Source organism: Raoultella sp. T31, from assembly GCF_002806725.1.
Lineage (GTDB): Bacteria > Pseudomonadota > Gammaproteobacteria > Enterobacterales > Enterobacteriaceae > Klebsiella > Klebsiella electrica.
In genome coordinates, this window is record NZ_PIBO01000043.1 from 1 (window position 1) to 43,884 (window position 43,884).

43 protein-coding genes, 1 pseudogene and 1 riboswitch are annotated in these 43,884 nt (G+C 52.0%); of the genes and pseudogenes, 25 read left to right on the forward strand and 19 right to left on the reverse strand.

The annotated features are described in order from the left end of the window. Nucleotides 1-57: 57 nt before the first annotated feature. Together CWM52_RS27205 and CWM52_RS22005 are read left to right on the forward strand one after the other, a co-directional pair. A complete protein-coding gene (locus tag CWM52_RS27205; RefSeq protein WP_416308819.1) occupies nt 58-147 on the forward strand; it encodes a malic enzyme-like NAD(P)-binding protein in 90 nt (29 codons plus the stop codon). Further along, nucleotides 147-704 (forward strand): hypothetical protein, encoded by a 558-nt coding sequence (locus tag CWM52_RS22005; protein WP_100686030.1) that lies wholly within the window; start codon nt 147-149, stop codon nt 702-704. Before CWM52_RS27205 ends, CWM52_RS22005 begins: the two co-directional genes overlap by 1 nt. On the opposite strand, the gene CWM52_RS22010 is transcribed toward CWM52_RS22005, so the two are convergent. Beyond that, nucleotides 640-1,434 (reverse strand): AraC family transcriptional regulator, encoded by a 795-nt coding sequence (locus CWM52_RS22010; RefSeq protein WP_100686031.1) that lies wholly within the window; start codon nt 1,432-1,434, stop codon nt 640-642. The two genes, CWM52_RS22005 and CWM52_RS22010, sit on opposite strands and share 65 nt — an antisense overlap. A gap of 77 nt (nt 1,435-1,511) precedes the next feature. Here CWM52_RS22010 and CWM52_RS22015 point away from each other — a divergent pair, with 77 nt between their 5' ends. The 3 genes from CWM52_RS22015 to CWM52_RS22025 are packed head-to-tail and all read left to right on the forward strand — an operon-like array spanning nt 1,512 to nt 4,616. Beyond that, the gene (locus tag CWM52_RS22015) at nt 1,512-3,551 is read left to right on the forward strand and encodes an FUSC family protein (protein WP_100686032.1); all 2,040 of its coding nucleotides are present in this window, start codon (nt 1,512-1,514) and stop codon (nt 3,549-3,551) included. Then, a complete protein-coding gene (locus tag CWM52_RS22020; protein WP_100686033.1) occupies nt 3,541-3,756 on the forward strand; it encodes a DUF1656 domain-containing protein in 216 nt (71 codons plus the stop codon). Before CWM52_RS22015 ends, CWM52_RS22020 begins: the two co-directional genes overlap by 11 nt. Continuing rightward, a complete protein-coding gene (locus CWM52_RS22025; protein ID WP_100686034.1) occupies nt 3,753-4,616 on the forward strand; it encodes an HlyD family secretion protein in 864 nt (287 codons plus the stop codon). Before CWM52_RS22020 ends, CWM52_RS22025 begins: the two co-directional genes overlap by 4 nt. Before the next feature lie 244 nt (nt 4,617-4,860). Here CWM52_RS22025 and CWM52_RS22030 read toward each other — a convergent pair whose 3' ends face one another. Then, nucleotides 4,861-5,610, reverse strand: coding sequence for an SDR family NAD(P)-dependent oxidoreductase (locus CWM52_RS22030; RefSeq protein WP_100686035.1), 750 nt, complete (start codon nt 5,608-5,610; stop codon nt 4,861-4,863). Nucleotides 5,611-5,677: 67 nt separating this feature from the next. Further along, nucleotides 5,678-6,367 (reverse strand): helix-turn-helix transcriptional regulator, encoded by a 690-nt coding sequence (locus CWM52_RS22035; RefSeq protein WP_100686036.1) that lies wholly within the window; start codon nt 6,365-6,367, stop codon nt 5,678-5,680. 335 nt (nt 6,368-6,702) lie between these two features. Here CWM52_RS22035 and CWM52_RS26915 point away from each other — a divergent pair. Both CWM52_RS26915 and CWM52_RS22045 read left to right on the forward strand, forming a co-directional pair. After that, a pseudogene (locus CWM52_RS26915) lies at nt 6,703-6,795 on the forward strand (diguanylate cyclase); the annotation flags it as partial. A 69-nt stretch (nt 6,796-6,864) separates the two neighbouring features. Then, nucleotides 6,865-7,080, forward strand: a complete 216-nt coding sequence (locus tag CWM52_RS22045) for a DUF6500 family protein (protein WP_100686037.1) — start codon at nt 6,865-6,867, stop codon at nt 7,078-7,080. 119 nt (nt 7,081-7,199) lie between these two features. Here CWM52_RS22045 and CWM52_RS22050 read toward each other — a convergent pair whose 3' ends face one another. Beyond that, the gene (locus tag CWM52_RS22050; RefSeq protein WP_100686038.1) at nt 7,200-8,081 is read right to left on the reverse strand and encodes a LysR family transcriptional regulator; all 882 of its coding nucleotides are present in this window, start codon (nt 8,079-8,081) and stop codon (nt 7,200-7,202) included. Between the two features lie 175 nt (nt 8,082-8,256). Between CWM52_RS22050 and CWM52_RS22055 the strand changes: the two genes are divergently transcribed. After that, nucleotides 8,257-9,450 (forward strand): MFS transporter, encoded by a 1,194-nt coding sequence (locus CWM52_RS22055; RefSeq protein ID WP_100686039.1) that lies wholly within the window; start codon nt 8,257-8,259, stop codon nt 9,448-9,450. A gap of 134 nt (nt 9,451-9,584) precedes the next feature. Here the strand turns inward: CWM52_RS22055 and CWM52_RS22060 are convergent, their stop codons facing one another. From CWM52_RS22060 to CWM52_RS22070, 3 genes are all read right to left on the reverse strand, one after another. Continuing rightward, nucleotides 9,585-10,058, reverse strand: coding sequence for an NUDIX hydrolase (locus CWM52_RS22060; RefSeq protein ID WP_100686040.1), 474 nt, complete (start codon nt 10,056-10,058; stop codon nt 9,585-9,587). 125 nt (nt 10,059-10,183) lie between these two features. After that, a complete protein-coding gene (locus tag CWM52_RS22065; RefSeq protein WP_100686041.1) occupies nt 10,184-11,167 on the reverse strand; it encodes an alpha/beta hydrolase in 984 nt (327 codons plus the stop codon). A 400-nt stretch (nt 11,168-11,567) separates the two neighbouring features. Further along, complete coding sequence (locus tag CWM52_RS22070; protein WP_227521328.1) at nt 11,568-12,920, reverse strand: YncE family protein; 1,353 nt, start codon at nt 12,918-12,920, stop codon at nt 11,568-11,570. A 390-nt stretch (nt 12,921-13,310) separates the two neighbouring features. Here CWM52_RS22070 and CWM52_RS22075 point away from each other — a divergent pair, with 390 nt between their 5' ends. Further along, nucleotides 13,311-13,715 (forward strand): DUF2251 domain-containing protein, encoded by a 405-nt coding sequence (locus CWM52_RS22075; protein ID WP_100686043.1) that lies wholly within the window; start codon nt 13,311-13,313, stop codon nt 13,713-13,715. A 308-nt stretch (nt 13,716-14,023) separates the two neighbouring features. Further along, nucleotides 14,024-14,248, forward strand: a complete 225-nt coding sequence (locus tag CWM52_RS22080) for a hypothetical protein (RefSeq protein WP_100686067.1) — start codon at nt 14,024-14,026, stop codon at nt 14,246-14,248. Between the two features lie 105 nt (nt 14,249-14,353). Here CWM52_RS22080 and CWM52_RS22085 read toward each other — a convergent pair whose 3' ends face one another. Beyond that, the gene (locus tag CWM52_RS22085) at nt 14,354-14,803 is read right to left on the reverse strand and encodes an NUDIX hydrolase (RefSeq protein ID WP_100686044.1); all 450 of its coding nucleotides are present in this window, start codon (nt 14,801-14,803) and stop codon (nt 14,354-14,356) included. Between the two features lie 436 nt (nt 14,804-15,239). Between CWM52_RS22085 and CWM52_RS22090 the strand changes: the two genes are divergently transcribed. Genes CWM52_RS22090 through CWM52_RS22120 form a run of 7 tightly spaced genes read left to right on the forward strand, consistent with a single transcriptional unit; the run spans nt 15,240 to nt 20,804 of the window. Continuing rightward, nucleotides 15,240-16,085: a transporter substrate-binding domain-containing protein gene (locus tag CWM52_RS22090; RefSeq protein ID WP_100686045.1), complete on the forward strand. Its 846-nt coding sequence runs from the start codon at nt 15,240-15,242 to the stop codon at nt 16,083-16,085. A 22-nt stretch (nt 16,086-16,107) separates the two neighbouring features. Continuing rightward, on the forward strand, nt 16,108-16,755 hold the full coding sequence (locus CWM52_RS22095; RefSeq protein WP_227521329.1) for an amino acid ABC transporter permease: 648 nt from the start codon (nt 16,108-16,110) through the stop codon (nt 16,753-16,755). After that, nucleotides 16,752-17,393, forward strand: a complete 642-nt coding sequence (locus tag CWM52_RS22100) for an amino acid ABC transporter permease (RefSeq protein WP_100686047.1) — start codon at nt 16,752-16,754, stop codon at nt 17,391-17,393. Before CWM52_RS22095 ends, CWM52_RS22100 begins: the two co-directional genes overlap by 4 nt. Before the next feature lie 31 nt (nt 17,394-17,424). Beyond that, nucleotides 17,425-18,210, forward strand: a complete 786-nt coding sequence (locus tag CWM52_RS22105; RefSeq protein WP_032432532.1) for an amino acid ABC transporter ATP-binding protein — start codon at nt 17,425-17,427, stop codon at nt 18,208-18,210. Further along, entirely contained in the window at nt 18,207-19,460 is a 1,254-nt protein-coding gene (locus tag CWM52_RS22110) for a M20 family metallo-hydrolase (RefSeq protein WP_100686048.1), read from the forward strand. Before CWM52_RS22105 ends, CWM52_RS22110 begins: the two co-directional genes overlap by 4 nt. After that, nucleotides 19,457-20,158, forward strand: a complete 702-nt coding sequence (locus CWM52_RS22115) for a DUF1989 domain-containing protein (protein ID WP_100686049.1) — start codon at nt 19,457-19,459, stop codon at nt 20,156-20,158. Before CWM52_RS22110 ends, CWM52_RS22115 begins: the two co-directional genes overlap by 4 nt. Nucleotides 20,159-20,216: 58 nt before the next feature. Continuing rightward, nucleotides 20,217-20,804 (forward strand): cupin domain-containing protein, encoded by a 588-nt coding sequence (locus CWM52_RS22120; RefSeq protein ID WP_100686050.1) that lies wholly within the window; start codon nt 20,217-20,219, stop codon nt 20,802-20,804. 84 nt (nt 20,805-20,888) lie between these two features. Here CWM52_RS22120 and CWM52_RS27015 read toward each other — a convergent pair whose 3' ends face one another. Further along, entirely contained in the window at nt 20,889-21,020 is a 132-nt protein-coding gene (locus tag CWM52_RS27015) for a hypothetical protein (protein ID WP_255410903.1), read from the reverse strand. Between the two features lie 69 nt (nt 21,021-21,089). Here CWM52_RS27015 and CWM52_RS22125 point away from each other — a divergent pair, with 69 nt between their 5' ends. Then, on the forward strand, nt 21,090-22,004 hold the full coding sequence (locus tag CWM52_RS22125) for an ATP-grasp fold amidoligase family protein (protein WP_100686051.1): 915 nt from the start codon (nt 21,090-21,092) through the stop codon (nt 22,002-22,004). Nucleotides 22,005-22,023: 19 nt separating this feature from the next. On the opposite strand, the gene CWM52_RS22130 is transcribed toward CWM52_RS22125, so the two are convergent. Beyond that, nucleotides 22,024-23,085 carry an ATP-binding protein gene (locus tag CWM52_RS22130; RefSeq protein ID WP_100686052.1) on the reverse strand — a complete coding sequence of 354 codons (1,062 nt, stop codon included), beginning with the start codon at nt 23,083-23,085 and terminating at the stop codon, nt 22,024-22,026. Further along, complete coding sequence (locus CWM52_RS22135; RefSeq protein WP_100686053.1) at nt 23,082-23,786, reverse strand: response regulator; 705 nt, start codon at nt 23,784-23,786, stop codon at nt 23,082-23,084. Before CWM52_RS22135 ends, CWM52_RS22130 begins: the two co-directional genes overlap by 4 nt. 333 nt (nt 23,787-24,119) lie before the next feature. On the opposite strand from CWM52_RS22135, the gene CWM52_RS22140 reads away from it, so the two are divergent. The 4 genes from CWM52_RS22140 (at nt 24,120) to CWM52_RS22155 (ending at nt 29,058) form a co-directional block, all read left to right on the forward strand. Continuing rightward, a complete protein-coding gene (locus CWM52_RS22140) occupies nt 24,120-24,509 on the forward strand; it encodes a transporter (RefSeq protein ID WP_100686068.1) in 390 nt (129 codons plus the stop codon). A gap of 252 nt (nt 24,510-24,761) precedes the next feature. Continuing rightward, nucleotides 24,762-27,878, forward strand: coding sequence for a multidrug efflux RND transporter permease subunit (locus CWM52_RS22145; RefSeq protein WP_100686054.1), 3,117 nt, complete (start codon nt 24,762-24,764; stop codon nt 27,876-27,878). A gap of 88 nt (nt 27,879-27,966) precedes the next feature. Continuing rightward, a complete protein-coding gene (locus tag CWM52_RS22150; protein ID WP_100686055.1) occupies nt 27,967-28,503 on the forward strand; it encodes a GNAT family N-acetyltransferase in 537 nt (178 codons plus the stop codon). A gap of 168 nt (nt 28,504-28,671) precedes the next feature. Next, nucleotides 28,672-29,058: a cell envelope integrity TolA C-terminal domain-containing protein gene (locus CWM52_RS22155; RefSeq protein ID WP_100686056.1), complete on the forward strand. Its 387-nt coding sequence runs from the start codon at nt 28,672-28,674 to the stop codon at nt 29,056-29,058. A gap of 197 nt (nt 29,059-29,255) precedes the next feature. On the opposite strand, the gene CWM52_RS22160 is transcribed toward CWM52_RS22155, so the two are convergent. From CWM52_RS22160 to CWM52_RS22185, 6 genes are all read right to left on the reverse strand, one after another. Beyond that, nucleotides 29,256-29,888 (reverse strand): LysE family translocator, encoded by a 633-nt coding sequence (locus tag CWM52_RS22160; RefSeq protein ID WP_033783585.1) that lies wholly within the window; start codon nt 29,886-29,888, stop codon nt 29,256-29,258. A 16-nt stretch (nt 29,889-29,904) separates the two neighbouring features. After that, nucleotides 29,905-29,987: riboswitch (ZMP/ZTP riboswitch) on the reverse strand. Nucleotides 29,988-30,302: 315 nt separating this feature from the next. Beyond that, the gene (locus tag CWM52_RS22165; RefSeq protein ID WP_100686057.1) at nt 30,303-30,848 is read right to left on the reverse strand and encodes a cysteine hydrolase family protein; all 546 of its coding nucleotides are present in this window, start codon (nt 30,846-30,848) and stop codon (nt 30,303-30,305) included. Nucleotides 30,849-31,460: 612 nt separating this feature from the next. Beyond that, nucleotides 31,461-34,535, reverse strand: a complete 3,075-nt coding sequence (locus CWM52_RS22170) for an efflux RND transporter permease subunit (RefSeq protein WP_100686058.1) — start codon at nt 34,533-34,535, stop codon at nt 31,461-31,463. Next, nucleotides 34,532-35,680 (reverse strand): efflux RND transporter periplasmic adaptor subunit, encoded by a 1,149-nt coding sequence (locus CWM52_RS22175; protein WP_100686059.1) that lies wholly within the window; start codon nt 35,678-35,680, stop codon nt 34,532-34,534. Before CWM52_RS22175 ends, CWM52_RS22170 begins: the two co-directional genes overlap by 4 nt. 78 nt (nt 35,681-35,758) lie before the next feature. Then, nucleotides 35,759-36,955 (reverse strand): sensor histidine kinase, encoded by a 1,197-nt coding sequence (locus CWM52_RS22180; RefSeq protein ID WP_100686060.1) that lies wholly within the window; start codon nt 36,953-36,955, stop codon nt 35,759-35,761. Beyond that, a complete protein-coding gene (locus CWM52_RS22185) occupies nt 36,952-37,647 on the reverse strand; it encodes a response regulator (RefSeq protein ID WP_100686061.1) in 696 nt (231 codons plus the stop codon). Before CWM52_RS22185 ends, CWM52_RS22180 begins: the two co-directional genes overlap by 4 nt. A gap of 125 nt (nt 37,648-37,772) precedes the next feature. On the opposite strand from CWM52_RS22185, the gene CWM52_RS22190 reads away from it, so the two are divergent. The 3 genes from CWM52_RS22190 (at nt 37,773) to CWM52_RS22205 (ending at nt 40,891) form a co-directional block, all read left to right on the forward strand. Continuing rightward, complete coding sequence (locus CWM52_RS22190; RefSeq protein WP_100686062.1) at nt 37,773-38,558, forward strand: MipA/OmpV family protein; 786 nt, start codon at nt 37,773-37,775, stop codon at nt 38,556-38,558. Between the two features lie 114 nt (nt 38,559-38,672). After that, nucleotides 38,673-39,902 carry a diguanylate phosphodiesterase gene (locus tag CWM52_RS22195; RefSeq protein ID WP_100686063.1) on the forward strand — a complete coding sequence of 410 codons (1,230 nt, stop codon included), beginning with the start codon at nt 38,673-38,675 and terminating at the stop codon, nt 39,900-39,902. A gap of 515 nt (nt 39,903-40,417) precedes the next feature. Then, entirely contained in the window at nt 40,418-40,891 is a 474-nt protein-coding gene (locus CWM52_RS22205) for an NUDIX hydrolase (RefSeq protein WP_100686065.1), read from the forward strand. Nucleotides 40,892-40,998: 107 nt separating this feature from the next. On the opposite strand, the gene CWM52_RS22210 is transcribed toward CWM52_RS22205, so the two are convergent. Continuing rightward, nucleotides 40,999-41,892: a GNAT family N-acetyltransferase gene (locus CWM52_RS22210; protein ID WP_100686066.1), complete on the reverse strand. Its 894-nt coding sequence runs from the start codon at nt 41,890-41,892 to the stop codon at nt 40,999-41,001. 210 nt (nt 41,893-42,102) lie between these two features. Next, nucleotides 42,103-43,179 (reverse strand): NAD(P)/FAD-dependent oxidoreductase, encoded by a 1,077-nt coding sequence (locus CWM52_RS22215; protein ID WP_227521330.1) that lies wholly within the window; start codon nt 43,177-43,179, stop codon nt 42,103-42,105. Nucleotides 43,180-43,884 lie beyond the last annotated feature (705 nt).

Sequence of the window (43,884 nt, forward strand, 5' to 3'; positions counted from 1 at the left end):
TTGTTGGAGTGAACATATCAAAAACAGGCAATTACACAATTTAAATTACAGTCTCCCATTTTGTTTGGTGTCAGCACTCAGGCTGGCGCCTTTACCCAACAGGTGGTGGAGGCCATGAGCCGTCTTAATGACCGTCCCATTATATAATGACTCTTTTTCATCAATATCCTGAAGTGGCCGTCTATCTGACGATGGCTCTTGGATTCTGGTTTGGGGCACTGAAGTTCGGGAAATTCAGTCTGGGTGTGGTCACCAGCACGCTGATTGCCGGTTTGCTCATTGGACAGTTTCATATCACCATCCCGACCGTCATGCAGGCGATGTTTTTTGACATGTTTTTGTTCGCTGTGGGTTATTCTGTGGGGCCGCAGTTCATTCGCGCGATTCGCAGCGATGGCCTGCCGCAGGTGATTTTTACGGTTATCGTCTGCCTGTCAGGGTTGGGTACTGCCATTCTGATTGGTAAAGGTCTGCATTATGGCGGACCGATGACGGCGGGATTGCTGGCCGGCGGACAGAGGAACGGAAGAGGGCACCGCCTTGACAGTCGTTACGCTTCGTCAGGAGCAATGCTGAATATCCCCTGGGGGCCACAAGCGGGCATTAAGCGCCTTACTCGGTATCCAGCCTGTGCATCACTCAGGGATCTGCCGCTCTTCGACCGGCAAAATAGTGCGCGGGCGTGCTGCCCATTGTTTTTCTGAACATGGTGATAAAAGCGTTTACCGACTCATACCCCAGATTAGCCGCGACGTTTTGCACCGATACCCCGCTTGCCAGCTCCCGAAGGGCAATAATCAAATGCAGTTGCTGACGCCATCGTCCGAAGGTCAACCCGGTTTCGCGCAGCATCAGGCGTGCTAATGAACGCTCGCTGAGCGCCAGCCGTTTCGCCCAGACTTTAAACGTGCTTCGATCCTCCGGGTGGCTAACCAGCGCATCAGCCATGGCGCGGATCTTCGGGTGCGCCGAAACCGGCAGACTCAATTTCTGCTGCGGCATGGTGGCCAGTTCATCGAGCGTCACTCTGGTCAGCCTGCCGACATGGCTCTGCGCCGGGTAATCAACGTCCTCATGCGTCAAGCGATCAACTAACTCTTTAATCAGCGGAGAAATCGCCAGCGTGCAGCATTTCTCCGGCAGCGCGGCGGCGCCGGGTTCAATAAACAAATAGTTGAGATGCGCATTCCAGGTCGCTTTGGCGCTATGGGGGATCCCGCCGGGGATCCACACCGCGCAATCTGGCGGCACTATCCAGATATCGTTTTCCGCGCGACAAATCACCGCCCCATAGCGGGCCACGATCAGTTGTCCCTTGCGGTGCGTATGCACCGGCACTTCTGCTGCATAATCAACGAAATCAATATGCCGCGCGACGGCCGGGCCCGGCGTGCTATCGGGATCAAACAGGGTATGGGCAAGTCTGGATGACATCTTATTGGCAACATTTAGGTATTTTTTGATAGAATAGAGTATTTAAGGACAAGCGCAAAGCGGGAATAATTCCCGGCATGAGCAAATTAACTCCCCATCACCGCCGCGTTTTGCAGGCGATAAGCCGTTGGTCAGGCCGCATGGCCTCTCCCGCGCTACTGAGCGACGCCCATGCGCTACTCTATTCCATCAGGAGTTTTGTCGCAGCGATGCTCGCGTATTACATTGCCCTGGCGATTGGCCTTGAACGGCCTTCATGGGCCATCATCACCGTCTATATCGTTTCGCAAACGTCGGTGGGCGCGTCTTTGAGCAGGTGCCTGTATCGCCTGGCAGGGACCGTGGCCGGCGCGGGGGCCACGGTGTTGATTGTGCCCATGTTTGTGAATACGCCGATTTTATGCAGCGTGATTCTGGCAGGCTGGATCTCCTTCTGCCTCTGTTTATCCCTGCTTGAACGCACGCCCCGCGCCTATGCCTTTGTACTGGCCGGTTACACCGCAAGTCTGATTGGTTTTCCCGCCGTCTCAGACCCTGGCACGGTATTTAACATTGCCATCATTCGGGTACAGGAGATAACGATAGGCATCGTCTGCGCCGCGCTGATTCACCGATACATTCTGCCTGTCCGGATATCCGGGCTGTTCAACAGCAAATTAGCGCAGACGCTGCAGGCCGCGCGTCAGCGGATTGCCGACACCCTGGCAGGCAAGTCCGACGCGCAGTCAGAGCCTCTGCATCTGGCGCTGGCGCTACAATTCCTGCAGGGCATCAGCCACCACATCCCGTATGATTTTGCCCTTTCGGTGCCGGTCCGTCAGGCCAGGAAAGCGCTCCATGACAGGCTGGCGCGGTTAGTTATTGTCAACGGTGAATTACGCGATCGTTTACAGGCGATCGCGAAGATGCCCGCCGATATGCAGAGGCTGCTGGATGACGTTCAGGCCTGGCTGAGCTGCGATGATACCGGGAAACGCAAAAACGCAGCAGCTACGCTACAACAACGCAGCGCGCAGTTAGCACAGCGGCACGCTGCGCAGGCGCTGACGTTCGAGGATGCGCTGCGGGTGAATTTCTTACGCTACGTCGCTGAGTTGCTTACCCTCCTGCAACAGTGTGAGCGCCTTTCGGATGCCATCCATCACGGCAAAACTTCGCCAATGCCAGCGGAAGATCATGCGGCGAAAGGGTATGTTTTCCATCGCGATCCCCTCAGTGCCGCCCGAACGGCGCTGGGCGCTTTTGTCATCATCCTGGGCGGCTGTTTGCTCTGGATTTACTCCGCCTGGCCCGATGGCGGCACGGCGGTGTCGATTCTTGGGGTTTGCTGCACGCTGTTTGGCAGTTTCGATACGCCGGCCCCGCATCTTGTCAAATACATTATCGGCTCCGTCTGGGGCGTGTTGATAAGCCTTATCTATAGCTTCGCTCTGCTTCCCCCGCTCAGCGATTTCCCGGTGCTGGTGGCGGTGCTTGCCCCAGTCTATCTGCTTGCCGGATCGCTGCAGGCGCGGCCGCCCACGAGCTTTATGGCGATGGGCATCACCCTGACGCTGCCTGTGCTATGTGAGCTGGGGGCACACTACAGCGGTGATTTCGCCGCTGCGGCCAACACCGCTATCGCGCTGTTTTTTGCGACCGGCTTTGCGGTTATCGGCATGAGTCTGCTGCAAACCGTACAGGCGGACGCGGCGATAAACCGCCTGCTAAAACTTTGCCAACGCGATATTCGCCGCAGCGTGAACGGTGTGTTTAAAGGTGATGAAACGCACTGGACCAATCTGATGATCGATCGGGCCGCTCTGTTGCTGCCACGTTTGCCGCGCAGCGGGCCGTCATCCGCACGGGCGCTTGCACGCCTGGTCCATTTTCTGCGCATTGGCCTCTGTGTGATGCGCCTGCGCCGTTGCGATACGCCCGCAGGCAGCGATATCAACGAGGTGCTTTCTCATCTGACCCGCACAACGCACACCGACGCCTTACGCGAGCGTATTGCCGCAATGGCCAGCCTCTGCCTGCCCGCGACAGATGAACAATCATGCCAGTTTGTCGACAGACTGGTGGATCTGCACTGCGCATTACGGACGCAGAACAAGGAGTCCAGCCATGATAAATGACATCAATATCGGGGGGGTTTTTATCCCCGGACTGCTACTGACCGCGTTCCTGGCTGTGGTCTGTACGCTGTTACTCGTGCCGCTTTTTTCTTGCAGCAGGCTTTACCGGCGTTTGCCTTTGCGCCCGTTGCTTGATGTCTCAACCTATATCGTGACCTTTTTCCTGCTTTTGCAGGGCCTGACCACTCTGGGGTTATTCGCATGAAATCTTTACTCTCTTTACTGGGTCGTTACGCGCTGACGTTAATCGCTGTGGCGGTGGCGATTTTCGTGGCGTTTATTTTCTGGAAACAGTATGCGCAGACGCCCTGGACGCGCGATGGAAGGGTTAGGGCCGATGTGGTGCAGATTGCGCCGGATGTTTCCGGGCCGGTGAGCCGCGTGGCGGTCCGCGATAATCAATGGGTTAACCAGGGCGATGTGCTTTATGCTATCGACCCGCGCTGGCTGAAGCTGGCGGTGCTCAGCGCGCAGGCCGACGTTGAAGCAAAACGTCATGAGATGCTGATGCGCCAGGATGCGGCCAGGCGACGCGCGCTCATCAAAGGGGCCATTTCCGGCGAGGACATCCAGCAAACGGGCAGCGCAGCGCGCGTTGCGGCGGCCAATTATCAGGGGGCGCTGGCTGCGCTGGAACTGGCGCAGCTTAATTTATCTCATGCTACCGTGCGCGCGCCGGTTGCCGGCTACGTCACGCATCTTCGGCTGCGTCCAGGCGACTACGCCACTGCGGGAGAGACCAGGGTCGCCGTTGTCGATGCGCACAGTTTCTGGGTGGTGGGCTATTTTGAGGAGACCAAACTGCGTCATATTCGTATCGGGAACGCCGCACAAATTTCGCTGATGGGGTTTGACCCGCTCATCACGGGGCATGTGGAGAGTATCGGCCGGGGGATCGATGATAGCAATGATCAGACGGGTGGGCTTGGGCTGCCGGATGTCAACCCCACCTTCAGCTGGGTGCGACTTGCGCAGCGAGTCCCTGTCCGTATCCAGTTAGATAAGATACCGCAAGGGATTGAACTGGTGGCGGGATTATCCGCCAGCGTTTCCATTATGCCTTAAACGTTTTAACCGTCCTGCCGGCGGACATTGCCGAAGACCGGTTTGCGTGACTCAGGCAGCGATAAATATGGTGTGGCAAGCTGCTCGCAGATTGCCTGAATATGGATGAGCGCCGACCTGATTTCGCGGGAGCAACGCTCAAAAATGCGACATGCGCAGAGTAAACGTTACGCCAGAGTGTCTGGGGCGGCCTGGAGAGCGGAACATATCCAACGCCAGGCAAATGTTATCTCCGACGCGCTCGTTACTCCGCCAGATATCCGCCATCAACAGGATAAACACCGCCGGTACAGAACCCTGATTTTTCTGACAATAAAAACAGGATAAAATCAGCCACTTCGGTCATGGTAGCCATTCTTTTCATGGGATGACTGTTTGCAAACGCACTGATAATATTTTCGGGAAGTTCATTGATTCGCGGCGTACTGACATAACCCGGCGCAACCGCGTTAACCCGCACACCTTGACAGGCAAATTCCAGCGCCGCGCTTCTGGTTAAACCAATTATGCCATGCTTTGCCGTCGTGTAAGGGGCCAGACCGGGGATACCTGCTAACCCATTTACTGCCGACAAATTCACTATTGAACCACCCCCTGATTTTAATATTTCTGGTATTTCGTATTTCATACAGTAAAAGACGCTACTCAGTGTGTTTGATATGACGTTATTCCAGTTGTCTACTGTCTGCTCCGTTATTGTTTTATTATGTTCACCGGTGGTGCCTGCATTATTTACGGCATAATCAAGCCTGCCGAAATGACTTACGGCATGATTAATCATGCTGCTGACTTGTTCGGGGTCTGCAACATCACATTCTATGCCGATCGCCGTTTTTCCATCGGGTGATAACGATCTGGCTTTTTGTCTGGCCTCATGTAATGACCGGGATACAATGATGACTCTGGCGCCATATCGGTGTAATTGTCCTGCGACCTCTTCGCCAATACCCGTGGTACTTCCCGTGATTAATGCAACTTTGTTATGAAAATTCATACGCTCTCCTGTCATCATCCTGGTGTCTTTTCTACAGAAGCGTACACGATCGTTGCGACAATTTTTGTCAGTACTCACTGTCCAGGCTGATACCTTCCGCATCTCGCCATCTTTTCAACAAGATAGCTCTGCTCTCCGGGTAAGTGGTACTCAGTACAGTGATTTTCTTTATTCTGTCGGTTCTGAAATGACGAAAATCGTTTCTCATCTCACACCATCCTGCAAGTAGCCAGCAGGACTCCATATATACCAGCGCGACTGGCCAGATTACACGGGATGATACGGTATTATTTTTATCGGAGTAGGTTATCGTGATTTTTTTTCTTTCATTAATTGCGTGGTGTATATCACCAAAGCCGTAACATTCTCTTTCAGTCGGACCTGTCAGATATGACTGATATTCAATGTGTTCCTGCAATCTATCAGGAATAACTGCGTGTATTTTGGCAATGGCTTTTTTTGCATTTTTTTTAAAGTCCGCGTCCGTGTTGTGACACACCCAGTTAAGACCCAGTGTCAGAGCATTCAGCTCCTGCACGGTGAATACCAGTGGCGGTAAATGATAATCAGAATTAATAATATATCCAATCCCGGCACTCCCCTCAATACATACTCCCTGGTGCTGGAGCGTTTTTATATCCCTGTAAACGGTGCGCACGCTTATCTTTAAGTTTGCAGAAAGCGTCAGTGCAGTGACCGGATAGCGGTGAGCCCGCAATATCTGGAGTAATTCAAGAAGCCTTTGTGTTCGGGTCATATCTGTTGCGCCTCCCTTATCCTGATGACCATGTGTCGGGGTGTCTTACATTCGCGCGCGACCGCGCTTACGCAGTTTCTGGCATTTAGTTGTTCAGGGAGTGATGCGGTTCACGCCGCCCTGCGCCAGACAGTGTACACGAATATCGGATTCCGCCCGGTCGTTCGCACATTTATCGTATCGCGCCTGAGTCGCCGCAGTCTGGTGACTATCCGTTGAACCTGATGCGCTGGCGTGAAAGGTGAGGCGACGACACTCCTCCCGTCGGGCAGCGGGCTATCAGCTTTTCCAGGCGGCGAATAACACGGCGGTGTTATCTGATGTTCCTGATGACAGGCGCGGTGGGTTGGCTGCTTTCAGAATGTGGTATAACCCCGCCTAAGGACGTCTTCACCGTTTTTCTCAGAGATCATAACCACCAGGGTTAAATTTTTAACCCAGCGCGAAATGATATTATCTTTTAAGGCTTAGAACCTGAAAATAGAGAGGGAGAGGCAGTGCGACAAGAAATGAAGGAAAAAATCATCAGGGTCTGCGATTCAAAAATTGCCTCCAGGGGAAGCAATGCAGGACTTTCGTTCTATGCTTTTTTTGCCAATAAAAATGACGATCCTGAATTGCTTATGGAAGTTGCGCATTGGTGGATTATCGAGATGAAACTGGACCACTTTGAAAAGGCGGAAAAGATAAGAGCCCTCGTCCAGGCGATGTAACACACCTGCGATTCAGGTAAGGGGTTTAACCGAGAACAGACTTCACCCTGGCCTGACCGGGAACACCGTTTTCAGTCACCGGCCGTGGTGTAAGTTGTAAGTAGCAATTAATTAAACGGTTATGGCAACATTAACTGATCTTTTATCCCATCGAACAGGGTAATTAAATGATCGGCGACCACTCGGACGCGCCGCGAATTGGCTAAATCTGAATGCATCACCAGCCATAAGGTTTGATCGACGCCGAGATCCGAATTCACACAATGCAGACCGTTTTTCCGCGCCATAAAGTGTGGCAGCACCCCCAACCCCAGGCCTGCAGAAACTGCCGATAACTGCGCTGCCAGCGTGTTCGCTTCCACTCTGCATGGACTGCCGCGAAGCGTCTGCGTGACCCATCGCGCAGCGGGCAGGTGTTGATGCGATTCCGGCCAGCCCACATACTGAGTGTGACCAGACGCTACGCCAGTGGCGCCATTTAAACAGGCATCGGCGGCGTATAAGCCAAATCCCACGATACCGAGACGCTTTAGCGTCAGGTTTCCGCTGTCTGGTTTGACCATCCGTATTGCTAAATCAGCATCCCGCCGATGCAGATTGACGGATTGCACACCGCTTATCACCTCGACCCGCAGGTCGGGATATTTTTCCATCAACGCGTTGAGCGAAGGAAGAATAAAATACGCCGCCAGGTTATCCGATGTAGCCAGTCGGGTAAGCCCGGCAACGTTCCCTTGCAGCCTGGCCGTCTCGCCGAACGCGAGTCCGGCATGTTCAAGCGCCTCGGCACGTTCCAGAAGCGCCTCGCCATCATCCGTGAGTCGGTAGCCGCTCTGGTGTCTGCTGAACAGAGGGACGGCCAGCGACTTTTCAAGCCTGTCCAGCCTTCTTGAGAGGGTCGCGATGCCCATATCCAGGGCATTTGCAGCGCCGCTAAGGGTGCCCGCTCGGGCGACAGCCAGAAAAACCCGCGTATCGTCCCAGTTAAAATCTGTTGTCATCTATTTTCCGATTATGGAAAACGGCTCTCCGTTTTCAGGTCTGTTTTATCACTTATCTCGGGATGATACTGCACTCCACATAAGGAGATAAACAGGCAATGAGGAACGACGCGGAGAACCGATCGCATCTGGTAAACATCCCCCTTTCACACATTATTCCTGGGAAATTCATTCAATGAACGACACCGTTTTACAGGCAAACACGGCGCCCATGCGCGCCTGGCTCGCAGTAACCGCACTGGGGATCAGTGCATTTTCGATTGTAACCAGCGAGCTTTCGCCGGTTGGCATGCTCAGCGCGTTGGCGAAAGATTTACATCAGACTGAAGCGGGGGCGGGTCTTGCCGTCACCGCATATGGATGGGTTGCCGCGCTGGCGGCTTTGCTAGCTGGCGCAATCCCCGTCCGGCTTTCCCGCAAGGCGCTGCTGGTGGCGTTGATGCTAATTCTGGCGCTCTCTTGTCTGATGGCGACGCAATCGCACACCATGCGGGAATTTATGACGGCGCGAATGACAGGGGCGCTTGCGCACGGCGCCTTCTGGGCATTAATTGGTACCGTGGTGATAAAGCTTGTGCCGGTAGATAAGCTGGGATTAGCCACGTCAGTCATCTTTGCCGGTGTCTCGGCGGCCAGCGTGCTGGGTGTGCCGCTATCAAGTTTTATTGCCGGCCTGGCCGGATGGCGACAGGCGTTCACCGCGATCTCCTTGCTGTCATTTGTCACCGCCGTTGCGTTATTCTGGACGCTTCCCGCGTTGGCGGCTCCGCAACCGCTGAGTCTGAGGGTTTACGGGGCGATCTTTAAAAATCCGTTGCTCCTTTCACTCTTTGGCGCAACGGCCTGCATCATTTCAGCACACTTTGCCGCCTTCACTTATCTTGAACCCTTGCTAACCCAGGCCCGTGGTATACCTACATCTGCTATTTCAGCTCTGCTACTGATTTCAGGTCTCTCCGGGCTGCTGGGAAATATCATTGCCGGTAAACTCATTGATCGATATATCAAGATACTGATTATGACATCGCTGTTGCTCAGTGCGGGGGCACCAGGGATGTTGGGTATCAAGGGCTGGTCATCATGTCCAATGTGGTTCACCGGGACGCTGCTCGCCCTATGGGGCGCAGGTATGGCAATTGTGTTCGTTGGCTTACAAACCTGGCTGCTTTGCAGCGCGGGAGAGGCCACTCAGCCCGCATCAGCCGTCTACGTTGCCATTTTCAATGCTGCGATCGGTACGGGGGCGCTTGTCGGAGGCCTGGTGTCGGCGAAGGTCGGCCTTCAGACCATGGTGATACTGGCGGCGGCGGTCATCGCCTGCGGTATGGTACTGGTTTGGATGCTGAAAAGCCCGGAAAGGCAGGCGTAATTCTGCAGCGTCAAGCCTGATTAGCGACCTAATCAGGTGCCAGTGAGAACGGTGCATCCCGGCGGTGTTAATGTCTTTATTCACCCGGACACTGAGTGCAGAAGAGGTGATTTCTCATAGTGCGCAGGTAACAGTCAGGGAGGGGATATTGTCGTGGTACCGATTAACTGGTCAGCAAGTATGTCAATAATCAAATCGAGTGGAAAGATCGTTTCATTTGTATGTCTGAGTTCTTCTAATGTCCACCAGCGGTGAGCATGGATAACTTTTTTTTCGTTGCTGCTCCATCCGGAACAATCGATATCTGATTTTTCTGTGTGAATAATAAAAAAATGCTCTTCTGCGAGAACCGTTTCCCCGCAGGGCAGCATCATTGTGAAGCTTCTGGAAGCGACTTGCGGCCCCGCAGTGCTTCTTGTCAATCCCGTTTCTTCTCTTAATTCACGTAAGGCTGCCTGTTCAAAAGATTCATTGAGTTCGAGTCCTCCACCGGGCGTTGCCCAGTAAGATTTTCCACTCAACGCGTCATCTTTATGGTTGAAGCTAAAGAGCAGCACGCGATTTTCAGGCGAAAGCACTATCAAACGGGATGATGGCCGAGTACGCACAATATAACCTCCTGAAATAAATAATAAATGCTACCTCTCATATTTTGAGGTAGCCATTATTCTGTCTGAATCCCTAAAATATCGAGAATGAATTTTATCCGGGCCTTCTTATCTCAGGCAAACAGTTATTTTTCGGAACAAGGGGCGCTGTGGATGAGGAAATGCGCAATCGATTCGATTAAACCTGGCGCTAAGGGAAGGGTGGGGTCGGTGTAGGAAGCGATATTGGCCTCGCGATCGTCCGAAGTGACCTCTTTCATCACATGGTTCATATTGGGCAGTATCACCAGGGAGGCTCGAGGATTGGCCGTTTTAAGCCTTCTTGCATCCATTTCTTCTACCTGGATATCGCGTTGCCCTTGTAGAACTAATACGGGTTTGGAAATGGTCACAATGAGTTGGTCCGGGTTATATGAAAACGCATCGATCAAAAACCCCTGAATCGCAGGATTAAAGAGATTTTGCAGCGCTGGATGTATATTCGTTGTATCGACTCGCCGCCGATGCTCCAGAGCATCAATTATCGGTAAAGCTTCCTTTAATAAAGGTGCGTTTGCCGGATTAGCCATTAATTGTCCTTTCAGCACCTCGCCCATCGGCCTCCCGGGCGTTGCAATAAGAACCACTCCGCACACATCCTCTTCCTGAGCCGAGGCCAGTGCGACAAGACCTCCTTCACTGTGTCCCATTATCCAAATACAGGGAGTTTGCGTCTCACGTCTCAGCACTTTTATCCAGGCCCGAACGTCGTCAACATAGTCAGCAATTGTCACCGCATTGGCATTATCTACCGCCAATGCGCTAGCGAACATTCCTCGTTTATCGATACGAAGCGTGGCAAAGCCTTTCGAAGCCAGGCTTTCGGCAAGAAGTCGGTAAGGCGATGCATTGACACCAGGCGGATTGTTTCCATCCCGATCGGTCGGCCCGGAGCCAGGAACGATAAGAGCAACGGCGGTTGGTTTCGAATTTGGGGTCAGTAACGTGCCTTTCAAAAGGCCTTGTGGTCCAGGAGCATCCAGGAATATTTCGGAAAAGGTCAGCGGCATCGACGCCTGACTTACAAATGGACATGCGCTCAAAAGAGCAATGCAGGCTGTAATATTCACCGATTATGTTCCTGTAGAACTAAGCGTACATGACAATTTATATGATAAATATGTTCTGCTCTTTATTAATTAACACATTAGTGATGGTAGTCAAGTTCACCCCCGATAAAGCCTAATCAGGAACAGATAGCGAGATTAACGCCTGGCTTGAGTTTTCCAACGCCGGGTGCTCCTCGCTCAACGCTGCCTCTTAAGACCCCTTGCGGGCAGCTTCGGGCAGCAGAGATTGCAACGCGGAGTTATTGTTGAAAAGTTGTGTTTATGGATAGCCATTGACGTCGGCCTGCCTCAAGTCAGAGGATGCGAATATCGGTCAGATATGCCGGGAGTATCCCCCCGCGCCATAGGCGGCAGGGGGTTAATCATATCAGGCCGGTCTGGCCGTGAATAACGTAGGCCGTTATTTTGTGGGGGTGATTTTCGTCACTGAGCCTGTTTGAGCTTTATCCCCGGTCGTTCCATACATAGACACCAGATAAACGGCGCCATCAGGGGCGACGGTCAGGTGGTTTGGCGTATCATCCATCGGAATATTAGCAACCAGTTTACCGTCCTTGTCCAGAACAGCAACGGTTCCGCCTGCACGCGTGGCGGCGAAAACCTGCGACGTCACCGGATCCCAGACGACAGATACGCCCCCGGCGCCAATGTAAGTATCGGCGAGAACCTTGCCGTCTGCATCAAGAACCACGACATTGTTCGTCTCCTGGGAAACGACGTAAAGACGACCGGTCTTCGGATCGCGAGCGATGTCGGTTGCGCCTTGCGCCTGAGGTATTTTCACCGTCGTACTCTTACCCGTTTTGAGATCAATCCAGCCCACCCAGGGCGTATCGCGGCTGACGCCATAGAGTTTCTGACCGGCACTGTCGAGGGCAAGATCGGTACTGTAAAACTGGTCGCGGCCGCGGTTGGTCACAAATTCTATCTGACCGATATGCTCCAGCGTTTTTGTATCATATACCTCGATAAAACCGGTTAGCGCTGCGCTGACATAAGCCCGATTGTGGGCTTCATCAATAATCACATCGCGTGGATGTACGACTGACCCCTCCGGGAAGACTTTCACGACGGAAAGGGTCTTTGCGTCATAGACGGTCACCGTCTCGGCAAGCGTGTTCGTCGTCCAGACATGATTATGGACATTATCAACAGCGATGCCGAAGACGCCAATCTGCTCACCCTTTTTGTCTTTAGGCAGCGTAGCCTCCGCTTCGACAGCCAGCGTTCCGGCGTTCAGTCTCATCAGGCGGCTACCATCCTTCGGGCCGCGTGCAGAGGTCACGAACAGCTTTCCGTTGGCCGAAACTGCTGACTGGTAAGCTCGCTCACCGACGGGAACTGTTTGCAGTCTGAAAGCCTCAATGTTTTTCGGCGCAACAATCTGGGACAATTTCAACATCACCTGCGAAACGCTAGCGGGATTTTCAGTGATCGCCGTGAGTGGATGAAGGCCTGTCGCGGCATCGGCCGGAATGGTCAGCGGAATCGTGAGGTTTCCCTTATCATCGGCGGTCAGTGGTTTCGGTGTCAGAACTTCAGCACCATTCAGCATGGTGACGGTCGCGCCCGCTGGCAGGCTCTTAATCGTTATCACCGTTTTATCTCCGGGCTTAACGGGAACGTCCCGTGAGCCGGCACGAATACTGCCAGGAAAGGTCGTGGCGGCGGCTGCCCATTGGCTATCGGCGTATGCCGTTGTGGCGGTTGACATCGCAAGAGTGGAGGCCAACAGCACTGAACGGATTGACATTCTTCTCATCTTATCTCCATAAGTTGTATTGATGCTGCATCTCAATGCAGTCACCGGTGATTCCCCACGCGCAGCGTCTTACCCTCCGCCATGAGAAATATCACGTGGCATGCGCGCATTGAATGTATCACATCAATGCAAATAATTATCATTACTATTTTGGGTGGTATTGCAGAGGCGGGGGGAGTTTGATGTATAGCGGGTGAACGTACTGGAGATTTTCCGGGAAGGGGGCGGCATTGTGCCAGGAGCGGACCTTTCTAAAGTAATCGTGTATCAACAAAGTGGTTGCAGGTCAGGGGGTTAATTCATCGCAGGGATGTTATGGTAGATTGCTTGTCAGTTAGAAAGCAGCCTAACCAAACAATCAAGGAAAGGAGAGTAATCGGTATGACGATTTTAGTGACGCTACAGGCTCAGCTCATTGTTGGAGAAGCGCAGGTGATAAAAAGCCTGGCACCTGAGGGTATGCTGGCCGCCGTATTTGAAGACGACGGCCAGACCGGGTATTTCTACGCGCTCGATGAGTCCGTTGAAGGAAACCCGATTCTGGATGCAGTGCATATCTACAATGTCGAGGATATTTCAGACGGCCACATTCCTTCTGACGTTAAAATCGGCTGGTCTGAAGACAGTCAGAAGTGCGTGCTCCTTATCAACGGATATCCGCATGGAGCGTTCGATTTCGTGGGGAAAAATGGGTACTGCAGAAGCGGATTCCCTCCCCCGATAAACAAGGTTTGGTCTGTGTCCGGCCATGAGTGGAGCGATTCGGTGGATAACTTTTTCCGGTGAGTTACGGTGGGCTTAACGCCTGCCGTTATTCTCTATCCATATTGATAATGTCGCTCTGAAGAGGGCGGACGATTTCCTGGACTTTCAGATGATAAACCATGTATCCGAATGTCCGCTCCTCGCTCATAGCTGCTGGCCGGATGTTTCGCTCAACTGACTGCTCAGCAGCGGAGCAACCTGCTATGGACAGCATCACCTAAAAGCTCTGTCAGGACGAAAATTAATCTTACCCCTACATTTAGCGGTGGTTATGTGAGGGCGGTTCATCTATTCTGCCTTCATCAGCGAGCAGGCCGGAGTCACTGTTGGTGGATAATCCCATACTTCAGAAAATCATCATTATCCTTATTCTCGTCCTGTGGGTAATCGATGAATTCAGGACAAAGAAAAGACAACGTTCTGCCCCCGCCATTGAAGAAGCTGATGCCAGAGAACGCCATGAATGGCGCTACCTCAGATGGGGGTTCCGGGCATTGCAAGTGGCAGCAACGGTGTATATTTTTGTTCAGCTGATCCAGTTATTACTGAGATAGATGCCACAGGCAGGCATGACCGGACAGAAGCACCTGACTGTCCAGGCTGATAGCCTTTGAGCCTCGGTGATAGCTGTTGTGAATGTCTCCTGTCTCCTGGGTTGCTTAACTCGTTTTTTCCCAGCCATACTCTGAATATGTTTGGCCCTTGCTGATAGCCTTTATCGCCTGTCGGACATAAGGGATGGTATCCTCTGGCAATAATGCGATATCTTCCCAGCTAAGTTGCGCGTGTTTTTCTGGCTCGGCGAGAAACGCGATACCATCCCAATTTCGACAAATAAAATAATGCCCTACCCATGAACGGTTTTCGGTCCAGACATGCATTGTGTGGGCAAGGGTCATTTCAAAGGGGGATGCCTGCATACCTGTTTCTTCTGCCAACTCTCTTGCAGCAGCACAGGAAAGTGTTTCACCATATTCAAGCCCACCGGCAGGCAAGCTATAGCACCCGTCCATCCAACCGGTATTAGCTCGTCGCAGCATGCAGATTTCATTTCCCCTGAGAACTAAAACGAAAACTGCGATAGAAAGGTTATATCTTTCCCTGCTCATGAGTTGGTTCCTGTTAATCAATATGGCTGTATTTATATACAGTATATCGGCGTTTAAGTGAATCGCCAAATTTCAGGATCCGGCGAGAGGCGGGCGGCTGAAAGGCGGCCGCCGGGGCAGGGGTATAAATCGCCCCTCACGGTCTGTTCAGGGACAGATTGGCGCCAGGCGCGGAGTTCAATTCAGGAAGCAGCGCGTCTGTCGCGATTGCACTCTTTTTAATCAAAAAAGCACCATTTGTGTGCATGATAACCATGCATATCCCCATTACCAAAAAACCAGCACAGAGTACATCCGGTGCTGCATCATAAAATAAATATTATTTTTCATAGTGATAAAAATTTAACGGCTGATTTTAACGTCATTGGCATGCTTCATGCTTTCATTAAATTCAAGTAACTTTCATGTAGTTCATATATCTTTATTGGAGCATGCCATGAAGCTAAATCGTTTTTCTTTACCTGTGCTTATTTCCACCTGCCTTTTTTGCTCTACGGCTTTCAGCGCCGATCTGCTTGAACGAATTAAAGAAGCAAAAGAGATCACCGTTGCCACTGAAGCGCGATACGCCCCCTTTGAGTACGTTGATAACGGCAAAATTGTCGGTTACGACGTTGACCTGATGAACCACATCTTTGCCAAATCACTGCCAGGCGTGAAAGTGAAACAGTTGGATCTGCCTTTCCAGGGCATCCTGCCAGGGCTTGATGCGAAAAAATTTGACTTCGTGGTGACCGCCGTCACCGTCAATAAACAGCGTATTGAACGCTTCAGCTTTACCGCTCCGGTGGCGGAATCTACCGTTGCACTGCTCAAAAGAGCAGAGGACAGCGCGATTAAAACGCCGGCTGACCTGAGCGGCAAAGTGGTGGGCTCGCAGGCCGGTTCCGGTCAGCTACAGGTGCTGCAATCCTTCGATCAGGCACTACGCGCCAGCGGCAAACCGGGCATCAAAGAGATCAAACAGTATGTCGCGTTTGATGAAGCCTATGCCGATCTGGCATCTCACCGTCTTGATGGTGTCGCCCAGTCGCTCTCGAACCTGGGGCCGCTGATTAAAACTCGGCCGGGCGTTTTTGCCACACTGCCGGAAATGATAGGGCCACAGACCTTCTTTGGCTGGGTCGGGCGTAAAGATGCCGACAGCGCCGCTCTGGTAAAACTGATCGCTGACGGGATCATTGAAGCCAATCGCGACGGCACCATGAAGGCACTGCAGCAGAAATGGTTCGGCTTCACGATGAGCGTTCCGGCAACAGAAATGCCCGCACCGGCGCTGTGAGTGGAAAACGATGACGGATTTCATGACGAGCTTTATCCACTGGCTTCCGATGCTGATGCAGGGAGCACTCACCACCGCAGCGCTCTGCCTGACAGCGATGGTCGCCGGCTTTCTGGTGGGTATTGGCGTATGGCGGATGTCGACCAGTTCGTTACCGATTTACCGCATGACGGCCCATGGATGGGTCAGTCTGTTTCGCGGGACCCCGGTTCTGGCTCAACTGCTGCTCTGCTTTTATTTACCGTCACAATTGGGGATCGACATTCCCGGCTTTGCCGCCGCCACGCTGGCATTAACGCTGAACACGGCGGCCTATCAATCGCAAATTCTGAAAAGTGGTTTTGCCAGCATCACCCCAGGTCAACTGGAAGCCGCCGCGATTTGCGGGCTGAGTCCACGGCAGATTTTATGGCGCATCCAGGTACCGCAGGTTGTCCGTACTACGCTGCCGTCACTGATTTCCGAGCTGATTGATGTGATCAAAGCCTCTGCGGTGGTGTCGGTCATCGCGCTGACGGATCTGATGCGCGTGGGCCAGCAACTGGCGTCATCTACGTACCAGCCGCTGCAGGTCTATCTGGCCGTGGCTCTGGTCTATCTACTGCTGACCAGCCTGTTGGCGCTGTTGGGCCGTCAGGCAGAACGCCACTGGCAGAGGGAACAACGATGACGGAACTCGCGCAATACCTGCCAGCCTACATTCAGGCCCTGGGCATGACCCTGTGGATAAGCCTCTGCGCCGCATGCGGCGGCATGCTGTTGGGGTTTGCCTTAAATGGACTCTGCGGCAGACGTGGTCTGGCGTTTCGTCTGTGGCGCGCCTACGTGTGGGTGATCCGCGGCACGCCATTTCTGGCGCAGCTGGCCGTTATCTACTTTGGCCTGCCGTCCATCGGCATCATGCTGAGCGCCGTTGAAGCCACGCTGCTGTCGTTGACGCTGTATAGCGCGGCTTATTTCGGCGAAATTTTTCGCGCCGCGTGGAACACCATTCCGCCGGGACAGCGAGAGGCGGCGCTGGCAAACAACATCTCTACGGTCCGCTGTTTCTGGCATATCCAGACGCCGCAGGCCGTTCGTTTTGCGCTACCGCTGCTGGGTAACCAGTTCATTCTGACGATTAAAGAGAGCGCTGTCGCATCGATCATTACCGTACCGGAACTGACCATGACGACGAGTCAGATCGTTGCTAATACCTACAGCTATATCTTGCCCTATACCTTGCTGATCGTCAGCTACTGGCTGCTGGCGCAGGGGGTGAGTATGAGCATAAAAACATTGAGCCACCTACTACGGACCGGAGAATAACGTGGGCAATACATCTGTGCCGGTGCTGGAAATGCGCCATGTAGGCAAGTCATTCGCAAACCATGTGGTACTGAATGACATCAATTTACGCGTCGATCACGGTGAGATAGTCACGCTGATTGGCCCGTCGGGCTCCGGGAAAACCACCGCGCTACGCTGCATGAATTTTCTGGAAGCCTACGACAAAGGGGACGTGCTGATTAAAGGACAACTGCTCGGCTATTCCGGCACGCAGCGTGGCCTCGCGCATGCCGACAGCGCCAGCCTCATAGCCGATGTGCGCAAACCGCTCTCGATGGTGTTCCAGCAGTTCAATCTCTGGCCGCACATGACGGTGCAGGAAAATGTCGCCGCGCCGCTGGTACTGGGGAAAAAAATGTCCCGCCAGGCGGCAAAAACGGCCGCGATGGCTGCCCTCAGCCGTGTCGGGATGGCGCAAAAAGCGAATGACTGGCCGGTGCGACTCTCCGGCGGCCAGCAACAACGAGTGGGTATTGCCCGCGCACTGGCGCTGAATCCGGAGTTATTGCTGCTCGACGAGCCCACCTCGGCGCTCGATCCCGAACGTGTTGAAGAGGTGCTGGACGTTATCCGGGATCTGGCCGGGCAGGGGATGACCATGGTGATGGTCACCCATGAGATGGCGTTTGCGGCCCATATCTCGTCACGGCTGGTGTTTATGGCCGACGGCAACATTATTGAAAGCGGCACGCCGCGACAGATTTTTACACAGCCGAAAAGCGAGCGCCTGCGGAGCTTTCTCGCGCCGCTGTTTCGTCGGCCTCTGCAACCCGAAGAACTGGAGAAATTACCATGATGGAAACAGGCTTACGGGTTGCCCGACAGCTGGATGAGGATTGGCTGAACCAACTGTTGGCGCAGCTTGCAGAATATGGAAAGTTAGCGAATGGCGGCGTCGATCGCCAGGCTTTGAGCGCGGCGGAGCTCGATGCCCGGGCCTGGCTTATTGATGTCGCCCGAGAGCTCGGGTGTGAAGTCTACCGCGATGCGGCGGCGAATTTATTCTTCCGTCGTCCAGGACGCGTTGCTGTATCGCCCGTGACCACCGGTAGCCACATCGATACGCAACCGTCCGGTGGCAACTACGATGGCTGTTATGGCGTGATGGCCGGACTTGCGTGCCTGAAAGCGCTCAATGAGGCACGGGTTGTCACCGAACGCCCGGTCGAAGTGGTTATCTGGACCAATGAAGAGGGCAGCCGCTTTGCGCCGGGGGCGATGGGCTCCAGCACCTTCGTCGACCCTGCGAGATTGTCTGACCATCTTGGCGCGATGGGCGTAGATGGCGTCTCGTTTCGCGATGCGCTGGCAGACCACCAGGCCCGCTTTGCAGCCATCCCGTTACGCCCGGATCGCGAGATGGCCTGCTTCGTGGAATTGCACATCGAGCAAGGTCCGGTACTGGAAAGTCGCCGCGTGCCGCTGGCCATCGTCAGAGGTATCCAGGGCGTGCGCTGGTACCAGATCACCTGCCATGGGATATCGGCACATGCGGGGACCACGCCGATGGCGCTGCGCCAGGATGCGATGACCCTGGCACGCGAACAGCTTGCGATCATTGAGCAGGCGATGGGTGACACGGCAGATGAAGAGTTGCGGTTGACGTTTGGCCGTTGGCAGGTCATGCCAAATGCCATCAACACCATCCCGTCGAGCGTGCGTTTTACCCTTGATTTCCGCCACCCATCGGCCGAAACGCTGGCCCGGTTCGACGCGGTGATTGCCTCTCTGGCAAGCGAACAAGTCACCATCGAGCTGCTACTGAATAAAGCGCCGGTCACCTTTGACCCGCGCATCAATCATGTCTTGAAAGCGGCCGGAAATGCGCTGGATATCGCCCATATGGAGCTGTTATCTGGCGCGTTTCACGACGCCATGTATCTGGCCGAACACTGTCCGACCAGCATGCTTTTTGTCCCCAGCCATCAAGGCATTAGCCACAATCCGGCTGAATATACCGATCCTCGTTCACTGGCGGCAGGTGCCCGTACGCTGGCCTGTGCACTGACTGAGCTATCCCAATCACTTGAAGGAGTTAAATCATGACCGCAACTGCACACTACCCAACCTGCTGCGATAAAGACAATGGCGATGCCCTGGGCCTCAACCCAACGGCAACCTCACCGATTTCAGCCGATGGCGCACCGACGTTAAACGAACTGTATACCATCCCGCCGCGCTGCGGACGCGCCGTTTTGCTGAAAAAAGGGCAGGTGATTAAGATCATCAATACCCCAGGTAGCCAGGTCTGCGACACGTGGTTTTTCAATACCGGCGATCTCAGCGAGTTTGCGTCCATGGAACATACCCGTGCCTTTATCGACAAAATTATCCCGCAGCCAGGTGATGTGCTAGTGACCAACCAGCGCCGCGCCATTGCCACTCTGCTCACCGATACCTCGCCAGGGGTGCATGACACGTTGATCGCCGCCTGTGATCTGTACCGCTATACCAACATGGGGATTACGGAATATCACGACAGCTGCGCTGACAATATGCGCATGGCGCTGAATGCTATTGGTCTGCGTGCACGGGAAGTGCCGCAACCGCTTAATTTGTGGATGAACACGCCAGTAAATCCTGATTATTCAATTTCCTGGTTGCCAACTGTCAGCAAAGCAGGTGATTATGTAGAGATTCGTGCCGAGCTGGATTGCGTGGTGGTGATGTCCGCTTGCCCACAGGACATTGTGCCGATTAACGGCTGCTCACCGAAAGAAATTCAGTTCGCCGTGATGGAATGATTTCTCTTACCAGGCCTGCATGATGCAGGCCATTGGCAGACTTTAATGAAGCAGACAGATGAAAAAAAACGCTGACATCAAATCTACCGGAACCCCGCTGGGAATGAGGCTGCGCCACGCACGTCTGGTGCAGGAGCTGACCCTCAAGCAGCTCGCGCAAAAGGTGGAATGCTCGGAAAGTCTGTTATCCAAACTGGAAAATGACGCCGCCTCGCCGTCACTGGCGATGTTACACCGCCTGGCAAAAGCGCTGGAGACCAGTATTGCCGACCTGATGGCTGATGACTGGACGGCCGATCAGCCTGTACTGAAGCCTGAACAGCGAAATCGTAAGCGGTTTTTGCAGCGCAGTAAAAAAGGGGGGATCGAGCTGGAGAACCTGACTTGGCACCATAAAGGCGGATTGCTGCAAGGTAACATTCATATTATCGAACCGGGCGTTGCCAGTGATGGCCTGATTGAGCACCATGGCGAAGAGATGGGCTATGTGCTGGAAGGCGCGCTGGAATTGCGTCTGGGAGACAATATCTGGATCCTTGAGCAGGGGGATTCGTTCTATTTTCCCAGCCAGATCCCGCATGGTTACCGCAATATCGGCCCCGTTGTCGCCAAAGTTCTGTGGGTGAATACTCCTGTTACCTTCTGATTAGCCATCATCGGTCGTTTATCGGCTAATCGCCCCTGTTTAAGCCGGAAACTCCGTCATGAAGGCATCGGCCTGGACCGGTGTTTAAGGCACGTCCCGTGCAAAGAAGCGATCGCGGACGAGCAACAACGCCGTCGCTATCGTGCCGAAGAGCAATCCCGTTTTGTTGCGCCCGCCATTCACTCCAGCGACATAAATACCGCGATAGCAATCCATAGACTCTCCATCATCTGCGCAATAGAAATCAACAATCCTCTGTCAGAATACTTATTATAAGGAGGAAGAATGAAAAAAATAAATTATCATATTAAGTCTATCGAATATTTTTTCAGAAAGTGTAGAGTGTTTTTCATCACCGACCTTTCCTTTCATACCGCCAGACTGAAGAAAATATCAGGGACTTATGCAAATATACGTGAGCCATTAACTCTGAATGAGAAAATCTGTCACCGACTCGTCTATGAACGTGACTTATTTCATACCATGCTGGCTGATAAACTGGCTGTCCGGGAATATGTCTCGACACGAACTACCTTAGTTAAACTTACGCCTTTAATTGGTGTTTATCATCGGGTGGAAGATATCGATATCACCAAACTACCAAAAGAATTTGTTTTAAAATGTAATCATGATAGTGGTAGTACTATTATCTGCAAAGACAAAAATAACTTTAATACTGCCAGGGCGTTAAATAAACTAAAGTTCGCGCTTAAAAAGAACATGTATTACACGACCAGAGAGTGGCAGTATAAAAATATCCCTCCCGTGATTCTCTGCGAAATGTATGTGGATTTATTTTCCGGGAAAGATAAAGATTACACGCCGGAAATGTTAAGGATCCACTGTTTTCATGGCGTGGCCTGTTTTATTGAGGCGGATTTTACCAGAGACGATGGCAGAGAGTTTATTAATGTCTATGACAGGTCCTGGAATCTGCAGCCATTCCAGATGGAGTATCCAAATACGCCAGTTATAATTCAGGAACCCGAGTCATTCCATAACGCATTAATTGCTGCTCAGGATTTGGCAAAAGACATTGACTATTGTCGTGTCGATCTCATGCTAAAAGGAAAGGACATCTATTTTAGTGAAATAACATTAAGTCCCGAAAGGGGTAAGCTTAAAATCACCCCGGCATCATGGAACGCTAAACTAGGGGCAATGTGGGATTTGCATCTGGCTAAAAGCAGGCTCAATTGAGCCTGTTTTATCAGGACCATCAATCGGGCCATGATAGCTTAAAAATTGAGTGGTTTTCTTTTGTTAAGCTATGGCTTACGTTTCCCCCGTGGGCGAGCATGATAGCTTTCACAACCGATAAGCCTAAGCCGCACCCCTCAGGATGAATGTGTTTGGCATATTCGCCACGATGAAAGGGCTGAAATAAGGTTTTCTGCAGCTCTTCAGATATTCCGGGGCCGCTATCTTCAACAATAATGAAATTTTCACCATCCTCAATACCATTCTTCACTAAGAGCGTTCCTGGCGTCGAATACTTTAATGCATTGTCAAAGATAACAGTCAGGCACTGAATGATACGAAACGCGTCGCAGATACAAGGCTGATGCTTAAGTTTAGTGACTATTTTGAATAGTTTCGCTTCAAAGTCCGGAGAAAATGTATCCAGCGTATTGCTAATGGTTGTCCCGAGATCGACTTTACTGAGCACCAGGGTATATCCTGCGCCTCCAGAGGAACTGACAACACGCAGATCCTCAATTAAGTTGGTCAGCCCTTCGGTTTGTTTAAGTAGATTATGGAAGAGCGCGGGTTCTGGCTTGAATACGCCATCAACTAACCCCTGGAGCCTCCCCCGCAGAATAGTCACGGGAGTGCGCAGTTCGTGAGCGATTGCCGCATTCCATAGATTCCGCTGGGCGTCCAGCGTCTGTAGTTTTTCCGCCATTTCGTTAAAATCATTGACGAGGTTATTCATCTCACCCAGTTGCGAAGTGTTTGCGGATGCTCTCGCATCAAGATTTCCCTGCGAAATTTGTTTCAGGCTATAGGCTACGGCATTTAATGGTTTTAATATTCTTGCCGACAGTGTAACGGTAAAAAAGAGTGAAACGACAAGACTGGTTATCGAAGCTATCAGGATCCATACCCAGTCAAGTAAGGTCATCTCATCTTCATTTCCCGCTCTCATCCCTGCAGGCAGGTAGTCAATCAAGAAACTATAGAATAAGTAGGATCCAAGGACAGCGATGGCAATAATAATAAATGTTAACGACAGCATATGCGTCAATATCTGCCGGCTGAGAATTGTTTCTTTGTTCATTTATTGTCGCCCAAACGGTAACCCAATCCTCGGATGCTTTCAGGAACGCCTTTAAGCCCGGCATGTTCAAGCTTTTTCCGCAGTTTACTCATGTGACTGTCTACGGTGCGATCCAGCGAATCCCCTTCGGGCAGACAGGCATCGAGTAACTCTTCACGCGAACACACCTTTCGCGGATTTCGCGCCAGGTAGGTCAGAAGCTTAAATTCAGTGGTGGTCAATACCGGGGTGGAAACCTGACCCCGGACAGTGATTTCAACATAAAATTCATCGGGATAAATGGTAAGGCAATATGTTCTTAGTGGCCGTAAATGAGCCGCTTCTGCGCTGGATTTGGTTCTACGCAGTACCGCTTCGACTCTGGCGACAACCTCTGATGGGTTAAAGGGTTTGATGACATAATCGTCGGCCCCGAGCCGCAGGCCCATCAGTTTATCTACGTCCTGATCCAGTGCGGTCACCATGATAACGGGTACATTGCTCTCCTTTCTCAACGTGGTAAGAACGTTCCAGCCATCGTACACGGGCAGGTGAATGTCCAGTAATATGAGATCAGGTTTATGCACACGAGTAAGATTGATCGCCTGTTCGCCATCCTCGGCTCTTAAGGTTTGCATTCCTGCCTTATGCAAATAGCCTGTCAGTATGGCGGCGATTTCATCATCGTCTTCGGCGACGATAATCAGATTGTTTTTGTTCATTTTTTCTTCCACAGTACCGATGACAGAATGCATTGTACCTCGAATGATCTTTTGTCGAAATTTTTAAAGATTATTGACCGCAACCAGATGAGGGTTATTTTTAATTTAGCCTGATTGGACATCTTCATTTTAAAAAAGTTTCATGCACATGATGTAAAATGAAGTGCTGGTGTCGTCCGGTTAATCTCTCCATACTGGCTACATAATCCCGGAATAAAAAATCAACATACTGCAGTGATAATGTCTAATCGAGAAATAACCTTGCCGGCTATCAGGAATGATACCAAGAGAAATCTAGTGATGAAATATGTGGGGTTGCAAATCAGGAAGGTGATGACAGGGCTTGTGGTTAATTTTCGTCGTGAGAATTTCATCGCCGCATTTTTATTTTCTTTGATTTCATGGGAGCTGTTATATTCCTGGCTTTATCTGATGCACTCAATTGATGAAACGGTAGCTTCTACTGTACTCTCATCATCATTGATCCATGTTTTGATAATCACCGCCGCATGCTCTTTCATTTTTCAAAAAAGATCGGGAGTGTTAACCGGGTTAGTCGCCATCACCGCTGGAGTTATTTTTATCTTTATAAATAGCATTGTTATATTTAACCTGATTTTTAACATCACGCCAGATATCAATGATTTTATTTTTTATTATGAATGTTTTTTATTGATCTTTTTTTGTGGGATGCCGGTGTATTCATTTATCAGGATGATTTGAGTACACATATCCTCCATAAACGATCCATCAGGGGCTCACATCATTACTTTATACTTAACGTATCCCCTGGCGCTGGCGATTTTACGCCAGACTATATTTGCGGCGGGCCTGGACGATGCTCTGCTGCTCCTTGAAAAAATCGCTCAGCTCAAGGATATCGGTAAGCGGGTCGCAACAGACGATGAGAACCGTGTATCGAATGAGCCATCTTGAGTTTTATGATCCTCTGTATGTTGACTGGAAGTATATCTGATGCCGCACTTTTTCATTGACCGTCCCATTTTTGCATGGGTGATTGCGCTGTTTATTGTCTTAGCCGGAATCTTGTCCATTCCCCGTTTACCGGTAGCTCAATATCCTGCTGTGGCCCCGCCGGGGATTATTATTTCAGTCAGCTATCCTGGCGCCAGTCTGGATGTTATGAACTCGTCGGTCATTTCCCTGATTGAACGTGAGATATCTGGCGTGGACAATTTACTGTATTTTGAATCCTCCAGTGACACCACCGGTATGGCATCAATTACGGTAACCTTCAAACCCGGAACCGATATCAAACTCGCTCAGATGGATCTGCAAAACCAAATTAAGATTGTGGAGCCTCGTCTGCCACAGGCTGTACGGCAAAATGGTATAAACGTTGAGGCGGCCAACTCCGGTTTCTTGATGATGGTGGGATTAAAATCCCAAAATGGAGAATATCAGGAAGCCGATTTAAGCGATTATTTTGCCCGAAATGTGACGGATGAACTTCGACGCGTCCCCGGTGTAGGGAAGGTCCAGCTTTTTGGCGGAGAAAAGGCACTCCGTATATGGCTGGATCCAATGAAGTTACACGGCTATGGATTGTCTGTCACGGATGTATTAACCGCGGTCAGTCAGCAAAACGTGATCGTTTCTCCCGGCAGAACGGGAGATGAACCTGCGATTAACGGACAAAGAGTGACCTATCCGATAACCGTCACAGGGCAACTCTCTTCGGTTGAGGCCTTTCGCAATATCACGATTAAATCAGAGACCTCGGGGGCTCGTCTGACATTAGCCGATGTCGCTCGCGTTGAATCCGGGTTACAAAGCTATGCATTTGGAATTCGTGAAAATGGCGTACCCGCAACGGCCGCAGCTATTCAGCTTTCTCCTGGCGCCAATGCTATCAACACGGCATCAGGTATCCGCTCACGATTAACAGAACTATCAGGCGTTCTTCCCGAAGGAATGACCTTTACCGTTCCTTTCGATACGGCGCCATTTGTTAAACTTTCTATCCTGAAAGTGGTTGAGACGTTTGTTGAAGCCATGGTTCTGGTTTTTCTCGTTATGCTGCTTTTTCTGCACAAGATTCGCTGTACGCTGATTCCTGCGGTAGTGGCGCCAGTAGCGCTGTTAGGCACCTTTACGATTATGTTATTAAGCGGTTTTTCGATTAATATTCTGACCATGTTTGGCATGGTGCTGGCCATCGGGATTATCGTCGATGACGCCATCGTTGTTGTCGAGAATGTCGAGCGCTTGATCGAAGAAAAAAACTTAACCCCGCGCGATGCAACGCGAGAAGCGATGCGTGAAATTACGCCAGCAATTATTGGTATTACGCTGGTGCTTACCGCGGTATTTATTCCAATGGCTTTTGCTAGCGGGTCCGTCGGTATTATTTACCGGCAGTTCTGTATTTCGATGGCGGTATCTATTTTACTCTCAGCATTCCTGGCGCTGACGTTAACCCCGGCGCTTTGTGCAACCCTGCTCAAGCCCCATAACCAACATCAGAGTAAAGGCAGAACCTTTTCCGTATGGTTTAATACCCATTTTCATTCTCTGACGTCGTTTTACGCCTCCGGCCTGGGATTTGTTATTAAGCATGCCGGCCGTATGATGATGATCTACGCCGCTTTATGCCTCGCGCTGTATGCCGGTCTGTCTTCCTTACCTTCGTCATTCTTGCCTGATGAGGATCAGGGCTATTTTATGTCGTCAATCCAGCTCTCTTCAGACGCCACCATGCAGCGAACGCTTAAGGTTGTCGAAAAGTTTGAAGACGAAATCGCCCTTCGGCAGGCGGTGGAAAGTAATATTATGATTCTGGGATTTGGTTTTTCTGGCTCTGGTCAGAACTCAGCAATGGCTTTCACCACGCTGAAGGACTGGAAACAACGCGGCGGGACGACTGCGCAAGACGAAGCTGACCATATTCAGTCCACAATGACGGGGGTGCCGGATGCCGTCACGATGAGCCTGTTGCCGCCCGCGATTTCTGATATGGGAACCTCATCTGGCTTCACCTATTATTTGCAGGACAGAGGCAGTAAAGGTTATCAGGCGCTAAAAAAAGCGGCGGATGATCTGGTTGCGCATGCCAATCAGAATCATCAATTGGCCGATGTCTATATTGATGGGTTAGGTGAGGGGGCGCGTCTGACTCTCAATGTCGACAGGGAAAAAGCGGAAGCGATGGGCGTGTCGTTTGATGAGATTAATCAAACCCTTTCCGTCGCCGCGGGCTCCAATTATGTTAATGACTATACGAATAATGGTCGGGTTCAGCAGGTGATTGTCCAGGCCGATGCGCCATACCGGATGCAGCCGGAACAATTGCTGACCTTGTCAGTCAGAAATCGCCTGGGGCAGATGCTTCCGTTATCCACTTTTGCGACGCTTTCGTGGAATGTCGCCCCGCAGCAGTTGAATCGCTACCAGGGATACCCTGCCATTCGCATAACCGGAAGCGCCGCCCAGGGGGAGTCTACCGGCACCGCAATGGCGGCAATGGAAAAACTGGCGCGCGACTTACCGTCAGGGTTTGCAGGAGAGTGGGCGGGGAGTTCGTTACAAGAAAAAGCCTCTGCGTCGCAGCTTCCGGGGTTGATTGTGCTGTCAATGTTAGTGGTCTTTATGGTGCTTGCCGCGCTGTATGAAAGCTGGTCCGTGCCCTTTGCGGTAATGTTTGTTGTCCCCCTGGGACTGCTTGGCGCAGTGCTGGCCGTAACCGTGGCAAATATGACTAACGACGTATTTTTCAAAGTGGGCCTGATAACCCTGATTGGGCTTTCCGCCAAGAATGCGATTCTGATTATTGAATTTGCAAGGCAATTAATCGCTGAAGGCAAAACTCTGCTTGAGGCAACATTAACCGCGTCGAAGCAGCGTTTACGCCCAATACTGATGACATCGCTGGCGTTTACATTAGGTGTTGTTCCACTGATGCTTGCCAGCGGGGCAAGTGACAGCACTCAGCATGCTATCGGTACCGGCGTTTTCGGCGGCATGATTAGCGCAACGCTGCTTGCCGTTTTCTTTGTGCCGGTATTTTTCGTGGTGATTACCCGCTTTACTGACATGCGAAAACGTCGCCACAAGAAAAAGCGGAACGACTAATCGCAGTCATATTTTCCAGCCAGTAAACATCCTGCGTAGCGCGCGACTGGCTGGTATTTTATCAACTGGAAAACTATTTGAGGTTCTCATGAGCATAATGACCACCCCAAGGTTGATTATTCGCCCTTTCAAGGAAAAAGATGCAGCCGCACTTTTCGGTTACCTTGCTTCACCACGAGCCCCTTGTTTTCAGGATGAAAAATTGCATTCAATCGCAGAGGCGCAGGTTGAAGTGGCCAGACGGGCCAATGATCCAGGGCTGTTTGCCGTTTGTATAAAAGAGACTGATGCCTTAATCGGGCATCTGTTTGCGGAAAATAGCGGCGAGCCGGACCGCGACACCTGGTCGGTGGGCTGGCATTTTAATCAGCGTTATGAAAAGCAGGGTTATGCGACAGAATCGGTTACTGCTCTTTTCGATTATTTATTTAATGAGAAAGGGGCAAGGCGTTTGTATGCCTGGGTCGAGGATTATAATCAGGCTTCGCAAAAACTATGCGAACGCTTGCATATGCGACGCGAAGGCTGCTTTAAAGAGTTTGTCTCCTTCGTCAGTGAGAATGGTCACAAGCGATATGATGATACCTACATTTATGCGCTGCTGCGTACAGAATGGCTTAAATAGAGAATCCGTCTAAGCGTGTCATGTCCGTCCCTGGTTGCAAGTTCATAGCGGCCGTCAAAGCCGCTAATCATAGTGGTTGAAAAGCGGTCAGGGATGACGGGAATATATGCCAATATTGCTAAGGTATAAATGGAGTAGGGGCAAGAAGTGGGATCGTCTGAAACCGTAATGAAAATCGTGATGCTGACCATTGTGGCCAGCCTGGCCGCGGGCTGCGCGCCGTTACATCCTTCCGGCTGCCATAAAACCACGGCATTGGGGAGTTGCGGTTCAGGGCGTTGGGAGGATCAGGATGCATGGGGGGCGCAAGCGCGGGAAATCAGAGCGGCGATCAATGCCAAACTTGATGAGCCGCAACGCTGGCAGGGGAAAAAATGCAGGCTGCATATTGAATTTGCTCAGGACGGCACGGCTTTCAACATATCAACCAGCAACGGCAATAAAACCTATTGCGAAGCGATAAAATCGGCAGCCCAAAAAGCCAAATTTCCAGCCTTCAACAATGCGGAAGTCTATCGAGATTTTCAAAAATCCGGCTTCGATATGCGCGGTTAGCCCGATAATAATCCATTCCAGGTCGACTCCTCACTCAGAGTGGACCTCTTGACGCTTTAGGCGGTCCGCTTCGTGCCAGGAGCGGACATTGATACCATTGATCTATGTTAGCTTATGAGGATCAAATCAGGATGTCCTCATGGGTGATATGAGGACATTGCTGATGTCGTGATGTGCTCATTAGTGGGAAACAATCACTATCGCTTTGCCTCGCAAGCAATCTTCAGGGCTAACCCTGCCAGTACAGTACCCATAAACCAACGTTGCGCTTTTATCCATGAAGGACGACTTGAAAGAAACCCTGCTATTGAACCTGCAACAAGGACAATCATGGAATTTACCATCAGGCTTATAAAGATTTGGACACATCCAAGGGCCAGTGACTGACTTAGAACGCTGCCATGGTCTGGTTGAATAAATTGTGGAAGCAAAGATAAATACATGATGGCAATTTTAGGGTTAGCGAGATTAGTAATGAAGCCCATCATAAATAGTTTATTAGGGCCATCAACCGACATCTCTTTAACGGAAAAAGGGGCATTTCCACCGGGTTTTACAGCTTGCCAGGCGAGATAGAGAAGGTAAGCAGCTCCACCAAAACGAAGTAAATCATAGGCATAAGGAATGGCAAACACAAATGCTGTTATGCCGAATGCGGCACAAAGCATGTAGAAGACAAAGCCAAGCGCAATGCCGCCCAGGGAAATAAGCCCAGCGCGTTTTCCCTGGCAAATGGAGCGAGAAATTAAATAGATCATGTTTGGGCCGGGCGTTAATACCATTCCTAACGCAACCAGACCAAAAGTAAGAATATGTACGTAATCAGGCATAACTTATCTCCAGGGAAGGTTATGCCCAGACGCGCGGCTAGCAATGACCCATGCTCCCCGATAGTGATCTATCTTTAAGCGTCAGTAACATGAGCGCATTTATTATTACACAATATCAACAACACAGGGCTTCGCAAATCATAAACATTAATTGCTGCGGCAGTGAGCAGTTTACTCTATTCTCAGGGCCTTATGGTTATGGCCGCCGAAATGGGCCTAAATGCCTGTATATGTCGAATTAACCGCTTACTTAAGTCCCAGCTCCTCAGTACTCAGGACACTTTAAGGTGAGTATGGATTCCAAACTTCCACTGCGTGCTTGCAGCTGACGTCCGGCTCGGTTAACTGATCGCACCGTGCCAGCAGCGGACTGATTGCACTTCAGCCGCCCGGCGGGCGGCTCGCAGTTTTATCTTATTTCTCAGAATAAAAGCTCCAGTCCGCTGCTGTCGCGAGCGTCACAAATGGGCCAGCCAGGGTGACGTTATGATGGTTGATGATTTCATTAGCTGACAGGTAGCTGTTATCCATTGTCGTATGCGCATCTGAAATCAGCACAGTCCTGAATCCCAGCCCGGGCGCTGCACGGCAGGTAGTGTCCACACAGAATTCTGTTTTCATCCCGGCGATGACAAGTTGTTTTATTCCCCGCCTGCCTGGCTGAAGCTGCAGGCTCGTATCCCGGAAACAGCTGGGATACTTTTTGACAAAAACGACGTCGTGCTCAGCGTTCACACCCATTTCGGGTATCAGTTGTGTTAAGGGACTTTGCGCAGAAAAGGAGGAATCGTCAGGTCCGGTGTGACGGGCAAAAAAGACTGGCACCTGCGCCTGCCTGGCTTTTTCTATAAGCAGGCAGATGTTTGACAAAATCGTGTCTGCGAGATGCGGTGACGCGGGACCACGGAAAAGCCCCTGCTGCATATCAATAACTAAAAGTGCATTTTCGGATGAACTCATGATGTATCTCCATTCAGTAAATCATGAACGGAGAGACATTCTTCCCCGTCCGGTTTGGCGGGGAGTCAGAATCTGTTTTGTCAGGAGCCAGTCACAGATGCGCACACGCCGCCGAAGGTTTCGGTGGTGGTAACGGTGGTCGCTGACTGAACTGGCTTAATCATTTTCCGGCGTTCTCTTTTGAGTTGAGAATCAGTAAACCTAAAAATCTTAAAAAAGGCTCTTCATCTTTTAGCGCTGGGAGTTAAAGATTTCAACGGATATGTTTCCTGATTGATAACGTACCCTATTGGTATTTTCCGACAATAATTTAGCTTCCGCTTCTCGCTCAAAGCTGACCCTCACCGGAACCAACGTCGCCGGGATTCTTGCCCGAGATCAAAATGCTTTAGTCGTTCAAGTTAGTGTAAAACGGCATCTTCACTCACAGACCCGCTCAGGGATTAATCATCGCCACTGAATGCCGGTTCTTTGGAATATTACCGGGTTTAATGCGCCCTTCAGGATTGTCATGCAGCATGCAGACAATCCTGAAGGGCGGACCTGCTTGCTATTGGCACGGATAGTCTGGATATCAGCTCATGCATGCTACGGCCAGGCGGGTATCCCGTGTTAAACACCTTTTTGCCTGCTTTTGAAGTAACCTGCCCATTGTAACAACAGGCTAAATAACGCGGGTAATACCGTTAAGGTAACCAGCGTCGCAACCAGCAGTCCGCCGATAATCGCATAAGCCATTGGCCCCCAGAATACCTGATGCGAGATAGGGATCATGCCCAGAACGGCGGCGCAGGCTGTCAGACAGATGGGTCTGGCGCGGTGCTTTGCGGCGGCAATAATCGCCTCATCGTTAACCATGCCCTGCGCAAGATTGCTGTCTACCTCGCTAATCAGGATCACCGCGTTACGAATAATCATCCCGGCCAGGGCGATTACGCCCAGCAGCGCGACAAACCCCATCGGCGTTCCGCCGGGCAACATCGCCAGTACGATCCCCGGTAAACCAAATGGGGCCATCAGGAGGGCAAGCAACATCCGGGAATATCGCCGCAGCTGAAGCATCAGCAGTAGCAACATGATGACAAGCGTCACGGGAAGAACGGTAAACACCGAGCTATTTCCCTTAGCGGATTCGGCAACCGCGCCGCCTTCTTCAATGCTGTAACCCGCAGGCAGCTCCGCACGGAGTTTATCTACCGCCGGACGCAGAGCCGCGGATACCGCTTCGGCCCGGCTCCCCGGGGCAAGATCCGTTTGCACCGTGATAAAAGGCAACCGCTGCCGACGCCAGATCACCGGATCATCCACGCCCCAGACCGGCGTCGCGACGGCGCTGAGCGGGATTTTTTTACCGTCATTCCCCTGAATCGTCAGTGAGGAGAGGGTGGCGGTGCTAAGACGCTCATTGTCCCTGGCCCGGAGCACCACATCGACAAGGCGGTCATTATCCCTGAGCGATGTGACAATGCTGCCGGACCAGACCGTATTCAGCGTCCGGGCGAGACTTTCTGATGATATTCCCGCCGCTCTGGCAGCAGTCTGATTCACTTTAAGGGTAATTATTCTCTCCGGCTCTCCCGCCGTCTGGTTGACTTCGCGTGATAATGGCGAGCGGCCAATCACCTCCGTCAGCCGGTTTGCTAGCGCCCGGACCTGCAGATAATCAGGCCCGCTCACCCGATATTTGAGCGGCCAGCCGACGGGTGGCCCAAGCTCAAGGGGCGAAACACGCGTGATGATGTCGCTAAATTGCGTCGCCAGTATCCGGTTCAGCTGTTGATGCAGACGATCCCGTGCGTCAAGATCTTTGGCCACCACAACCAGCTGGGCGATATTTTCATTCTCCAGCAGCACATCCATCGGCAGGTAAAAACGTATGGCCCCCGATCCGACGTACGACGAGTAATGATCGATATTGCTGTTGCCCGTCAGCATTTTTTCAAGCCTTTCCACCTCTCTTTGCGTTTCCGGCTGCGACGCGTTTGCCGGAAGTGTCAGGCTGACCAGCAGCTCTGGCCGATCGGAGGCGGGGAAAAACTCGCCCTGCATAAATGTCGTTCCATAAACTGACAGCCCCAGAGCGGAAAGCGCAAACAGTACGGTGACCAGCCGGTGGCGCAGCGCCAGGGTTAAAAGCACCCCGTACCCGCGAGCGATACGCCCCGGTCCTGCCGCGTGATGTCTGACTTTTTCCGGCAGCAGCCATGTCCCCGTCAACGGAGAAAACAGGATCGCGACAACCCAGGAACAAAGCAGGGCAATGAGCACCACCGCAAAGAGGGAAAAACAGTATTCGCCGGCGCTGGAGGCGGCAAAACCCACGGGAATAAAACCGGCAATCATCACCAGGGTGCCGGTGAGCATCGGGAATGCCGTCGTTTTGAAAGCGCAGGTGGCCGCGTGTCGACGGGAATCTCCGGCTTCCAGCCGGGAGACCATCGTTTCTACGGTTATCATGGCGTCATCCACCAGCAGACCCAGAGCAATGATCAACGCGCCGAGTGAGATACGCTGAAGACCGATGTCAGCCAGCATCATGCCGGCGAAGGTCATGGCCAGCACCAGTGGGATTGCCGCCGCCACCACCAGTCCTGCCCGTAAACCGAGAGAGACAAATGAAACCGCCAGAACGATAACAACGGCCTCGATAAGCACCCGGATAAAACCACTTACCGCGTCACTGACCACCGCTGACTGATCGGCGATTTTAACCATCTCTATTCCGTGCGGCAGACCGGCGCTGATGGCTGCCATTCGGGCATTCAGCGCGGCGCCGAAACGCAACATATTGCCTGTCGGCGCCATTGAAACCGCCAGCCCGATAGCCGGTTTTCCGTTAACCCGCCAGGCTGGGGCTGGCGGCTCGGCGGTTTCCCGCGTGAGGGTGGCGATATCAGTCAACGGGATATAGCGATTGTTAATATGTAGCGTGACGGCCCGTAAACTCTCTTCGCAAGTGAGCGCTCCGCTGACCTTTAGCGCGATATTTTCCTGCCCGGTGCGCATAATCCCTGCCGGGACCACCACGTTTTGCGCCCTGAGGGCATCGGCGACCTCCTGAATATCCAGCCCCATCCCCGCCAGACGAGCCGGAGAAAAGGCGAGGACCAGCTGTTCCTGCTGTTCGCCCAGCAGGGTGGTTTTGCCGATATCCGGTAAGGACATGAGCTCACGACGTATTGTCTCTACGCGATCCCGCGTTTCCCGCAAGGTGTAACCCTCGGGAACAAAGCCGTAAATCGTACCGTAGGTGTCGTCAAACTCGTCGTTCACGGCGGGGCCCTGAACCCCTTCTGGTAAAGACGGGGCGAGATCCTGCATTTTTTTGCGGATCTGATACCAGATATCCGCGACTTTTTGCGGCGGCGTATCATCGCGGAGATTGACATGGATAACGCTGCTACCGGCCCGGGTTTCACTTTCGATATAATCCAGCCAGGGCGTTTCCTGTAGCTTTTTTTCAAGCGTGTCGGTCAGCAGACGGGTCGTATCCCCCACGGATGCTCCCGGCCACTGCGCGGATACGACGGCCGTTTTAATGGTGAAAGCGGGGTCCTCATTACGCGGCAGTCGCTCATAGCAAAATACGCCTAGCGCTATCACCAGCAGCATCAAGAAACTGACCAACTGCTGATTTTCAAGCGCCCAGGCGGACAGGTTAAATTTCTCTCCCGTTGCCGTTTTCATGGCTGGACCTCCCCGGCAATGACCGGTTCGCCCGAACGTAATTTGCTTACGCCAGCCGTAATGACCCGATCGCCAGGCTCAAGACCGGAAGCGATAAAGACGGAGGAGGCCGTGTAATATGCCGGCACCACCACGCGCAGCTGCGCCTGTGAGTCAGCGTTGATCACAAAAACGGCCGGTTTATCGCCGGCCCGACTCAGTGCCGATGCGGGAAGGGCGTACCCGTGGGGGGCGGTGGATGGCAACGTCACGGTGACGCTGGCACCCAGCGCCATGGCCTCCGGCGGGTTTATCAGAGTGGCTCTGACGCGCCAGGTGCGGGTCTGAGGATCGGCCTGAGGCGTGATATCCCGTAGCACGGCGGAGGCGTTGACCGCCTGGTTGCTGAGGAGGGAAATCCGCAAATTCGCATTATTCCCGGCTGGGATCTCATCGGGCGTGGCAATATCAAACACCACGTCGCGGGCTTCGCCGGTCGCCAGCGTGAGCACCGACTGGCCCGCGCTGACAACCTGCCCGGCAGAGGCGCTGACGCCGGTGATCACGCCCGCTTGCGGAGAGATCAGGCGTGTCCAGCTCAGACTTTCGCGCGCATTACGCAACGCGGCCTCGCTGCTTTTTAAACGCGCGCTGGCGACAAGCCAGTCAGCGCGGGCGCTGTCGAGCTGGGTGCGGGCTATCGCGCCTGTTAGTATCAGCTTTTGCATGCGATTGACGTTAAGCGCAGCAACCTGGGCAGAGGCTTTGGCCCCTTCATAGTCAGCCGTTGCGCTGTCGAACTGATTTTTTCCGGTGGTATTTTCAAGCGTAGCCAGCTGTTGCCCGGCGTTGACCCGATCGCCAATATCGACGTCACGCGTCAGGATCCGGCCCTCGGTACGAAAGCTGAGGGTTGTTTCATCGTGGGCATGGATCTCGCCGGTTCTCTCCTCGGTGGGAAGGGAGCGGGCGGTGCCCACGATAACGTAGCGTACCTTTCGCGCCGGGTCTGGCTTATTTTCGTGTTTATCGCCGCAGCCGGTCAGTGGGAAAATAGCCAGCGCAAGCAGGGCCAGAGGGAGAAAATGCCGCCAGGGAAGGGTGCGCGCCACGCCGTACATATGATGCAGACAGTGGCGGAGGGAGAGAAAAAATTCGTCTGACATAACGCCGCTCCATAAAGGTGATGGCGTTATTAAATGCGCGGTAAGTCGAGAAAGATTCGACGTTGTGTCAAGGGATTATCAAGAGTGACTGTTTTCCTCATCAGCAGGGCGCCAGGGCAACAGAATACGTACCACCAGGCCTCCGGTGTCGGCTAATGAGGCGCTAATGCTTCCCCCATGCGCCTGACAAATCGCCTGAGCGATTGACAAACCGAGACCGCTGCCGCCGGAATGCCGCGCGCGGGACTGCTCCTCCCGGATAAAGCGCTTAAACATTTCCGGCAGAAACTGTGGCGATACCCCCGGTCCGTCATCCTTAAATTCGAGGGTGTAACGCCCTTTAGCGTAGTGGATAGTCACCGCAAGATGGCCGCCATCGTGTCCGTAGCGTAGCGCATTTTCCATAAGGATTGTAAACACTTGCCCCATACGGAAGGCATCGCCACTGAAGGGACAAGCGCGCGGGTTACGAAGGGTGATGGTAAAATTATGCGCATCGGCCTGGGGCATCATCCAGGCCGCCCGCTCCTCAATCAACTCGTCGAGACAAAACGGCTGGTCTTCCAGCACAAGGTTACCCGCATCGGCCAAAGAAAGAAGATGGAGTTCATCGGTCAGGCGATTGAGGTGCTGGAGTTGTTTCATCACCATCCCCAGTTGCTCCGGGCTGGCATCAAACACCCCGTCGAGCATTCCCTGCAGACGACCAATGGCTGCCGTCAGGGGAGAGCGCAGTTCATGCGCCATCGCGACGTGCGAGGCGCGCAGCTCTTTTTCATAGCGGGACAGTTGCCTCGTCATGGTATTAAAGTCAGCGGCAAAACTGACCATTTCAGCCGGCGCATCCTTGATGAGCTCTGCCTGACGGCCAAATTGTCCGTTGGCGACATCCTTTGCCGCATCACGAAGACGGCTGAACTGCAGTGCCAGAGGCCGCGCTTGTTTTAGCCCCATCACGACAATAAAAGGGATCATGACCAGCACCAGCAGGGCCACGGTGACCCAGTCTGCTGAGGCGATGGACGGCGTTGAATAACTCAGGCCCCACCAGGTATCGACGATGTTGTGAAAGCGGGCCGGGTTGGCCTGTGGATTCTGGCTGAGGGTCAGAAATTCTTGCCGCACCGCCGCTGGCATCCTGCCCATTATCCAGTAGTTCTGGACGGCATAACGTAGCCACATACAGGTTGCAATGACAATCACGCTGCCGATGGCCAGCGCCAGGATACGCGCGCAAATCCAGCGCCACAGAGAGGAATGATGGTTTTTTATCATGGTTGTCTGAACCTGTAGCCCACGCCGCGCACGTTGACCAGTACGCCGGAGATACCCACCGCTTCGAGTTTTTTGCGCAGGTTATAAATATGGGTATCCACGACTCGTTCAAGGGCCTCGCTTTCCGGCAAACAGTGTTCCAGTAAATACTGGCGGGAAAACGGGTGCGCAGGCGAACGCAGCAGGGTTGCCAGAAGAGAGAATTCCGTCGGGGTAAGATCCAGTATCACCGGTGTGTCGTCGCCGTTAACCACGCTCGCCACAATGGCGGCGACATCCACCTCCAGGGTATGCCAGCGAAGTATCTCTTCCTCTGTCTCTTTTTTATTGCTGCGTCTCAGCACCGCCTGCACCCGCGCCACCACTTCTCCCGGATGATAAGGTTTAACAACATAATCATCGGCACCGTACCTGAGGGCGCCAATGCGATCGGGGGTATCGCCCATGGCGGTCACCATGATCACCGGCACATCGCTTTTACGGCGCAGGCTCGCCAGCACTTCCGTGCCGTTAAGACCGGGGAGCATCACATCCAGCAGGATAAGGTCAGGTTTCCACCGTTGCGCCATATCCAGCCCGGCCAGGCCGTCTCCGGTAATGGTGACGTCGTAATTCTCGCGACGTAAATAGGCTTCGAGCACGCCTGCTGCATCGGCGTCATCTTCAATAATCAACACTCTTCTGGACAACATCCGTTCACCTTGACCGTTTCTTAACACTATCCGGACTATTCATTGATTTAACCCAATCATACTGCACCCACATTGGGTGGCGATTCCTGTATCAGGAGAAGCCAGAGTCTGTGTGGAGAAACAGTATGATAGCGATAAAAAAAGTCCTGTATATGTCCGTTGCGCTTCTCACTGCCGCTGCATTCGGCGTCCAGGCTGATGATGGCGCGTCTTCCGATTCATTAACTCTCGGGGTGGCCGGACAATATGTCCCCCGTTACTCAGGCTCTGACAAGCAGGTATGGCAGGTGGTTCCTGTGCTACAGGGACGCAAAGGCGCATTTTTTATTGATGCGCAAAAAGGAGCAGGATATGACCTGCAAAACGCCAGCGGTTGGTACTTCGAGCATACGTTGGGTTATAACCTCGGCAGGGGGGAGAAAAATGCCAGCTGGCGCGAGGGGGCAAATAATCTGCAAGGCATGGGCAACATTGATGCCACCCTCAATACCGGCCTTGCCATCGGCTGGCAAGTCGTTCCCTGGCTCAGTTTTGAAGGCAAAGCAACACTGCCTTTGACGGACAGTCAGGGAGTAAACTATCAGACATCCGTGACGTTGATTCCCTTTCAGGACAGCCTGGATACGGTCGCTTTTCAGTCTGCGGCCCTGTTTGGCGACAGTCGATATATGAATACCTGGTATGGGGTTAGTCAGCAACAGAGCCGCCGCTCCGGCTATCGCCGCTATTCTGCGCCGGGCGGATTTTATGGCGTAGACAACAGTCTGAGATGGAGTCACCAGTTCGATGCTCACTGGGGTTCGGTACTGAGCGCTGGCTATACCTGGTCTGGCGAGCATGCGAATGAAAGCCCGATTGTTTCACGGCGTAGTGAGGGCTCGGTAACCGTCGCGGTCACCTGGACATTTTAGTCGGTTAACTTCAGCCAGGCATATCCTGTCTGGTTAAATATGCCGGATATGCTGGGTTTAAAAGTGAGACTGTGTTACATAGTGCCATTCGCCTGACAAAATCTGGATGGGATTATGCTGACAACTCTGATTTACAGAAGTCAAAAGCATTTTATACAAGACGCTGATCTCATATTGCTGGTGGAAAAAGCGAATATCGAGAACGCAGCATGTGGGGTTACGAGCATACTTCTTTTAAAAGATAACTTTTACCTTCAGGTACTTGAGGGTGATGAGTGCGTGCTTGAGCAGCTATTTAACAAGATTAAGCATGACCAACGCCACTATCAGGTCGTGGAGTTAATGCGCGATTATGCACCGCGCAGGCGCTTTGAGAACGTGGGGATGATGTTTTTTGACCTGAACAAGCAGCACATTGGTGACGTTCTGGAAAAGGTCCATCTGCTGAGTCATTTGAAAAGTTATCTTTCCGCGGAAGAGCGCGTCTACAAGTTTATCCATACTTTTATCAGCCAAAAAAGAGATTGCTCACCGTCACCCTTTTTATGGCCTGAAAAGTGGTCAGTACACCCGCGTAAACATTCATTTCACGCGCCAGAAGAACCGGTTGCTGCCCGTCACTGCTGCCAGTTTGCTTTCCAGCCCATTATTGAACCCCTGAGCGGAAATATCACTTCGCTGGAAGCGCTTATTCGGGATAAAGATGGCGGCAGCCCCGCCAGTTTTTTTGCATCGATTCCGCAGGATCAACGCTATGAAGTTGATCTTAAATCTAAGTCGGTTGCTTTTGCCCAGGCTAAAGCCATTAATATCGGCGACCATAAAATATCGATTAATATTCTTCCGATGTCGTTGGTCGTTATTCCTGATGCCATCGAATTTCTGTTGCAGGAAATAAAAAAACAGGGGCTGGTGCCGGAGCAGGTTACTGTCGAAGTGACGGAAGATGAAATGATCTCCGGTTTTAGCCAGTTCAGCAGTGCTATCAAAAAACTGCGCGTCTCAGGAATGGGGCTGGCCATTGATGACTTTGGCGCTGGATATGCCGGGCTGTCGTTGTTAACAAAAATTCAGCCAGATAAAGTCAAAATCGACCGTGAGATTATTACCGATATCCATAAGAGCGGGCCTAAACAGGCGGTGGTGAGATCGATAATCAATTGCTGCCATGAGCTCGAGATTACCGTGGTTGCTGAAGGCATTGAGCAGATAGAGGAGTGGTGCTGGCTTGAGGCTGCGGGCATTAAGCGCTTCCAGGGGTTCTTGTTTGCGTTGCCAAAAGTGAACGGCGTCGGTGAGATTCGCTGGCCTGTGAAAACCGCTGACAGCTCCATCCGACCTTAATCATCCACGATAACCAGGATACAGGTCAGTATCCTGGCCTGTCCCCCGTTGATGACTACATGATTTTTATGGATTTCACCACCATGGGCCTGTTCCACACGCAAGAGTGACGGCTCATCGCTCACCGCAGACTTAGCGCCCTTGCTTTCTGTCCACTGGACTCACAGTGCCTGTCTGGAAAAAACCGTCTAATGCCCGATCGTTCATCTGAAGGAAACGTTTCTTATTCAGAATGATGGAAGCGGATCGTTAGATACATTTTGAGTGGGGCCTGCAGTGCGTCTTTTCCATTTCAGCGATAGTCCTGATATCACTATCTTCAAACCTCGTCCATTACGGGTGCGTGTTGAGATTAAAAGTATATGGCTGACATCGTTTCACGCCAGTGGCATTCGATTACGAAATGCGCAAGACTGGGGCAAACCAGGCTGGACGCACTCAAAACCGGGCCGTCAGATGAGTGTATAGAGTAATAACCGTTAGTTTTTGAAGATCTGTCTGAAGAAGGAGGCTCCTTGAGCTACGTTTCAGAAATTCGCAGCATTATTGGCCACAGAATGCTATTGCTGGCCGGTGCCAATGTCATTCTTGTTCGGGATGATGGATATATATTGCTTCAACAACGCAAGGACACCACATGGGGATTACCCGGCGGGCTGCTGGAGCCTGGCGAATCTTTAGAGGAAACCGCGATCCGGGAAGTAAAAGAAGAAACTAATTTGGATATTAAGCATCTTGATTTCTTAAAAATTTTCTCGGGTGCAGAATACACGTTTACTCTTCCCAATACAGACGAGATCAATGTTATCACCGCATTATATTCTGCTGAAATCTGGTCAGGAGAAATACTCAACGATCCCACAGAAGGTCTTGCCATAGAGTTTTACCCGCCTGACCAATTGCCCTCACCCATGAATGAGGAGTACTTAACCTATATCCGCTTTTATTTAAGGCATAAGGCTGAAAAGGGATGTCAGCTGGCACTGTGAACTAAAATATCCGCCCTCTGGTGAACACGCATGCCCGTAACACCGACATTGGCGTGAGTCCCGGTTTCGCCAGTTCGGTTATGGGAAAATGCGCAGGGCGGTTGCGATTAGCGGTCAATGACAGGCAAAAACTGGTAGCGGAGAATACCGCTTCGCCCGGCTCTTTCCGCTGTTTTTATGGAGGGTAAATTGTCCGGAATAATCGTTCCCATAAGCAGAGAGTCTTCCCGGCGGGTAGGGGAAAGACAGTTAAACAGCAAGCGTTGTGCCCGGGAGGCCAGTGAGCGCCCCCGAAAGTCCGGGAGAATAATTTCTTCTGAAATTTTGCAACCCGGTAAAAACGCGATTTCCCCCTTTTCACAAATTATCAGTCCAGCACGATTCGCATGTTCATAAATAATGTACACCTCGCCTTGTGAAATATTATCTATGAGATCTTCATCATCAGCATAGTTCAGGTTGCGGTTGGTTAAGGCAGGAACAGAACGCCACGTATGCTGATAGGCTTCAACCAGAGCCTGTCGGCACCATTCAAAATCGGCGTATACCGCGGGTCTCAGAGTTAATGCGTCATCCTGATACTCTGCTGCGCAGGACAGGCGCGATGCATATATGAGCTGATCTGTTATACCCTGAACGTTAGAGTGGAACGGAGTGAGAATACGGATGTACTCAGGCTTTAGCTGCGCCCATTCCTGGCTGACAGCCTGAAGTACTAAAGGATTAATGTCGGAATCTGAGGCCACGATATCAATGAAGGGTTTGTTGATATCGCCTCCGTGATAACGGGGGCCGGTGAGAAAATGTCGACCAGCAATGCGTAGTTTTCGCTGTAAAAAGTCATGCTGGGGTAAACCCATTTCCTGCCATGGAAATTGTGCTGAAAAGGCTTCATCTGTACATCGTCGCTCCTGCTCATAAATCCATTTTTCGAGCCAGCCAGCGAGCGTTTTTTGGGATAAAGGTAGATCAGCATATTGAGAAAGCATATAAGTCATCATCGCGATTTGATATTACTCCTGGTATCAGTCACGCTTCCCGGATTGCCTTGTCTCCTGCTTAAATAGCAAGCGGGGCTCTGGTTTTTATAGCCGGTTCGCCCGCCGATCCTGGCAAACCGGACGCGCCTCGGTCGGCCTGCCAGGTGACAGGAGCGGAAGTACATGCCTGATATTAATGAATAGAACGTGCTTATCAAATTGTTGATTTCGCTACAAAGTTTTATGTATAAAGCGAGAGGGGCGGTAACTCTCCGGGATCTCATCATTGTTACCGTCGCGTAACTCTTCAGTGACCAGCCTGCCGATCGTCGCTGCGCAAGTCACTGCCGGGTGCATAGCGGCGACATAAACGCCCCGATTCTCATCAATGAAGCCGAGAACTGGATACCCGTCCTGTGGAAAAGGGCGTTCTCCTACTGAGTGTTGGGTGAGATAAGCCGACTCAGCCCCCCGGATCCTGTTTCTGACTGCGGTTTGCGCAGTGATAACCGTTGCGCTGACTCTGCCGTTTGCCGGGTAATCCTCAGCGGCTAATAAATCCCCGTTACGGGCATGCCGAACCTCAATATCGTCACCTGAGATGATTGTTTTGACCATGCACTGAGGGGCGGCAAAGCGCAGTAATACGGCAGGGGATGACAGGATAGGAACTGGCGTACCCATCAGCTCAGTCAGCGCCGGAATACCGGTTCCACAGGCTAACACCACACGATCAGCATCCAGTTTACCCTGAGACGTCATGACACCAGTCACTTTGCCTTTGGTCATGCAAATCCCCGTCACGGTCATGTGGTTTTGCAGTACAGCCCCTTTAGCACACGCTTCGCTCAGTAAAATGCGTGTTGCCTGGTTGGCGTCGACGGCGCCATCTTTTGCCGCATAGCGGGCTGCTGAGGGAGGAACGATCAACGCAGGCTCAAGACTGGCGATTTCTGCTCTGTGGAGGAGGTGTTCGTCAGACAGACAGGCCTGAGGCGTTGCGTCGTATTTTAATGAACCGCACCAGTTAATCTGAAGCTCCTGAATTTGTTCTTCCAGTCTGTGCCAGTCCGCAAGCGCGGCGCGGCGGAGAAACACATCAGGCGCATCATCACTCACCGCGCCGGTAAGCCAGCCAAACGCGCTGCCGGTCGCCCCTGATGCAGGCTCATTCTGTTCAATAATAACGATGTCATATTCAAGCTGCGCAAGATGCCAGGCGATTGACGCGCCGGTGATCCCAGCGCCTACGACGACGATTCTTTTTTTCAACCTGACCACTGCGGCCTTCTCCTGCTCTGGAAACATGGTCGTGCCATGATGAAACGTTTTTTGTCACGGGCAACCTTCAGAACTGCAAAATTCATAGATACAACTCTTCAGGATAGTCGTTTACCGCAATACTGACTGCACAAACGGGGCATGAGAAACAGGACTCGTTACCTGGTCGTCTCTGATTCGGAAAACCAGCAGGGCAACGCTGGTCATCCGCGAGTTGCATGGCGCGGTGACTGGCCCATCAGGGAGTGCCGCGGAAAGTGTCGCATTTTCTTTTGCAAGACGCTTTCGTCAGGCGATGGCTCGTAAGCAACGTAATAAATAACTAATTGCCGTTGAGAAGCGCCATACGTCGGCGATCTTTCTCACGGCCACACAACAGGAAAATCGAGGCCAGTTTTTTTCGTGTCGGTAGAAATAACGTTTGTGATCTGATGAAAAACATCTGTGTTTCACCGACGGGGACTTCAACCCACTCGTGCATTGTTGATACACGGAAACCACCGAGAATTTCAACAGGCACAGGGCCAAAATTTGGTCTCAGCAGATATTCAGAACGAAATCTCGGGGACTGCGTATTTGCAAAATTTGGCCATGAAAATTGCTTGCTCAGAAAGGCTGCTGAGCTTGATGACAGAACAATATCGATATCTGCAGCCGGGCCATCTTCAAGGCCGTAAGAGACTGTAATTTAAATTGTGTAATTGCCTGTTTTTGATATGTTCACTCCAACAA

Coding starts and splice junctions, on each gene's coding strand:
- CWM52_RS22005 (WP_100686030.1), top strand. CDS start 147: ATGACTCTTTTTCATCAATATCCTGAAGTGGCCGTCTATCTGACGATG.
- CWM52_RS22010 (WP_100686031.1), bottom strand. CDS start 1,434: ATGTCATCCAGACTTGCCCATACCCTGTTTGATCCCGATAGCACGCCG.
- CWM52_RS22015 (WP_100686032.1), top strand. CDS start 1,512: ATGAGCAAATTAACTCCCCATCACCGCCGCGTTTTGCAGGCGATAAGC.
- CWM52_RS22020 (WP_100686033.1), top strand. CDS start 3,541: ATGATAAATGACATCAATATCGGGGGGGTTTTTATCCCCGGACTGCTA.
- CWM52_RS22025 (WP_100686034.1), top strand. CDS start 3,753: ATGAAATCTTTACTCTCTTTACTGGGTCGTTACGCGCTGACGTTAATC.
- CWM52_RS22030 (WP_100686035.1), bottom strand. CDS start 5,610: ATGAATTTTCATAACAAAGTTGCATTAATCACGGGAAGTACCACGGGT.
- CWM52_RS22035 (WP_100686036.1), bottom strand. CDS start 6,367: ATGACCCGAACACAAAGGCTTCTTGAATTACTCCAGATATTGCGGGCT.
- CWM52_RS22050 (WP_100686038.1), bottom strand. CDS start 8,081: ATGACAACAGATTTTAACTGGGACGATACGCGGGTTTTTCTGGCTGTC.
- CWM52_RS22055 (WP_100686039.1), top strand. CDS start 8,257: ATGAACGACACCGTTTTACAGGCAAACACGGCGCCCATGCGCGCCTGG.
- CWM52_RS22070 (WP_227521328.1), bottom strand. CDS start 12,920: ATGTCAATCCGTTCAGTGCTGTTGGCCTCCACTCTTGCGATGTCAACC.
- CWM52_RS22075 (WP_100686043.1), top strand. CDS start 13,311: ATGACGATTTTAGTGACGCTACAGGCTCAGCTCATTGTTGGAGAAGCG.
- CWM52_RS22085 (WP_100686044.1), bottom strand. CDS start 14,803: ATGAGCAGGGAAAGATATAACCTTTCTATCGCAGTTTTCGTTTTAGTT.
- CWM52_RS22090 (WP_100686045.1), top strand. CDS start 15,240: ATGAAGCTAAATCGTTTTTCTTTACCTGTGCTTATTTCCACCTGCCTT.
- CWM52_RS22095 (WP_227521329.1), top strand. CDS start 16,108: ATGACGAGCTTTATCCACTGGCTTCCGATGCTGATGCAGGGAGCACTC.
- CWM52_RS22100 (WP_100686047.1), top strand. CDS start 16,752: ATGACGGAACTCGCGCAATACCTGCCAGCCTACATTCAGGCCCTGGGC.
- CWM52_RS22105 (WP_032432532.1), top strand. CDS start 17,425: ATGCGCCATGTAGGCAAGTCATTCGCAAACCATGTGGTACTGAATGAC.
- CWM52_RS22110 (WP_100686048.1), top strand. CDS start 18,207: ATGATGGAAACAGGCTTACGGGTTGCCCGACAGCTGGATGAGGATTGG.
- CWM52_RS22115 (WP_100686049.1), top strand. CDS start 19,457: ATGACCGCAACTGCACACTACCCAACCTGCTGCGATAAAGACAATGGC.
- CWM52_RS22120 (WP_100686050.1), top strand. CDS start 20,217: ATGAAAAAAAACGCTGACATCAAATCTACCGGAACCCCGCTGGGAATG.
- CWM52_RS27015 (WP_255410903.1), bottom strand. CDS start 21,020: ATGGATTGCTATCGCGGTATTTATGTCGCTGGAGTGAATGGCGGGCGC.
- CWM52_RS22125 (WP_100686051.1), top strand. CDS start 21,090: ATGAAAAAAATAAATTATCATATTAAGTCTATCGAATATTTTTTCAGA.
- CWM52_RS22130 (WP_100686052.1), bottom strand. CDS start 23,085: ATGAACAAAGAAACAATTCTCAGCCGGCAGATATTGACGCATATGCTG.
- CWM52_RS22135 (WP_100686053.1), bottom strand. CDS start 23,786: ATGAACAAAAACAATCTGATTATCGTCGCCGAAGACGATGATGAAATC.
- CWM52_RS22140 (WP_100686068.1), top strand. CDS start 24,120: ATGACAGGGCTTGTGGTTAATTTTCGTCGTGAGAATTTCATCGCCGCA.
- CWM52_RS22145 (WP_100686054.1), top strand. CDS start 24,762: ATGCCGCACTTTTTCATTGACCGTCCCATTTTTGCATGGGTGATTGCG.
- CWM52_RS22150 (WP_100686055.1), top strand. CDS start 27,967: ATGAGCATAATGACCACCCCAAGGTTGATTATTCGCCCTTTCAAGGAA.
- CWM52_RS22155 (WP_100686056.1), top strand. CDS start 28,672: ATGAAAATCGTGATGCTGACCATTGTGGCCAGCCTGGCCGCGGGCTGC.
- CWM52_RS22160 (WP_033783585.1), bottom strand. CDS start 29,888: ATGCCTGATTACGTACATATTCTTACTTTTGGTCTGGTTGCGTTAGGA.
- CWM52_RS22165 (WP_100686057.1), bottom strand. CDS start 30,848: ATGAGTTCATCCGAAAATGCACTTTTAGTTATTGATATGCAGCAGGGG.
- CWM52_RS22170 (WP_100686058.1), bottom strand. CDS start 34,535: ATGAAAACGGCAACGGGAGAGAAATTTAACCTGTCCGCCTGGGCGCTT.
- CWM52_RS22175 (WP_100686059.1), bottom strand. CDS start 35,680: ATGTCAGACGAATTTTTTCTCTCCCTCCGCCACTGTCTGCATCATATG.
- CWM52_RS22180 (WP_100686060.1), bottom strand. CDS start 36,955: ATGATAAAAAACCATCATTCCTCTCTGTGGCGCTGGATTTGCGCGCGT.
- CWM52_RS22185 (WP_100686061.1), bottom strand. CDS start 37,647: ATGTTGTCCAGAAGAGTGTTGATTATTGAAGATGACGCCGATGCAGCA.
- CWM52_RS22190 (WP_100686062.1), top strand. CDS start 37,773: ATGATAGCGATAAAAAAAGTCCTGTATATGTCCGTTGCGCTTCTCACT.
- CWM52_RS22195 (WP_100686063.1), top strand. CDS start 38,673: ATGCTGACAACTCTGATTTACAGAAGTCAAAAGCATTTTATACAAGAC.
- CWM52_RS22210 (WP_100686066.1), bottom strand. CDS start 41,892: ATGATGACTTATATGCTTTCTCAATATGCTGATCTACCTTTATCCCAA.
- CWM52_RS22215 (WP_227521330.1), bottom strand. CDS start 43,179: ATGTTTCCAGAGCAGGAGAAGGCCGCAGTGGTCAGGTTGAAAAAAAGA.